48 protein-coding genes (1 of these 48 running past the window's edge) are annotated in these 57,671 nt (G+C 35.6%); 21 read left to right on the top strand and 27 right to left on the bottom strand.

Features of this window, described 5'->3' with window-relative positions:
• From BW926_RS08640 to BW926_RS08615, 6 genes are all read right to left on the bottom strand, one after another.
• Positions 1-1,517, bottom strand: partial view of a choice-of-anchor L domain-containing protein gene (locus BW926_RS08640; protein WP_076446222.1) — the 5' portion only. It extends 838 nt beyond the left edge of the window; 1,517 of the gene's 2,355 nt are visible here — the first part of the coding sequence; the start codon lies at positions 1,515-1,517; the stop codon falls past the left edge of the window.
• A gap of 203 nt (positions 1,518-1,720) precedes the next feature.
• The gene (locus BW926_RS08635) at positions 1,721-2,251 is read right to left on the bottom strand and encodes a DUF1003 domain-containing protein (RefSeq protein WP_076446220.1); all 531 of its coding nucleotides are present in this window, start codon (positions 2,249-2,251) and stop codon (positions 1,721-1,723) included.
• Between the two features lie 11 nt (positions 2,252-2,262).
• Positions 2,263-3,033: a TIGR02757 family protein gene (locus BW926_RS08630; protein ID WP_076446218.1), complete on the bottom strand. Its 771-nt coding sequence runs from the start codon at positions 3,031-3,033 to the stop codon at positions 2,263-2,265.
• Between the two features lie 4 nt (positions 3,034-3,037).
• Positions 3,038-3,952 carry a ribonuclease Z gene (locus BW926_RS08625; protein WP_076446215.1) on the bottom strand — a complete coding sequence of 305 codons (915 nt, stop codon included), beginning with the start codon at positions 3,950-3,952 and terminating at the stop codon, positions 3,038-3,040.
• Positions 3,953-4,116: 164 nt separating this feature from the next.
• Positions 4,117-4,692, bottom strand: coding sequence for an RdgB/HAM1 family non-canonical purine NTP pyrophosphatase (gene rdgB / locus BW926_RS08620; RefSeq protein WP_076446212.1), 576 nt, complete (start codon positions 4,690-4,692; stop codon positions 4,117-4,119).
• A gap of 129 nt (positions 4,693-4,821) precedes the next feature.
• The gene (locus BW926_RS08615; protein ID WP_076446210.1) at positions 4,822-5,652 is read right to left on the bottom strand and encodes a CPBP family intramembrane glutamic endopeptidase; all 831 of its coding nucleotides are present in this window, start codon (positions 5,650-5,652) and stop codon (positions 4,822-4,824) included.
• A gap of 254 nt (positions 5,653-5,906) precedes the next feature.
• Between BW926_RS08615 and BW926_RS08610 the strand changes: the two genes are divergently transcribed.
• Positions 5,907-7,502, top strand: a complete 1,596-nt coding sequence (locus tag BW926_RS08610) for a peptide chain release factor 3 (RefSeq protein WP_076446208.1) — start codon at positions 5,907-5,909, stop codon at positions 7,500-7,502.
• A gap of 77 nt (positions 7,503-7,579) precedes the next feature.
• Here the strand turns inward: BW926_RS08610 and BW926_RS08605 are convergent, their stop codons facing one another.
• Positions 7,580-9,817, bottom strand: coding sequence for a reprolysin-like metallopeptidase (locus tag BW926_RS08605; RefSeq protein WP_076446206.1), 2,238 nt, complete (start codon positions 9,815-9,817; stop codon positions 7,580-7,582).
• A gap of 391 nt (positions 9,818-10,208) precedes the next feature.
• On the opposite strand from BW926_RS08605, the gene BW926_RS08600 reads away from it, so the two are divergent.
• Positions 10,209-11,138 carry a DUF4349 domain-containing protein gene (locus BW926_RS08600; RefSeq protein ID WP_076446204.1) on the top strand — a complete coding sequence of 310 codons (930 nt, stop codon included), beginning with the start codon at positions 10,209-10,211 and terminating at the stop codon, positions 11,136-11,138.
• Between the two features lie 161 nt (positions 11,139-11,299).
• On the opposite strand, the gene BW926_RS08595 is transcribed toward BW926_RS08600, so the two are convergent.
• Positions 11,300-11,662, bottom strand: a complete 363-nt coding sequence (locus BW926_RS08595) for a hypothetical protein (RefSeq protein WP_076446202.1) — start codon at positions 11,660-11,662, stop codon at positions 11,300-11,302.
• A 21-nt stretch (positions 11,663-11,683) separates the two neighbouring features.
• On the bottom strand, positions 11,684-12,823 hold the full coding sequence (locus BW926_RS08590; RefSeq protein ID WP_076446200.1) for an acyl-CoA dehydrogenase: 1,140 nt from the start codon (positions 12,821-12,823) through the stop codon (positions 11,684-11,686).
• A gap of 244 nt (positions 12,824-13,067) precedes the next feature.
• On the opposite strand from BW926_RS08590, the gene BW926_RS08585 reads away from it, so the two are divergent.
• On the top strand, positions 13,068-14,846 hold the full coding sequence (locus BW926_RS08585; RefSeq protein ID WP_076446198.1) for an AMP-dependent synthetase/ligase: 1,779 nt from the start codon (positions 13,068-13,070) through the stop codon (positions 14,844-14,846).
• Between the two features lie 351 nt (positions 14,847-15,197).
• On the opposite strand, the gene BW926_RS08580 is transcribed toward BW926_RS08585, so the two are convergent.
• Positions 15,198-15,974, bottom strand: a complete 777-nt coding sequence (locus tag BW926_RS08580; protein ID WP_076446196.1) for a zinc ribbon domain-containing protein — start codon at positions 15,972-15,974, stop codon at positions 15,198-15,200.
• 3 nt (positions 15,975-15,977) lie between these two features.
• Complete coding sequence (locus BW926_RS08575) at positions 15,978-17,075, bottom strand: Nif3-like dinuclear metal center hexameric protein (RefSeq protein ID WP_076446194.1); 1,098 nt, start codon at positions 17,073-17,075, stop codon at positions 15,978-15,980.
• Positions 17,076-17,135: 60 nt separating this feature from the next.
• Between BW926_RS08575 and BW926_RS08570 the strand changes: the two genes are divergently transcribed.
• Complete coding sequence (locus BW926_RS08570) at positions 17,136-17,963, top strand: ion transporter (RefSeq protein ID WP_076446192.1); 828 nt, start codon at positions 17,136-17,138, stop codon at positions 17,961-17,963.
• 43 nt (positions 17,964-18,006) lie between these two features.
• Positions 18,007-18,165, top strand: coding sequence for a hypothetical protein (locus BW926_RS14375; protein WP_179077994.1), 159 nt, complete (start codon positions 18,007-18,009; stop codon positions 18,163-18,165).
• Positions 18,166-18,274: 109 nt separating this feature from the next.
• Here the strand turns inward: BW926_RS14375 and BW926_RS08565 are convergent, their stop codons facing one another.
• The 3 genes from BW926_RS08565 to dnaE all read right to left on the bottom strand — a co-directional run bounded on the left by BW926_RS08565 (position 18,275) and on the right by dnaE (position 25,987).
• Positions 18,275-20,251 (bottom strand): T9SS type A sorting domain-containing protein, encoded by a 1,977-nt coding sequence (locus tag BW926_RS08565; protein WP_083672288.1) that lies wholly within the window; start codon positions 20,249-20,251, stop codon positions 18,275-18,277.
• A 136-nt stretch (positions 20,252-20,387) separates the two neighbouring features.
• Positions 20,388-20,534: a hypothetical protein gene (locus tag BW926_RS14370; RefSeq protein ID WP_179077993.1), complete on the bottom strand. Its 147-nt coding sequence runs from the start codon at positions 20,532-20,534 to the stop codon at positions 20,388-20,390.
• 779 nt (positions 20,535-21,313) lie between these two features.
• Positions 21,314-25,987, bottom strand: a complete 4,674-nt coding sequence (dnaE, locus tag BW926_RS08560) for a DNA polymerase III subunit alpha (RefSeq protein ID WP_076446189.1) — start codon at positions 25,985-25,987, stop codon at positions 21,314-21,316.
• A gap of 242 nt (positions 25,988-26,229) precedes the next feature.
• Here dnaE and BW926_RS08555 point away from each other — a divergent pair, with 242 nt between their 5' ends.
• The 3 genes from BW926_RS08555 (at position 26,230) to BW926_RS08545 (ending at position 31,614) form a co-directional block, all read left to right on the top strand.
• On the top strand, positions 26,230-28,344 hold the full coding sequence (locus BW926_RS08555; protein ID WP_076446187.1) for a S8 family peptidase: 2,115 nt from the start codon (positions 26,230-26,232) through the stop codon (positions 28,342-28,344).
• A gap of 73 nt (positions 28,345-28,417) precedes the next feature.
• Complete coding sequence (locus tag BW926_RS08550; protein ID WP_076446185.1) at positions 28,418-30,490, top strand: alpha-ketoacid dehydrogenase subunit alpha/beta; 2,073 nt, start codon at positions 28,418-28,420, stop codon at positions 30,488-30,490.
• A gap of 92 nt (positions 30,491-30,582) precedes the next feature.
• Positions 30,583-31,614, top strand: a complete 1,032-nt coding sequence (locus BW926_RS08545; RefSeq protein WP_076446183.1) for a bestrophin family protein — start codon at positions 30,583-30,585, stop codon at positions 31,612-31,614.
• A 271-nt stretch (positions 31,615-31,885) separates the two neighbouring features.
• Here BW926_RS08545 and BW926_RS08540 read toward each other — a convergent pair whose 3' ends face one another.
• Entirely contained in the window at positions 31,886-32,890 is a 1,005-nt protein-coding gene (locus tag BW926_RS08540; RefSeq protein ID WP_076446181.1) for a glycosyltransferase family 2 protein, read from the bottom strand.
• A gap of 210 nt (positions 32,891-33,100) precedes the next feature.
• On the opposite strand from BW926_RS08540, the gene BW926_RS08535 reads away from it, so the two are divergent.
• Together BW926_RS08535 and BW926_RS08530 are read left to right on the top strand one after the other, a co-directional pair.
• Positions 33,101-34,108: an SDR family NAD(P)-dependent oxidoreductase gene (locus BW926_RS08535; RefSeq protein ID WP_076446178.1), complete on the top strand. Its 1,008-nt coding sequence runs from the start codon at positions 33,101-33,103 to the stop codon at positions 34,106-34,108.
• A 132-nt stretch (positions 34,109-34,240) separates the two neighbouring features.
• Complete coding sequence (locus tag BW926_RS08530; RefSeq protein WP_076446177.1) at positions 34,241-35,047, top strand: helix-turn-helix domain-containing protein; 807 nt, start codon at positions 34,241-34,243, stop codon at positions 35,045-35,047.
• A 431-nt stretch (positions 35,048-35,478) separates the two neighbouring features.
• On the opposite strand, the gene BW926_RS08525 is transcribed toward BW926_RS08530, so the two are convergent.
• Together BW926_RS08525 and BW926_RS08520 are read right to left on the bottom strand one after the other, a co-directional pair.
• Positions 35,479-36,078 carry an HD domain-containing protein gene (locus BW926_RS08525; RefSeq protein WP_076446253.1) on the bottom strand — a complete coding sequence of 200 codons (600 nt, stop codon included), beginning with the start codon at positions 36,076-36,078 and terminating at the stop codon, positions 35,479-35,481.
• Between the two features lie 2 nt (positions 36,079-36,080).
• Positions 36,081-36,767 carry an XAC2610-related protein gene (locus BW926_RS08520; protein ID WP_076446175.1) on the bottom strand — a complete coding sequence of 229 codons (687 nt, stop codon included), beginning with the start codon at positions 36,765-36,767 and terminating at the stop codon, positions 36,081-36,083.
• A 294-nt stretch (positions 36,768-37,061) separates the two neighbouring features.
• On the opposite strand from BW926_RS08520, the gene BW926_RS08515 reads away from it, so the two are divergent.
• The 5 genes from BW926_RS08515 (at position 37,062) to BW926_RS08495 (ending at position 41,727) form a co-directional block, all read left to right on the top strand.
• A complete protein-coding gene (locus BW926_RS08515) occupies positions 37,062-37,391 on the top strand; it encodes a PadR family transcriptional regulator (RefSeq protein WP_029295092.1) in 330 nt (109 codons plus the stop codon).
• A 10-nt stretch (positions 37,392-37,401) separates the two neighbouring features.
• Entirely contained in the window at positions 37,402-39,126 is a 1,725-nt protein-coding gene (locus BW926_RS08510; RefSeq protein WP_076446173.1) for a PspC domain-containing protein, read from the top strand.
• Between the two features lie 318 nt (positions 39,127-39,444).
• On the top strand, positions 39,445-40,041 hold the full coding sequence (locus BW926_RS08505; RefSeq protein WP_076446172.1) for a 1-acyl-sn-glycerol-3-phosphate acyltransferase: 597 nt from the start codon (positions 39,445-39,447) through the stop codon (positions 40,039-40,041).
• 92 nt (positions 40,042-40,133) lie between these two features.
• Entirely contained in the window at positions 40,134-40,574 is a 441-nt protein-coding gene (locus BW926_RS08500; protein WP_076446170.1) for a PaaI family thioesterase, read from the top strand.
• 184 nt (positions 40,575-40,758) lie between these two features.
• The gene (locus BW926_RS08495; RefSeq protein ID WP_076446168.1) at positions 40,759-41,727 is read left to right on the top strand and encodes a chorismate-binding protein; all 969 of its coding nucleotides are present in this window, start codon (positions 40,759-40,761) and stop codon (positions 41,725-41,727) included.
• A gap of 72 nt (positions 41,728-41,799) precedes the next feature.
• Here BW926_RS08495 and BW926_RS08490 read toward each other — a convergent pair whose 3' ends face one another.
• The 10 genes from BW926_RS08490 to BW926_RS08445 form a co-directional block, all read right to left on the bottom strand.
• The gene (locus BW926_RS08490; protein ID WP_076446166.1) at positions 41,800-41,994 is read right to left on the bottom strand and encodes a hypothetical protein; all 195 of its coding nucleotides are present in this window, start codon (positions 41,992-41,994) and stop codon (positions 41,800-41,802) included.
• 5 nt (positions 41,995-41,999) lie between these two features.
• Positions 42,000-42,602, bottom strand: coding sequence for a MarC family protein (locus tag BW926_RS08485; RefSeq protein WP_076446163.1), 603 nt, complete (start codon positions 42,600-42,602; stop codon positions 42,000-42,002).
• A 44-nt stretch (positions 42,603-42,646) separates the two neighbouring features.
• Positions 42,647-44,386 (bottom strand): BatD family protein, encoded by a 1,740-nt coding sequence (locus BW926_RS08480; RefSeq protein ID WP_076446161.1) that lies wholly within the window; start codon positions 44,384-44,386, stop codon positions 42,647-42,649.
• Complete coding sequence (locus BW926_RS08475; protein WP_076446159.1) at positions 44,386-45,129, bottom strand: tetratricopeptide repeat protein; 744 nt, start codon at positions 45,127-45,129, stop codon at positions 44,386-44,388. The genes BW926_RS08480 and BW926_RS08475 overlap by 1 nt, the downstream gene beginning before the upstream one ends.
• Positions 45,130-45,228: 99 nt before the next feature.
• Positions 45,229-46,236: a vWA domain-containing protein gene (locus tag BW926_RS08470; RefSeq protein ID WP_076446157.1), complete on the bottom strand. Its 1,008-nt coding sequence runs from the start codon at positions 46,234-46,236 to the stop codon at positions 45,229-45,231.
• Positions 46,236-47,228, bottom strand: a complete 993-nt coding sequence (locus tag BW926_RS08465) for a VWA domain-containing protein (protein WP_076446155.1) — start codon at positions 47,226-47,228, stop codon at positions 46,236-46,238. Before BW926_RS08465 ends, BW926_RS08470 begins: the two co-directional genes overlap by 1 nt.
• Entirely contained in the window at positions 47,221-48,117 is an 897-nt protein-coding gene (locus tag BW926_RS08460) for a BatD family protein (RefSeq protein ID WP_076446153.1), read from the bottom strand. The genes BW926_RS08465 and BW926_RS08460 overlap by 8 nt, the downstream gene beginning before the upstream one ends.
• 78 nt (positions 48,118-48,195) lie before the next feature.
• Positions 48,196-49,059, bottom strand: a complete 864-nt coding sequence (locus BW926_RS08455) for a DUF58 domain-containing protein (protein WP_076446151.1) — start codon at positions 49,057-49,059, stop codon at positions 48,196-48,198.
• Positions 49,060-49,110: 51 nt separating this feature from the next.
• Positions 49,111-49,563: a GNAT family N-acetyltransferase gene (locus BW926_RS08450; RefSeq protein ID WP_076446149.1), complete on the bottom strand. Its 453-nt coding sequence runs from the start codon at positions 49,561-49,563 to the stop codon at positions 49,111-49,113.
• Positions 49,563-50,567, bottom strand: a complete 1,005-nt coding sequence (locus BW926_RS08445) for an AAA family ATPase (RefSeq protein WP_076446147.1) — start codon at positions 50,565-50,567, stop codon at positions 49,563-49,565. The genes BW926_RS08450 and BW926_RS08445 overlap by 1 nt, the downstream gene beginning before the upstream one ends.
• A gap of 251 nt (positions 50,568-50,818) precedes the next feature.
• Between BW926_RS08445 and BW926_RS08440 the strand changes: the two genes are divergently transcribed.
• The 6 genes from BW926_RS08440 to BW926_RS08415 all read left to right on the top strand — a co-directional run bounded on the left by BW926_RS08440 (position 50,819) and on the right by BW926_RS08415 (position 57,538).
• Positions 50,819-51,292, top strand: a complete 474-nt coding sequence (locus tag BW926_RS08440; protein ID WP_076446145.1) for a DinB family protein — start codon at positions 50,819-50,821, stop codon at positions 51,290-51,292.
• A 113-nt stretch (positions 51,293-51,405) separates the two neighbouring features.
• Positions 51,406-52,158, top strand: coding sequence for a 23S rRNA (guanosine(2251)-2'-O)-methyltransferase RlmB (gene rlmB / locus BW926_RS08435; RefSeq protein ID WP_076446143.1), 753 nt, complete (start codon positions 51,406-51,408; stop codon positions 52,156-52,158).
• Positions 52,159-52,183: 25 nt separating this feature from the next.
• Positions 52,184-53,236, top strand: coding sequence for a DUF6263 family protein (locus BW926_RS08430; RefSeq protein WP_076446141.1), 1,053 nt, complete (start codon positions 52,184-52,186; stop codon positions 53,234-53,236).
• A 102-nt stretch (positions 53,237-53,338) separates the two neighbouring features.
• Entirely contained in the window at positions 53,339-53,566 is a 228-nt protein-coding gene (locus BW926_RS08425; protein ID WP_076446139.1) for a hypothetical protein, read from the top strand.
• 22 nt (positions 53,567-53,588) lie between these two features.
• Complete coding sequence (locus tag BW926_RS08420) at positions 53,589-56,126, top strand: YfhO family protein (RefSeq protein ID WP_076446137.1); 2,538 nt, start codon at positions 53,589-53,591, stop codon at positions 56,124-56,126.
• Between the two features lie 107 nt (positions 56,127-56,233).
• Positions 56,234-57,538, top strand: a complete 1,305-nt coding sequence (locus BW926_RS08415) for a glycosyltransferase family protein (RefSeq protein WP_076446135.1) — start codon at positions 56,234-56,236, stop codon at positions 57,536-57,538.
• The last annotated feature ends 133 nt before the right edge of the window (positions 57,539-57,671 follow it).

The following is a 57,671-nucleotide window of genomic DNA, read 5'->3' as shown; positions in this document are numbered from 1 at the left end:
TAAGTAACCCCGTTTGAAGCAGTAAGCGTCGTAGATTCTCCTGCACATATTTTTACTTTTGTAGCAGTAAGCTGTGCTACAGGTGTTGCTTCTTTTTTCAGCGTTAAAGTAACCAGTTTGCTACAGAAAGCTCCGTTTGAAACCACAACATATAGAACCTGTCCGTCAGTCCCATTGTAACTTCCCAATAACGTCGGATTAATATATGCTGCATTCTGTGCAATAGCATCCGCCTGGTTGATATAATAACGAACAATAGCTGTTGTAGAACTGGTTATCATTGGAGTTGCATCATTTAAATTAAATGTAGAAACTGAAGGCGTTGTACAAAGCTTTAAGGTAGCATTCTGCGCCGGAGGGGTTGTTCCGCCCACAATGGTACAGCTTGCATTCTGACATTGTGTCCCTCCTACAAAGGTTCTTACTGTATATACCCCCGGTGATGTGGCTGTATAGGTAGCATTTGTGGCTCCCGGAATGGCAACATCATTTTTATACCATTGGAAAGTCATTCCCGGAACTGTAGCGACCTGCGCTTTTAAAATCTGAGGTGTATTATCACACATATTCGCATTGGTGATGGGGTTTCCGTTACCATCAACAATTGACATCCCGATATCGAAAGATCCGGCTTGCAGAAAAACAGCAGAACCATAGCTACTGTCACGCGCATCGGCAACAACCATTTTTATATGATAAGATTGTCCCGGAATAACGTTAGCCTGAGCAGTAAGTACTGCGGTGGTTCCGTTATAATTAGTAGCATTAGGTGCCAAAGAACCAAAATACTGAGCATTAATAGGACCACAAGCGAAGCTGGCAGGCAGAATATTAGGTACAGAAACAGGTCCTGCACCACCCGGCAAAACTGCCAAATTTACATAAGGAGCCCCTGGTGTATTAGGCTTTAACAATAAAGCGAAAGCATCATCATACTGAAAAGGAGGACAAGGAAAGTTACCCGTATACTCTTCGGAAGCAAAAATATAGTTAAACTTCATTAGCGTACTGTTAGGAACAAAGTCAAATTCTAAAATTGCCGCATTACTGATTTGTGTTGTTACACCAATTGCTGCAATAAGGTCAGGATCGCTTCCTCCACCATTTCCGTCACTTAGAACCCCTCCTTCAGCAGTATTCCCTGCTTTTCTGGCAAAGCCAGTTGTTAAAACAATTCCTTCCTGAAATGGAAAGGTTGATGTTCCTTTATTAAAATATCCCCAGAACCTATTATTATTTGTGACAGGCTGATTGGGTGTAACAATCACATTGGAAATATTGGGTGCACTACACCCACCGGAATTGCCTACAAGCACATCGCTTACTAATTGAGCTGCTGTAAAATTGCTTTGAGGATAAGGGGGTACGTTGACATCAATATAATCACCTGCCTTCGCGTTAGCAGGAATATTTTTCTTTGCTGGCGGTCTGTTTTTTTGCGCAGAAGTAAGAATGCCAAAAAGGAAAAAGAGAATAAAACTAATCTTAAAGTAATTTTTCAATCTATATTTTAACATTTTATAATTGTTTATCCAAAAATACTATTTTTTGAATAAAATTTGAATATAATTAAAGAAATTCATATCAATCTTCAATTTATTTTTAATCATCAACAAAATACAGAAACTATACCTATACAATAAAAAAATAACTGATAAAGTTATCAGTTATTTTTATTTTTTTTAATATAATTCAATAAATAAAACAAAATCAATTAAAATTATTCTTTTCTAAGCTCATCTATTTTGTTTTGAAGCTCCTCAATCTTATCCTTTAAAGCTTTAATTTCATTTTTATTTGAGCTCACATTACTTTTCAGCATCACATTTTTTGCGCGTTCGCTGTGATCTTCATCGTCTTCTTCCTCGTTGATCTCTTCTATATCCTCCTGGATGTCTTCAATATCTTCGTTGATCTCCTCAATATCTTCACTGATTTCCTCGATATCTTCCTGAATATCCTCAATATCTTCACTGATTTCTTCGATATCCTCCTGGATATCTTCAATTTTCTCGTGGCTTTTGTTCACCGACATCTGGATAAAAATAGCTAAATAAATAGCCTCGAGAGATACAACAGTAGTAAGGATCAGTAGCATTTTGTCAAACTCCACCAGATGAAGCAGGGGAAGCAAAAACGAAACGATAAAAAATAAAGTATGCGCTATAAGTGACGGTATAGAACCAATCCACCAGGTAATTCCGTTAGCAATTTTTTCTAAAGTTTCTGATTTTTCGATGTCCTTTTTCATTGTGTTTTGTTTTATAGTAATTCTTTTGTAATTCCCAATCCAAACAAGGCAAAATCATATTTTGCGGGGTCTCTGTCATCAAATTTTCTAATGACCAAGTCCAGTTCTTCAACAGCTTTCCAGTCATTTTGGTCTCTTTCAATCAATCCCAGCTTTCTGGAAATATTTCCTGTATGCACATCCAGCGGTATCGAAAGATATTTCTGATCTGTATTTTTCCAGATACCAAAATCTACACCACGCTTGTCTTTACGCACCATCCAGCGCAGGAACATCATTATTCTTTTGGTAGAAGAATTTTTGTAGGGTGAGCTCACATGCTTATGGCTTCTGTGTTTTTCCGTTCCTAAAAAATTGCTTCTGAAACGTTCTATGGCGTGAGAAAAATTGATTTCCGAATCATTTACTTTAAATAGATTTTCCAAGCTTTCACTTTCAATATAAATTCTATTAAATTGTTTGATAAAATATGTAAAATCTTCTCCATTAAACGTTCTGTGGATACTTTTATCCTGAATTTCCTTCAAATCTTTTTCAGAATAATTTAAAACAAAATCATACGGAGAATTCCCCATCATATCAAGCATTTTTTCTGCTGACTTTATGATAGCCTTTCGGTTTCCCCAAGAAATTGTTGCCACCAAAAATCCCGCAATCTCAATATCTTGCTTCAAAGAAAACCGGTGCGGAATCTGGATCGGGTCATTTTCTATAAATCCCGGATCATTGTATTGATCTGCCTTTTCATCCAAGAAGATTTTTAATTCTTCAAACTTCAACATAGGTTTAAAATTTCACCGGCTCCAAGGCCTTAGGTAAAAAAGTGTTAGGAAAAATTGCTCTTGCCTCATCGGTAAACACCGTCAAATCAGCATATCTATTGGAAAAATGTCCTAAAATCAACTTACCAACCTGAGCTTTCTGAGCAATTGTAGCCGCTTCCAGAGCGGTTGTGTGCCCAGTATAATCTGCCATATCTTTCAAATCATGCAAAAATGTCGATTCATGATACAGAACCGTCACATTTTTTATAATAGGAATCACACTTTCAAGATATCTTGTATCACTGCAGAATGCATAAGAAACCGACGGAGTCGGATCAAGTGTAAGAATTTCATTTTTAAGAACATATCCATCATTCAAAACAAAATCTTTTCCTGCCTTTATATTATGGTAATCACAGGTTTCTATTTCACCATACTTTGCAATTTCCATCATATTCAGGTGTCTTTCTTTTGGTTTTTCTTTAAATAAATAGCCATTACAGTAAATCCTGTGATTCAAAGGAATAGTATATACTTCTACCCTGTTATCTTCATAAATTTTTTCAGAATAATTCTTATCCAGCTCATGATAAACCACATCAAAACCACGATGGGTTTCTGTAATGGTAAAGATCGTTTCCAGCATATTCTTAATTCCTTTTGGCCCATACACATGCAGCGGCATATCTCTACCTAACAGCCTGAAAGACGCGATCAGCCCGGGTAAACCAAAACAATGATCACCGTGAAGATGTGAAATAAATATATGATTAATTTTTGAGAATTTTGCTTTTGCCTTTCTCAACTGAACCTGGGTGCCTTCCCCGCAATCGATCAGGAAAGCCCTTTCTTCCATTTCCAGAAACTGAGCGGTAGGAGAAGAATTAACCGTAGGAATTGCTGAATTAAAGCCCAATATCGTTAAATAAGTACTCAAATCGATAGTTTATTATGGTCACAAATGTACGGATTTCGGTTAAGATTAAAGTTTAGGCTGAGATTAAAATTATGGTAAATACAACTTAAAATATAAATACAACTTCTTCTTTATCCCGAACCTCAACCTCAACTTAGATCTTAGACTTAGCCTGAACCCAAAAACTATTCTTTGACTTTCAGAAAATCCAGAAATAAATCCAGCGCCTGCTTCCTGTGGCTGATCTTGTTTTTATCTTCCGGTTCCATTTGTGCAAAAGTCATATCATAGCCTTCTGGAACAAAAATCGGATCGTACCCAAATCCTTTGAAGCCTTTATTTTCGGTTAATAAATTTCCGTGGACCTTCCCGTCAAAATATTTTGCTCTGTTTTCGTCATAATAGCATAAAACCGTGATGAAATAAGCTTTCCTGTTTTCTGTACCTTCCATTTCACTCAAAACTCTTTCTATATTTTTTGCAAAATCATGATCCCCTGCGTAACGCGCAGAAAAAACCCCGGGCCTGCCGTCCAGAGACTCCACAACCAGGCCGCTGTCATCTCCCAAGCTTGGGATCCCTGTTTTTTCAAAGCAATATTTGGCCTTGATCAAAGCATTAGCATTGAAAGAATCTCCATCTTCTAGAATTTCTTCATGAATATCATAATCGGTAAGGCTTTTTACGACAAATTCATTACCTAAAATCTGTTGAATTTCTTCTTTCTTATGTACGTTGTGAGTCGCTACCAGTAATTCCATATCGTTTTTATTTTATTTTTCTTAAATACGAATATCACTAATTTTTGCACGAATAACACCGTCTTTTACAAGAAAATAATTCAGTTTTGTGAATATTTGTGAAAATCATTCGTGGTATTAATGTTTAAACTAAATTTCCAGATAATATACTTTATTTTTCTTTACAAACAAGTAATAAAATAACGAAAAAAGTATCACTCCCATGATTAATATTACCCATTCCGGAATCTTAAAACAATCTGCAAAACTTTCGTTTTTTGTGTATATCATTAATAGTGATGAACACAAATTATTAAAACCATGAAGCAGCATTGGCAAAAGCAAAGATTTTGTTTTATAATATACCAGCCCTAAAACACAGCCTAACAAAACAGCTCCCACAAATTGCCACGGATTCGCATGAACCACGCCAAAAATAACCGAAGCAAAAATAATGGCTTTATAGGGTTCAACGCCTTTATTCATCAATCCTTTCTGGATAATTCCCCTAAAAATAATTTCTTCAAAAATCGGTGCACAAATCACCGCAGTAATAATCATAATAACCGGATCATCTGTAAGCTGCTCCATCAGCCTGTTGAAAAACTCATAATATTTCCCGAAAAAAGGCCCTGTTGTGGGAATTTGAGCAGTAATGAATTCTGCAATGAACATCATTCCGATCATTAAAGGAAAAACCAGCAGATAAGTATAAAAGTTAGTAGGTGAAAAATTGAAATTCAGTTTTTTGCCTGTTGTTCTTCTCACAATAAAAAAATCAAAAAAAGCAATCGCAGAAAGAAATGACACCGCATTGGAAAGCATAAAAAACCAATCTCTGTACTGCAGATTTTCTTTAAAAATAAACATCCAGAAAACGTTAAAGAATGAAACAAGCATACCTCCTGCAACTAATCCCGCCAATAACACAAGCCCGCCGGCCCATGTGAATGTAAATTTTGGGTACCTGCTGTTTTCCATATATACCGATGATTTTTATTTAAAAACAAAGATAATTTTTTTGAATTAAAAAAGATCAATAAATGGTTTTGAATTGTGAATTTGAAATTTGTGAAAATTATGAAAATGACAATTATTCTGCAGATTTTAATAGCTAATATTAATGTTACCATCCTGAACAAAGTTGAAGTATCTTTAAAGGTAAATTTTCAACCCCACAATTTCATTTTTAATTTCCATTAAAATTCCCGATTTTTGCAACTTCAAAATACGATATGTCAGACTTAATCAAAGAAATAGAAAAAAGAAAAACCTTCGGGATTATCTCTCACCCCGATGCCGGAAAAACCACGTTGACGGAAAAGCTACTGCTTTTCGGGGGTGCAATTCAGGAAGCAGGTGCAGTAAAATCCAACAAAATAAAAAAAGGAGCCACCTCCGACTTCATGGAAATTGAAAGACAGAGAGGAATCTCCGTGGCAACCTCCGTACTGGCTTTTGAATACAGAGACCACAAGATCAACATTTTGGATACTCCCGGCCATAAGGATTTCGCAGAAGACACCTACAGAACTTTAACAGCCGTAGATTCCGTAATCGTTGTGATCGACGTTGCAAAAGGGGTTGAGGAACAGACTGAAAAGCTGGTTCAGGTTTGCAGGATGCGAAATATTCCGATGCTGGTTTTCATTAATAAGCTTGATCGTGAAGGTAAAGATGCTTTTGATTTGCTGGATGAAGTTGAGCAGAAATTAGGATTAACAGTAGTTCCGCTTTCTTTGCCAATTGGTATGGGAAGTGACTTTCAGGGGATTTACAACATTTGGGAAAACAACATTCAGTTATTCCTGGAAGAGAAAAAACAAAAAGTTGGAGATTCTATTAAGTTTGATGATATTAATGACACATCTATTGATGAAGTTATCGGTGAAAAGGCCGCTACTACTTTAAGAGAAGAATTAGATTTAGTTCAATCTGTTTACCCCGGGTTTAATCGTGAAGATTATATGAAAGGTGATCTACAACCTGTTTTCTTCGGTTCGGCTTTGAATAATTTTGGGGTTCGTGAATTACTGGATGCCTTCATCGACATTGCGCCGATGCCACAACCGAAAGAAAGTGATACTCGTCTTGTAAAACCTGAAGAGAACAATTTTACAGGATTTGTCTTCAAGATCCACGCCAATATGGATCCGAAGCACAGAGACCGTCTGGCTTTTGTAAAAATTGTTTCCGGAACGTTTAAAAGAAATGAAAATTATTTATTGGTAAGAGAAGGCAAGAAAATGAAATTCTCTTCTCCGAATGCCTTTTTTGCAGATAAAAAAGAAGTGGTGGATGAAAGTTTCCCTGGTGATATTGTAGGTCTCCATGATACGGGAAGCTTTAGAATTGGTGACACGCTGACGGGCGGGGAAAAATTGAGTTTCAAAGGGATTCCGAGCTTCTCTCCTGAGCATTTCAGATATATCAACAACAACGATCCGTTGAAGGCAAAACAATTGGCAAAAGGTATTGATCAGCTGATGGATGAAGGTGTTGCCCAACTGTTTACGCTTGAAATGAACGGTAGAAAAATCATCGGAACGGTGGGTGCGCTTCAGTATGAAGTTATCCAGTATCGTCTGGAGCATGAATATGGTGCAAAATGTACTTACGAGCCACTTTCCATGCACAAGGCCTGTTGGGTTGAAGCGGATGAAAAATCAGAAGAGTTTAAAGAATTTGCGAGATTAAAGCAAAGATTCTTAGCAAGAGATAAATATAACCAGTTGGTTTTCCTTGCAGATTCTTCCTTCACCATACACATGACGCAGGAAAAATTCCCGAATGTGAAGCTGCATTTTATTAGTGAGTTTAATCAAAATTAAATTTGATAAAATATAATAAATAAAACCGTTCAGCTTATTGAACGGTTTTATTTTATATCAATTTATTTAAACATTATTTATTCTTTAATCCATTTTACCGTCTTATTGATATTTCTAGATTTGATACTAATCATATAATCTCCTTTAATTAATTGAGATAAATTAAAAGTCTCAATCTTATTATGGTTTAATGTATTGTTTGTCTTGCTAAATACCAGCTTTCCGCTTGCATCATATATAGTAATATCGTATTTATCATTTTGATTAATAAATCTAATATTCAGAACGTCTTTACCCGGATTAGGATATACTACAAATACATCTTTATTTCCATCAACTTCATTAGTGGCAAGTACCTGAGTAATGGTAAAATTAACCGGGTTGATATTATAGAATACATTTCCTACTCCCGCAACCATAATCCTTGCCTGAGTTGTATTCATATTCGGAATAGTAATAACCTCTGAGCCGTCGTTTGGAGTAGAAGCTAAAATTGTAGTCGGATACGTAAGCCCACCGTCTGTTGAAAGTAAAATGCTTACATTCGCACAGCTTACAGGTGCTGCGGTTGTATTAGCCACATTCCATGTTATCGTTTGGGTAGAATTTCCCGTCCAGCTTACCGCTGAGGCAGGTGCTGTTACCGTAAACGGCCCTGAATTACCATCAACAGTAATTTTAGCATCATCATTTGCTACTCCCGCGCAGCCCGCATTGTTATCCCTCACAGTCAGCCTGAATTCCATGGATCTTGCATAAGAAGGCAAAACCTCTCCTTTAGTGGTAGTATTATTGATAACATCTGTAATTTTCGGGAAATATCTGTAAGGATCGGTTACAGGTAAAAATGATCTGAAAAGAGGAGCATTTCCAGTGGGCACATTCCAATTTCCTGCGGGGCCTATATCATTCTGTTCCCAGCAATAAGTAAGTGCATTACCCTGAGCATCAGTTGCAGAACCAGTTAGTTTAAAAGGTGTACTCTTTGGTATTGTATAATCACTTCCTGCATTTACAATTGGGGCCGTATTGGCAACAGGGTTCGTAACTTGACATGTTGTTGACTGAACAGTCTGAGTAATTGATTGAAACGAGTTGGTATGAAAAATAGGAATACTATTAGAAGCCAAATTGTTTGTTGTTCCGCAAATACCTGCATAAGCCATGATTGTAATTCCGCTTCCTGGCTCTACAGCATGAGATCCGTCACGATTTCCACCTCCGCAACTGCCTGTGGTTGCATTAAAAGTATGCGGTCCGCCAAACTGATGCCCTACTTCATGAGCAACATAATCAATATCATAAGGATCGCCCACAGGATTCGGTGAGCCGGTAATACCGCTTGCCTTACCAGAATCGTCACAGATAACTCCAAGGCCGGCCAATCCGCCACCGCCTGTACTGAAAGTATGACCTACATCGTAATTGGCTGATCCGATTATCCCATCAATTACGGTTTGACTTTCATCAATTAATGTATATGCATCATCATTTCCATTGAAGGGATCTGTAGAAGGATTGGTGAAAACAACAGAGTTTTCATTAGATACTAAAATAAGCCTTACAGCAATTTCCTGCTCATACACTCCATTTACTCTATTTACAGATGTTACGATAGCGGATAAGGTTTGAGCCACAGTAGGTGAAGATAATCCTGTTGCAGCCTGCGCATATTCGCCTGTACATGCTACTACAAAGCGGAAAATTCTAATTTGATTTCCTACGCTTGGTGTTACTGTTTTTGACATGTTTTTTTTTTCCAGCAGAAGCTGCTCATCATCTTTTGTTGCGCATATTCTCGGATTTTTGTTAATTAAATCATTTTTTTTATAAATGATGTAATTATTAATGTCATTTTTCGCATAAGGATCAATGTATAAATCACCTGTGATAACAGATTTAATCTGAGCATGAAAACCCAGCTCCGTAAAATCCAGTTTTATAGTGGCATATTTATCATCAACTCCCTGGCCCGTCAAAGTAACAAGCTGCGGGAACTTCTGAGCCAGCTCCGGAGCCATCACCGAAGATTTCCAGATTCTGAATTTCGCTTTCGTCCCATCGGGCATTGGTAAAACAATCATGGGTGCATTATCCTTACGATCATTATCCCCCAGTTCCGGAACCGAATTAAGGTAATTTTTTATTCCGGCCACATCCAGCCTGTAGGTAAGAAACTTTTCGGGTTGTACTGTTCGGTTTTTAGGATCTGCTTTAATAGATCTCTCATTCATAGATGAAAAAAAATCCTGCCCTTTTCCTAAAGAAAAGAAGAAGATAAGTATCCCTAAATAAAGTAGTTTTTTAATAATCATAATTTATAATGTTTATATGGTTTATATGTTAATTTAAAAATAAGATCTGAAAATTATAATACTTTCAACAAATATAAAAATTATTATAACACAAATTTATGAAAGTCAATCAATTATGATTTATTTCATTATTATTATATTTTATAAATTATTATTTTAATTTTAACGAAAAATAACCATAATTTAATTTTAAAATAGAAAAAAATAATCCATAATTTAAAAAGAGCTTCATACTCGTAAAAAACAATGTCTTTTTTTTGTAAAACTTTTGTAAAACAAATTTAACGCATTGATTTTAAATACAGTAGAATTTACCATAGGAATACACTTCTTTTACAATATTTACAAAAACTTCCCTCATAACTTTACCTTATTGAAACAATTAAACGTTATGAAAAAATTCATCCTACTCATTGCTATATCAAGCACGTTTATCATGTGTAAAAAAGGGGAAACCGCAGCAAATCAATTGGAAAATGCCATAAACACTGCCGATAGCACAGTTTCTGCAGCTTCTGCAAAAATTACAGAAGTACACGATAAAGCAAATGCTGCCCTAGATTCTGCCAATGTAAAAATCAAAGAATTTGAAGACACAAAAAATGAAGTAAAAGACAAGATTGAAAGCACTTCAAAAATTGTAGATTCTTTATCTGAAAAAATTTCATCAGTAAAGCTTGAAACCAAAACAGAAAAGAAAGATTCTGCGAAAAAAAAAGAAAAAATTGTTGTAAATATTTCCACTCCGAAAGTCATCAGAGAAACGAAAGTTGTTTACAAAGAACAGCCAAAAAAAGAAAATTGTGAACTGAATATCCAAAAAAACAAATTACTAAAAGCAGGAATACTGGAACTTACCGTAGAAGACACTGAAACCGCAAAAGAAATTGTAAAGCAGGAAGTCTCCAAATATGACGGCTTTATAAGAAGTGAAAATATTTCATTAAACAACAATGATAATAAAATAACTTACCTAAAAGTAAAGGTTCCAATTCAAAAATTTGATTATCTGATGGAAGATTTAAGCTATAATCTCGGTAAAGTAGAAAACAAAAGCATTGAGCTTTCCGGACAAGACTTTGTACAGAACACGATGTGTGAAGTCGACATCACATTATATGGAAAAGATGAAAACCTCACGAAAACTGATAACTTTAAAACTTTTGGAGAAAAATCCTTTGCTGCCATATCTTCCGGCTGGAATGTGATCACCTCGATTTTCCTTTTCATTCTCCCACTCTGGCCACTTTTCCTGGTTATCGGAATTGGATATTATTTTTATAGAAAGAGGAACAAGAATACTTCCGATGGAAACAATTGACCTAACCACAAAAAGTTAGATAATATTTTAACTGAATTCACGTTTTTGAGAAAAAGTTCATTAATACTTTTAATCAAAAAGTAAAGTAAACATATATTAATATTTTGTGGTTCGTGTATATGTAAAAAAGAGGCTATCTCAAAAGGCAGCCTCTTTTATTACTATTTCATATTAACTATTTTATCTACAACATACTTTGTATTTCCTCTCCAGGGCAACGCTCCATTATATTCTTTGTAATGAAGATCAAAGTTTTTACCACTGTTCATTTCCAATTGCTTGAAAATTTCAGGATCTTCTACAGAAAATTCAAACTCATAGCTTGTGACTGCCCCGGTTTTTCCTCTTCCGAAGCCTTCTTGAATTAATTTTCCTTCATAGGTCTTGAAAATATAACCTTTTTTGATGGCATAATTCAGATAGCCGGATTTTACTCCTTCCCCAAAAACGAAAAAATATTTATACCAGACAAACACTCCCAAAAACAGGAGAATTACAGCTAAAGTGACCCACAAGTATCTCATAGTTAGCCTATTTTAAGCAAATTATTTTGCAATACTTCTTGAGATAACGATCTTTTGGATTTCAGAAGTCCCTTCATAGATCTGTGTGATTTTTGCGTCTCTCATCAGTCTTTCTACGTGATATTCTTTCACATATCCGTATCCTCCGTGGATCTGTACAGCCTCGATAGTTGTATCCATCGCAACCTGAGAAGAATATAATTTTGCCATTGCACCGCTTTCAGAGATATCTTTTCCCGCGTCTTTTTCTACAGCAGCCTTAAAGCAAAGCATTCTAGCCGCTGTGATCTGAGTTGCCATATCCGCCAATTTGAAAGCGATTGCCTGGTGGTTAATGATTTCTGTTTTGAAAGCTTTTCTTGTTTTAGCATATTTTAAAGCCAATTCATAAGCACCTGAAGCAATTCCTAAAGCCTGAGAAGCAATACCGATTCTTCCTCCGTTCAAAACAGCCATCGCAAAATTGAATCCGAAACCATCCTCCCCAATTCTGTTTTCTTTCGGTACTTTTACGTTGTTGAAGATCAAAGAATGTGTATCACTTCCTCTGATTCCCAATTTGTCTTCTTTTGGTCCTATTTCAAAGCCTTCCCAGGCTCTTTCTACGATAAAAGCATTGATCCCTTTATGTTTTTTCTCAGGATCTGTTTGAGCGATTACGATATAATATGTAGCTGTTCCACCGTTTGTGATCCAGTTTTTAATCCCATTTAAAAGATAATGATCTCCCTTATCTTCGGCTGTAGTTTTCTGAGAAGTAGCATCAGAACCCGCTTCAGGCTCAGATAAAGCAAACGCTCCGATTACCTGCCCACTTGCAAGAGGTGTAAGATATTTCACTTTTTGCTCTTCGGAAGCAAATTTTTCAAGACCCGCACAAACCAAAGAGTTGTTTACAGACATTACAACAGCCGCAGAAGCATCTATTTTTGCAATCTCCTCCATTGCCAGAACATAAGAAACGCTGTCCATCCCTGCACCACCGTACTTAGGATCTACCATCATTCCCAAAAGCCCCATTTCTCCCATTTTCTTTACCTGTTCTGCAGGAAACTTCTGATCGCGATCTCTTTCGATAACTTCCGGTAATAGCTCGTTTTGAGCAAAATCTCTTGCTGCCTGCTGAATCATCAGCTGTTCTTCTGATAAATTAAAGTCCATAAAAATTGAATAATTAGATGGTCACTAATTTACACTTTTTGGTCAAATCTGAAAATAGAATCAGCAATTAAGGGTAAATCAATAATTTATAGTGATTTTTAAATATTCATCAGATATAAAATTAAATTGAATTATTAAATATATTATGGCACACACTTTATTAATTACTAATTAATCAGTTCTGATTTACACAATTAAAAAAAATGCTTATATTTAAAATCCTTTAATTATTACTATAAAAATTATGACCATCAAAAGATTATTTGATATACCCAGATATGCCCTGAAAAATTATCCTAAAACGGATATGTTTGTAACGAAATATCATGGTGAATGGAAAAAAACATCTACGCAAGAGTTTATCAATGAAGGAAACAAAATTTCGAGAGGTCTCTTAAAACTTGGCATAAAACCAGGCGACAAAATCGCTTTAATTACCACCAATTCCCGTACAGAATGGGCTATTATGGATCTTGGTCTTTCTCAGATCGGAGTGGTTTCCGTACCCGTTTACCCAAGTATTTCTGCGGAAGACTATGAATTTATCTTTAATAATGCAGAGATTAAATACTGTTTCGTTTCCGATAGGGATCTTCTGGATAAAGTAGTGAAGGTAAAACACAATATCCCTTCATTACAAGGCATTTTCACTTTTGACAATGTAAGCGGAGCTGCCAACTGGAGAGAAATTCTTGACCTGGGCGAGGATGACTCCACGCAGATTGAGGTGGAAGACCTTGCCAATACCATCAATTCTGAAGATCTGGCTACCATTATTTATACCTCGGGAACTACGGGAAAACCGAAAGGTGTAATGCTCACCCATCACAATATTGTATCTAATGTATTAGGCTCAATGCCGAGAATTCCTAAAAGAAAGAGTCTGGATTATAAGGATACAAGAGTTCTGAGCTTCCTCCCTATCTGTCATATTTTTGAAAGGATGCTTTTCTACCTTTTCCAGTACAATGGCTTTTCAATCTATTTTGCGGAAAGCATAGAAAAAATGGGCGAAAACGTGAAAGAAGTAAAACCCCATTACATGAGCGTTGTTCCGAGGTTGGTAGAAAAAGTATATGATAAAATCTATGCTACAGGCTCATCTGCAGGAGGTTTGAAGCAAAAAATATTCTTTTGGGCCTTAAACTTAATCAGTAAAAAGAAAACCATATCGAAACCATCAGGACTACAAGAAATCATTGCTGATAAGTTGGTTTTCAAAAAATGGAGAGAAGGTTTGGGAGGAGAAATTATTACTCTGGTTTCAGGTTCTGCCGCCTTATCAACAAGATTAAATCTGATGTTCCAAAATGCAGGAATTCCCATACTGGAGGGCTATGGATTAACGGAAACCTCACCGGTAATATCAGTAAACAGTTTTGAAAGGATTAAAATAGGAACCGTAGGCTTACCTCTTGATAATCTGGATGTTAAAATTCAGGAAGACGGAGAAATTACGGTAAAAGGTCCTTCTATTTTCAAAGGATATTTCAAAAATGAGGAAATGACGAAAGAAGCCTTCACGGAAGACGGATATTTCAAAACCGGAGATATCGGGCACCTCGACAACGACGGATTTTTACAGATCACAGATCGTAAAAAGGAAATGTTCAAAACTTCCGGCGGGAAATATATTGCTCCTCAAACTATAGAAAACTTAGCAAAAGCATCTAAGTTTATAGAGCAGATTATGGTGGTAGGTGATGGTGAAAAAATGCCGACAGCGCTGATTCAGCCTGATTTTGGGTTTGCGAAAAGCTGGGCCATGAGAAATAACCTAAACATCGGATCCACACCTCAGGAAATTGCAAAAAGTCCTGAATTAAAAGAAAGGATTATCAAAGAAATTGACGATATTAATGAACATCTCGGAAATTGGGAACAGATCAAAAAAATTGAGCTGACTCCGGAAGTCTGGAGTATTGAGTCCGGACTTTTAACGCCGACATTAAAGCTTAAACGAAAGGCTATTAAAGAAAAGTTTATTGATCTTTATAATAAGATGTACGATTATAAAGAATAATTTTAACCGCTTCTATTGAGGCGTTTTTTTGTTTTTTTAAACACTAATATTTGCATGAATAGCACAAATTTTGTAATAATGTATAAAAATATTTATTCCGTAGAAGCGGAATTTAGCCCGTTTGTTTTGTTATTAAAGGTTCTTTCGGTTTTAGTCGAAGCTTTAATTTTTAAAATTTTGGTTAAAGCCTTTAGGGTTATTTTAATAAACGGGCTAAAGCCAGTTCCTATTGATGATTCTCCCTGAATGAAAAATTAGCGTCATCATGCAAATATTAGTATTTATCAGTGTTTAGAACAAAAAAGCTGTCTCAAATTGAAACAGCTTTTATATTTTAATCGTAATTAAAAACTAGAATTTAATTACAGATTTCATTCTTTCGTTTTCTTCCATTACCAATTCATCATCTACAAGGATCTTCCCTGAATGTTCATCAATAATGATTTTCTTTCTCTGAGCAATTTCCATTTGCTTTTGAGGAGGAATAGTAAAGAACGACCCTTTAGGAGCACCTCTTTCAAGACCCACTACCGCAAGACCGTTTGGAGAGTTTGTTCTGATTCTGTCATAAGAAGCCAATAATCTTTCATCGATTTTTGCAGCAAACTCTTTGGATTGCTCTATCAAATATTCCTCTTCTTTCTGAGTTTCAGAAACAAGACCTTCCAATTCTTCTTTTTTGAATTTCAGGTGATTCTTAAGATCATTGATTTTTGAATTCAGCTCATCCAAAGTTTCGTTTTTGTGACTGATCTTGGCCCCGAATTCTTTGATTCTTTTTTCAGCAAGCTGGATTTCAAGCTCCTGATATTCAACTTCTTTACTTAATGCTTCAAACTCTTTATTGTTTCTCACATTATCTTGTTGAGACTTGTATTTTTCAATTAAAGATTTTGCATGGTTGATTACTTCATGCTTTGTTTTGATCTGATCATCCTGATCTTTGATATCTGCATGAAATTTTTCAGCTCTTTTTTCAAGACCCTCGATTTCAATCTCAAGATCCTCTACCTCGATTGGCAATTCTCCTCTTGTATTTCGGATTTCGTCCAATCTAGAATCAATGATCTGCAAATCGTATAAAGCTCTTAATTTCTCTTCAACTGAAATATCGTTGGTTTTTGCCATATTTTAAATGAAATAATTTACCGGGTTTGTTTTCTCAATAGATTTTGAGATTGCAAATGTACTAAATTTTTGTGACAAAATTTCAAATAATTGTTGAGTCACAAATTGTTCTGATTCAAAATGCCCTATATCACAGATCAGTATTTTTGATTCCGCAAGGAAAAAATCGTGGTATTTTACATCTCCTGTAAGGTAAGCATCACATTTTTTGGAAATTGCAGACCGGATTCCGCTGGCTCCGGAACCTCCCAAAACTCCTACCTTTTTAATTTTTTTACTATTGAATTCAGAATGCCTGATCACTTCGAGATTGAATTTTTCTTTTACAAGCTTCAGAAAATCTCTTTCATCCATTGGCTCTTCAAAATCGCCGCACATCCCAAGACCGGAATGATGGTTGACATTATCCAGACTATAAATTTGATGAGCAACTTCCTCGTAGGGGTGTGCATTTTTCATCGCAGAAACAACCTGTCCCAGCTTATAATCTTCAAAAATTACTGAAATCATGTCTTCATCAGCATTTTCTCTAATATTCTGCTGTCCCGAAAATGGATTTGAGCCTTCAACAGGCCTGAAAGTTCCGTTTCCGTTAACGGTAAAGCTGCATTCATCATAGAAACCGATATTTCCGGCTCCGGCTGAGAAGAGGGCTTCTTTTACTTTTCCGGAATACTCTTTTGGTACAAATACTGTTAGCTGCTTTAAATTATTCGTTTTCGGTTGAAGAATTTTTAAATCTTTTAATCCCAATTGGTTGCAGATTTCTGCATTTACCCCAAAAAAATCATTATCAAAGGCTGTATGTATGGCATATATTGCAATTTTATTTTCGATTGCTTTAATAACGGCTCTTTCCACATAATTTTTCCCAGTTAATGATTTCAACCCTGAAAAGATAATAGGATGAAAACATACTATTAAATTACAATTTTTATGAATTGCTTCATCTACCACTTTTTCCAGGGCGTCATGACAAATTAAAATTCCGGAAACGCTGCGATCGGGAAGCCCACATAGCAATCCTACATTATCAAAATCTTCTGCCAGCTGTATCGGAATCCGTTTTTCTATTTTTGAAATTACTTCGCGTATTGTCATTTTATTCAGTATGTTTGTTACGAAAATAGGGATAATTTATTAAATTAAAAAAACATTGAAATGGAAAAAGAGCACAATCTGGTTCCTGGCGACTCACTCTGGAAAAGGCATCTTTACCGCATCATTTACCGTTCCGATACAAAGCTCGGAAAACTATTTGACATCATTCTTCTATGCCTGATCTTAATCAGCACATTCATTATCCTGATGGAAAGTATTCCTGCTATTGATAAGAAATATCATTATACCTTTATTATTCTGGAGTGGATCATCTCACTGGTTTTCACCACCGAATACTGTGCAAGGATCATTGTTGTAAAGAATAAAAAGAACTATATTTTCAGCTTTTTCGGGATCATAGATTTTTTGGCCCTGGTCCCTTTTTATTTAAGCTTTGTCTTCCCGGTTACCAAATATTTCCTGATTTTCAGAATGCTGAGAATGCTGAGAGTTTTCAGGGTTTTTAACCTTATGGATTTTATGAACGACGGTTTTGTGATTGTAAGAGCATTGAAAAATAGTTCAAGAAAAATTTATATATTCCTTTTGTTTTTAATTATTTTCTCGGTTATTGTAGGTTCCCTAATGTTCATGGTGGAAGGTGGCAGGCAGGGCTTTGAAACAATTCCGCAAGCTATTTATTGGGCGGTCGTTACCGTAACTACTGTGGGCTACGGTGATGTTTCTCCCATTACCCCTATGGGAAAATTTTTTGCTGTAATTTTAATGCTTGCCGGTTACTCCATTATCGCGGTTCCGACCGGGATTGTAACAGCTGAAATGAGAAACAAGCGTCAAAACCTTGAAAAAGTCTGCGACCGTTGCGGAAATGAAGATATTGATGATGATGCACGCTATTGCAAACAGTGTGGCAAGAAATTAGCTTAATATCAAATATCAATTTAATCTATTAACCAAATACCGCAAAATCATGGAACCAAAAAAGAAAAACAAACCTAATGCTTTAGTAGTTATACTTTTCTCTTTAATAGTATTAATGGTCATCGTCTACTTCATCCTGGTTACTTTCTTCCCCACAGTTTTTTCAAGTCTCAATACGGGAGACCTGCAGCCTGTTCAGGACAAGTAGCCTTTCGTCAGAAAAAATATAATGTACAAAAAAGACGGCCAGATCGGCCGTCTTTAGTTTTGATCATTAAAAATTTATCCTCTATAATCAGAATTTTTCATAATCCTGACTATTTTTTAATCGTTTTAATGGTTTGCTTAGAACCGTCTTTCATATGAAGAGTAATCATATATATTCCCTGCTTAAGCTCACCCAAATGAAGTTCCGATCCCGGATTATCAATTGCCTTTATCAATCTTCCCGAAACATCAGAAACTGATACTGATTTCACATTAGCTGCATCAGAAATATTCAACACTTCAGAGAATGGATTTGGATATAATTTGATAGCGTTTTTATTCGATTTTACTTCAGAAGCTGCTAAAACTCCTTTTGTAATATCAATTGTAAATGGGCCTTCCAATTCGTCAGACGAACCGCTGTAATATCCTACGTTCACATAATAAGTATTTCCCGCAAGTGTAGGAATAGAAAGTGTTTCTGTTCCACCCTGACCTGCATTATCTACTGTAGCTTCACAAGATAACGCTGAACAGCTTCCGCTGAAAACGCCAATCTGAGGATCAAAATCGCTTCCCGCAGGCATCGTCACCGTAATATTGAAAGTATCACCATCTCCTACAAAACTAAACCAAGTTCCGTCATTCATATCATTGTTTGAGCACGCTGTGATCATCCCTGAATTATTGGTAGCTCCGGCCGCGTCATTTTGTATATAAGTATAAGGAAAAGTGTTTGCGACAAATGCTCCGAAACATTCATCGTTAGCTGGTGGCGGTGGGAATGTTCCTACACAGATATCAAAGCTTTGATTACTTCCAGAATCGTTATAGCTATAAACCCTTACCAGATAAGTCTCCCCAACTGTAAGACCTGATACAACCCCAGAAGGAGGATCTGAACATAAAATACTTGATAGAGCTCCACACCCTCCACTGAAAACTTGGAAGTAAGTATCCGTATCATCAACATTGGTTCCTATAGACTGAATATTTAATAGTGAAATTTTGTGTGAGGTTGCAGTAGCCACAAATTTGTACCAAACATCATCATCGGCAGTTCCATAGCAAGGGTCTGGAACAGTTCCTGAATCCGTAGCTCCGATGGTATATCCCGGAGTGACAGTTCCGCAGTTTGTGTCAGGATTTACCGTTAATGTAGTTGCCGTTGCACATTCATCATTTGTAGGCGGTGGCGGCGCTGTTTTAAACATTACCTGCATACAGCCTGAAGATTCACCTCCGGGTCCCACAGCTGTTACTGTAAGATAAAGCATTGTATTTGGAGTAAACGCTGTAGTAGGCGTATAGCTATTGGTGGTTACCGGAACCTGATTAGCGACATCAGTCCCTCCCGGAGTCGTTCCGATTGAAACTTTGTACCCTGTAGCTCCTGAAGAGTTATTCCACGTTAATGTAGCCGACAAAGGTACAAAAGTAGCATTATTTGCAGGATAAGTAATTGACGGACAAGGCGGAATTGAGCTGGCTGTTAATCCTAAAATAGTAACTACAGATTTAAAATTAGCTAAATTTCCATCTGTAGCAGGCGGAGAAGCAGGATCCGGATCTGTGTAATCATTTTTGTAATAAATTGTTGAATTTGGAGCACCTGTATAAACATACATTGCTTCATCATAATTGTTAGCATCATAGCCTGCTGAGTTTTCTTCTGCTGCAATAACCAAATTAGAAGTATTGTTGTAAGGGAAAGGCGTTGCAAAACTAACCTCAATTACTCCATTGTTATTTGTTACCGTCCCTGAAAACACCTGAGTAAGTTCCGAGAGGGGAATCCAGTCAGATGCAGATGTAAAAGATGATTTTGAGGTCTGTCCCAGATATACTATCCATTGAGAAGAATTGGCAATAGACATCGCCGGATCTAAATAAAACTTAAGCCCGGTGATATTACCGGCTGCATTAGCATTGATTTCCTGCTTGGTGAAAATCTGCTGAACATACGAATATCCATAATATGTACTGATGGGGGCTTCCCCAACCTCAGTACTTCCCGTCCCGAGATCAATCTGGGCTGAGAAGTTCATACTTAAAAACAATAAGCATGATAGTAGAAATTTTGTCATAAATTAATATATTTTGTTAATTAATGCTAATTTAAAAATAAAATTTCGAATTTCATATTAATAATTCAATTTTTTTATAAAAAAAACATCAACTAAAAAATCAGTCACTAGAGTTATTTATAATAATTATTGAAAATTACTTTTTAATTGTTTTTATCGTTTGTTTTGAGCCATCTTTCATCTCTATAGTTAACGATATACATTCCTTTTTTAATTCTTCTAAACGCAGAACTGAACCCGGATTTGCAATAGTTTTCATTAATCTCCCAGAAATATCTGTCACTATTACATTTTTCACATTATCAGTCTCAGAAATTCAATACTTCAGAGAATGGGTTCAGATATCGTTTAATATTATTTTTAGATCGTTTTTCACCTCATTTGTTGCCAGAACTAATAAAGGATCGTATGCAGAAATTTTAATCATGCACACGAGTATTTTTTTCATTTTTAGTTAATAATAATTTTAGGTTTTTAAAATTAAAAATTAATTTTAAAAAAATTGTTAAAATTCCACAAAAAAAATTAATATATAAAAACCATTTAATGATAAAAATTAACAATTTTTAAACAAAAATTTAAATTAATTATTAATTTTTAAAAATAAGTTATTTAGTTAAATAATTAAATATCAAATATTTAAATTTTACCCACAAAGAAATGAAATAACAATTTTAATTTGTTTTACATAATAAAATAATTAAATAATTAAATAAATTAATATTCTAAGCATAGCATAATAAAAATAGCAGCTAAAAATCTAGCCGCTATTAATTTTTAAAGTATATTAGATGTTATTTTTTGATAGACTTGATTATTTATTGAAATATATCTTTCATCTTTAATGAAAACAAATATATTTTTGTTTCAATTTACTAAATAAAGTTCAGTTCCCAGATTAGGAATAGCTTTATTAATCTCCTAAAATAGAAGTTTTATTAGAATAAATAATAATTATCAACACGATTATCATATTTATAAGAGGTTCAAATGGTCCTGTATGAAAAGAAAATATGATATATGTAAATCCTGATCCAAAATACTCATAATAGAATTTTCAATTTAATTCAAATAAAACTCATATTTATTAAGCAATTGAATTTCTTTTATTAAATCTTCGTTTAAATTCACTGAATATTTCATCGACTGAACCTCCAGATGCTCAACCCGGGCATTATCATCCACATTTTTGATGTAAAATTTTAGTTTCTGATTTCCTTGATTTCTTTCTAAAACCGATTTAAAAAAGATTAAATCTTCTGGCCTGAAATCCATGACATCCATCACCAGAGAAATGCTTTTTGCAAATCTTTCAAAGGCTTCCTGAAGCTCAATCACTTCATTGACATTAACAAAAACACGACCATCCTTAACCTGAGCAAATTTGATCTTTAAAATAACAAACCGCTGGACTTCAAGCTTTTCCTTCAATCTCATATAATCGCGGTCACCCAGCCTGAAAGAATAAGATCCCGAATAATCTTCCAGTGTTAAAAAGGCCACCTTTTCGCCACTTCTGAAACCGTCTTTTACAACATATTCTGTGATAAGGCCTGCTACAGTGTATTCTTTTCCGCCACCGTTTTCTCTTTCTTTCTGTATGGTTTTCCAGTCTTTTTTCTTTTCTTCAAACAATTCTTCCTGCTTGTTCGCAAAAGCCTGCTCTTTATAAGCATCCACCTCATCTAGATTCAAGAAATGGAAAACACCTTTCGGTTCGGCTTTTTTCGTGATCTCCTCCACAATCTCTTCTTCTCCTGCCAGCACATCATCAGATACAATTTCTATCAATTCCGCAACATCTTCCGGCGTGTCCTGCTCTAAAACAGGAGCCTCGTTAATGACAATCTTTCCAACCTCATCTTTCTCCAAAACTGCTTTTTTTGAAAGCTGCCCCTGCATAAACTGAAATTGATATTTAAACTCATCCAGTGGGTGCGCAGAAAGATAGAAACCAATAATTTCTTTTTCTTTATTAAGCTTATGCATATTCGGCCATTCCGGGCAGGGTGCCAGTTTCGGCTGTTCAATCTGGACTTCTTCTGCAAAATCTGCAAAAAGAGAATTTTCCATCTCATTTTTACTTTCCTGGAAGCTTTGTCCGTATCTGATCAGCCTTTCCAGATTGGTTCTTCCCACCATGTCAATATCAAAATACTGACCTCTGTGGAATGCATCCAATTCGTCAAAAGCTCCTGCCAACACTAAACTTTCCGCTACTCTTTTGTTCATCTGCGAGGGTGGAATTCTTTCGAAAAAATCATAAATATTCTTAAATCTTCCGTTGGCTCTTTCCCGTGTAATTGCTTCACTCGGTCCTTCCCCAATACCTTTAATTGCTCCCAGCCCAAAACGAATCTGCCCTTTTTCGTTTACCGAGAATTTGTATTGAGATTCGTTAACATCCGGCCCTAAAACATCAACGCCCATACTTTTACAGTCTTCCATAAACATGGTAATCGAATCTGTATTGTTGATGTTATTACTCATTACACTCGCCATATATTCTGCTGGATAATTAGCTTTTAAAAATGCCGTCTGATACGCTACAAATGCATAGCAGGTCGAGTGGGATTTGTTGAAGGCATATTCTGCGAAGGCTTTCCAGTCGTTCCAGATTTTTTCCAGCCTGGTTTCGTCCAGATTATTTTTTCGTCCTCCTTCAATGAATTTCGGGTACATTTTATTCAAAACATCGATCTGCTTTTTACCCATCGCTTTTCTCAGCGTATCAGCCTCACCTTTGGTAAAGTTGGCCAGTTTTTGGGATAAAAGCATTACCTGCTCCTGATAAACAGTAATTCCGTAGGTTTCCTTTAAATATTCTTCTGTTTCCGGTAAATCGTATACAATTTCCTCGATTCCGTGTTTTCTGTTGATGAAATTCGGGATATATTTAATCGGACCTGGCCTGTAAAGGGCATTCATGGCGATGAGGTCTGCAAAAACCGTTGGTTTAAGTTCCCTCATATACTTTTGCATTCCGGGACTTTCGTATTGGAAAATCCCTACCGTTCTTCCTTCTTTAAAAAGCTGATAGGTTTTTGCATCATCCAGCGGAATAAGATCCGGGTCGATGTCTACTTCATGCCTTTCCTTAACCAGCTTCAAGGCATCTTTAATGATCGTTAAAGTCCTTAAACCAAGGAAATCCATCTTCAGAAGGCCTGCACTTTCCGCTACGGAATTATCAAATTGGGATACTAAAATATCCGCATCTTTTGCAGCAATCGTTACCGGCACCAGATTACTCACATCTTCCGGTGTGATAATCACCCCACAGGCGTGAATTCCCGTATTTCTGATGCAGCCTTCCATTTTTCTTGCACTCGCCAAAACGTCATGGCGCGGATCTGTAGGACTATCAAGAACCAATCTCATTTCATCAACGAGCATTTGCTCTTCCGGTCTTAATTTATCATATTTCGTTAAAGCTTTTGCAATATTCATCCCCGGTGTGGATGGAACGAGCTTCGCGATATTATTCGTATCAGGAATCGGGACATCCAGTACTCTTCCGGCATCTTTAATGGCAGATTTCCCACCCAAAACCGAATAGGTAATGATCTGCGCTACCTGATTCTGCCCATATTTATCGATTACCCATTTGATAATCTTGTCACGACCTTCGTCATCAAAGTCGATATCAATATCCGGCATGGAAACCCTTTCGGGATTCAGAAACCTCTCGAAAAGGAGATCATATTTAATTGGATCCACATTGGTAATTCCGATACAGTAAGCCACTGCTGAACCTGCTGCTGAACCTCTTCCCGGACCTACCCAAACCCCCATTTTACGGGCTTCATTACAGAAATCCTGTACGATAAGGAAGTAACCGGGATATCCGGTATTAGCAATTACTTCCAGCTCAAAATCAAGACGTTCTTTGATTTCATCGGTAATTCCTGTATCTACGTATCGTCTTTTTGCTCCTTCATAGGTTAAATGCGTCAAGTAAGCCATTTCACCTCGTTTTCCTCCGTCGACCTCATCTTCAGCATAAATAAATTCTTCCGGAATATCGAATTTTGGTAGAAGTACGTCTCTTTTTAAAGTATATGGTTTAAATTTCGCAAAAAATTCTTCATAAGCTTCGAAAGCATCGGGATAAGCAAGAAACGCTTCTTTTATTTCGTCAGAATTTTTGATATAATATTCTCCCGTAGCCAGACCTCTTCTCTTCCCAAACCCTTTTCCAACAGGTGTTGACAGTTTTTCGCCATCTTTGATGCAGCTTACAATATCCTGGATATTGGCATCGTCTTTATTGGTGTAAAAGGTTTCGTTTTGTGCTAAAATTTTGACATCATATTTGTCTGCAAAATGCAGCAGAACGTCATTTAAGTGCTCTTCTTCAGGTAGCTTGTGATTTTGAAGCTGAACATAAAAATCATCCTGAAAAGTTTCTTTCCACCATCTGAAAAGTTCTTCCCCTTTTTGCTCACCGGTATTTAAAATTGCATCCGGAATATCGCCGTGAATCCCTGAGGTTAAAGCAATTACCCCTTCTTTATATTGAGCAATCAACTCCCGACTTACCCTGGGAACTCCAAAATAGAATCCTTTTAGGAAGCCTATACTTGATAATTTTGCCAAATTTTTATATCCGTTAAAATCTTTTGCCAGTAATACCACTTGCGTCCTTCTGTCGGGGTCATCTTTGGTAAACTGCTTCTGTTCATAACGATCAGAAATATAAAATTCGCAGCCCACAACAGGAATTAAAGGCTCAGAAACAGGTTCTTCTTCATTAAGTTTTTCTCCTTTTTCTTCCGCTTCCTGCTTTCTCGCAAGGTAATCTTTATGCTTTTTTGTACGGTCTCCATTAGCATTTTCCACTGCTGACACAAACTTAAAAGCACCCATCATATTTCCCAGATCTACCATTCCGACGGCCGGGAAATTATCATCCACAGCTTTTTTAATCAGGTCATTAATGCTTGACGTGGCTGATAAAGTTGAAAAAACACTGTGATTGTCGAAGTTGAAATATTTTCCAAGGTCAATTTCGTCAATACTTCCGAAATCCTGTTGTTTTTTCTTGTTATGAAAGTCTGCAACCTGCCTTCTGATAATGATACTGAAAGGCTTGATCGGATCCGGATACAACGTTTTGAAATAGGTAAGCTGATCTTCAGAAATTTTTAAAACTTCTGAAGGAATCACTCCGATTCTCATCATTTCGAAAAAAACCTGAGCTGTTGCATTTACGTCGGCTGCCGCGTTGTGCGCTTCATCGAACTTATGGCCGTATAGCTTTTCGTAAAGCTCTTCAAGCTTCGGTGGTTTAAATCTTCCATTTTTTCCTCCTCCAAGCTGACAAAAATCCGTACCTAAAATCATGGTATCGGCTCTTGGCTTTTCCTGAAGGTTGTCTTTTATTTTTTTTCTGTAAAATTCGGCTCCTACAATATTGTAATCGAACTCAACATTATGCCCGGAAACGATTCTTACTTTTTCTAAAACTTTGGCAAATTTATTTAAAATTTCTTCAAGGTCGTGGCCTTCTTCATTGGCAATTTTTGTTGTAATTCCGTGAATTCTTGCTGCATTGAAGGGAATATCATACCCTTCAGGCTTTATGATATAATCCTGATTTTCTATTAATGTTCCGTCATCATCATGCAACTGCCATGCAATCTGAACCATTCTTGGCCAATTATCTGAATCTGAAAGCGGAGCATTGAAATTCTTTGGTAAACCTGTGGTTTCTGTGTCAAAAACTAAATACATGTATTTTCTTAGCTTTTAATTAAAAGAGAATGTAAAGTTACTCCAATTTTTTCAATTCATTACAAGGTTACAAAACCATAAAAAATTCAATTAAAACCACATTGAGAATAAAAATTCTTAGCATAAGAAAGGAAATTTAAATGAATTAATAACAAAAATTAAAATTTAACATTCATTAACATACCAATTATTGAAATATATATATAATTTAGTTGAAAATTTAAAATATAAATGTAAGGTATATGAAAAAACACATACTTTTGGTAAGCACTTTAGCAATAGGCTTAATGAGTGCTCAAAAAAATGAAGATTTAATGAGGATGTTTGAGAAACAGAAGCTTGAAAACAATGAAAAATTTGACTCCTACATCTCAAAACGTTATGGTACATCCAGAAACAATGAGATCACTAAAGAAATTGAAAAGCAAAGAAGTAAGCTTGCCGGTTTCACACCAGACGGTAAGCCTTATTTTAATGAAGAAAATGATTTGGATCAAAATAAAAATTCTAATGCAGATTATCTTCAGAATGGTACAATTACCGGATTGACAGGATCTTTCAACGGTGAAAATATCAAATATACTATTTTTGATGGCGGAAGAGCTTTTGGGGGACATCTTTTTTTTAATAATGCGCCCAACAGAGTGAATAATAAAGAAGCTTCCACAATGAATTATAGTGCCCATGCAACAGCTGTGACCAGTTTTATTGGGGCTAAGGATTATCCATATACCCTTACTTTTACTAATGGTACTACTCGTGTTACTAATTTCAGAGGTATTGCACAGAACGCTACTTTTGACAACTATACTTTTGGAACAACTACCCTCCCGGGAAACACATCAACAAGCAACGTTTTTCAAAAAATACTTTTAGCACAGCCAAAAATCTCTAATCATTCATATGGTACTAACCCAGGATGGAATTACGATGAAGTTAATGGTACTGCTGTATGGATGTGGAACGGTGCTTTTGTAAGCCCATCTACATCATATGATTTACAGGGAGCATATCTTACAAGCGATCAGAACTATGACGATATAGTCTACAGCAATCCATCTTATGTCATTGTAAAATCTGCAGGAAATTCCTACGGAATGGGACCTACAGGGGATACTATGCCAAAATATTATACAGATGATAACGACAATCCTGTACAATTTGCAGCAACAGATGTAATTCCTCAAAATAACTGCGCAATGGGGTATGACTGTATAGGAACAGGATCTTTAGCCAAAAACATTATCATAGTTGGAGCTTCTAATATCCTTACTGCTACTGATAAAAGATATGCCACCGCTTCTGATGTCATTAAATCTGATTACAGCAGTGCAGGACCAAGAGATGACGGTGCTGTAAAACCTGACATTATCACTACAGGAACAAATGTTGCTCATGCCTCCACTGCCGAAAATACGACCGGAAGTAATCTAATTGACGTAGGCAGCGGAACTTCATATTCAGGCCCTATTGTTACCGGTATCATCGGGGTTTGGATGCAGGTATATAAACAATTGAACCCAGGAATGGAGCTTAATGCTGCTTCTGCAAAAACATTAATGGTTCATTCAGCTTCTGAAGCAGGAACTGTGGGCCCTGATCCTTGGAATGGATGGGGATATATCAATTCTAAAAAAGGAGCAGAATTATTGGTTGCAAAATCAAACAATACAATCATTTTTAATAATGAAACTTTAAATAGTGGAACACCTAACAAAAAAAATGTAATAGCATCTGGTTCTGAACCTCTTAAAGTAACTGTTTCATGGATTGATCCAGCATATGTAGTTCCACAAAACCTTACATATGCCCAAGCTCATAACAACAGAACTTCAAGACTGATCAATGATTTGGATGTAAGAATTATTGATACTACTGACAATACCGTATATTATCCTTGGAAACTAAACGCAAATTCACCTATGACACCTGCCACAAAAGGCGATAATATAGTTGACAATGTGGAACAGGTTGTAATTGAAACACCTACGGCCGGAAGAACTTACAAGATTGAAATTTCCAATAAAGGAAATTTAGTAGATAATACAGGTATGAGTGCCCCTCAAAATTATGCAATAATGGTAACAGGTTATACTCAGGAAATTTTAGGAACTGCAAATACGGTGAAGAATGATTTTATAATAGCTCCTACTATAACCAAAGATTTTGTAAAAATATTAAAGGCTCCAAAGAAAAGTACATTTAACATTTATGAATTATCTGGTAAAAAATTACAAGATGGTATAATTAATTCTGATGAAACATCACTAGATTTATCATCTTATGTGAAAGGAATCTACATCATTGAAGTGAGAACTGGCAAAGATATTATTAGTAAAAAAGTAATCAAAGAATAATAGATATTTCAAATAAAAATTACAAAATGCTAACAGTTGTTAGCATTTTATTTTTTGTTTATCTTTGCTTTCTATGGAAAATACACTTCACGAGAAAGTTTCTCAGGATATTTTGCTTAAGGCTTACCACCACATGATGCTTGCAAAAGCAATGGCAGACATTTACGAAGAAAACAGAAATATTTGTAAATATGTTCATAGTACTTCAAGGGGCCACGAAGCAATTCAGCTGGCAACAGCTTATCAGCTAAAAAACGAAGACTGGATTTCTCCATATTATAGGGACGAAAGCATTCTTTTGGGAATTGGTTTTGAACCCTACCAACTAATGCTACAGCTATTAGCAAAAGCTGACGATCCTTTTTCGGGAGGAAGATCTTATTATTCTCATCCTTCAAGCAGAGATAAGGATAAACCAAAAATCATTCATCAGAGTTCAGCAACCGGAATGCAGACTATTCCTACTACAGGTGTTGCGCAGGGGATCAAATATATCCAGGAGTTTAATCTTCAACAATTTGAAAATAATCCGGTTGTTGTCTGCAGCCTTGGGGACAATTCTGTAACAGAAGGTGAAGTGAGTGAAGCGCTTCAATTTGCAGCATTACATCAATTACCAATTATTTTCCTTGTTCAGGACAATGAATGGGGAATTTCGGTAACGAGAGAAGAAGCGAGAACCTGTGATGCTTATGATTTTGTAGCCGGATTTACCGGTTTAAGCAGAATGAGAGTTGACGGAACAGATTTCATCGAAAGTTTCGAAGTAATGAAAAAAGCAGTTAATTTTGTAAGAAACGAAAGAAAACCTTTGGTAGTCTGTGCAAAAACAGTACTTATTGGGCATCACACCTCTGGAGTTAGAAGAGAATTTTATAGAGATGAAGAAGATTTAACGAAACATAGAGCAAAAGATCCGGGAGAAACTCTTAGGAAGCATTTAGTGGATTCAGGAGCTAATGACGAATTATTAAAACAAATCACTAAAAAGGCCCGTATAGAAGCAGAAGAAGCATTCGAAAGAGCTAAAAATGCAGAAGATCCAAAACCTGAAACGGTTTTAAACCACATTTTTGCACCAACTCCGATCACAGAAGAAGTCGGAACTCGTGAACCTGCAGGTGAAGAAAAAATAGTAATGGTCGACGCCGCCATTCATGCAATCCAGGAAATCATGTGGAAACATCCGGAAGCTTTGTTGTACGGACAGGATGTTGGAGAAAGAATTGGAGGTGTTTTCCGTGAAACTGTTACTTTAGGAAAAAAATTCGGGAGCAAAAGAGTTTTTAATACAGCAATTCAGGAGGCATATATTATTGGCTCTACAGCAGGTATGAGCGCGGTTGGTTTAAAACCGATCGTTGAAGTACAGTTTGCTGATTATATCTATCCGGGAATCAACCAGCTGATTACAGAAATTTCAAAATCAAGTTATTTAAGCCAGGGTAAATTCCCTGTAAGCAATATCATCCGTGTTCCGATCGGGGCTTACGGAGGTGGTGGGCCTTACCACAGTGGTAGTGTTGAAAGTATTTTAGCGAATATTAAAGGAATAAAAATTGCCTACCCAAGTAACGCTGCAGATTTTAAAGGTTTATTAAAAGCGGCTTATTATGATCCGAATCCGGTAATCATGCTGGAGCATAAAGGTCTTTACTGGAGCAAAGTTCCGGGGACTGAAGATGCAAAAACAATTGAACCTGCTGAAGATTATATTTTACCTTTCGGAAAAGGAAAAGTGATCATTGAAGCTGATAAGGAAGAAACTGAAAAAGGTAAAACTTTACTAGTAGTAACTTACGGAATGGGTATTTATTGGGCAAAAGAAGCTGTGAAAAGCTTTAATGGCAGAGTTGAGGTAATCGATCTGAGAACTCTAATTCCTCTTGATGAAGAATTGGTTTTTGAAAGAGTGAAAGCTCACGGAAAATGTATTGTTTTGACAGAAGAGCAGCTAAACAATTCATTTGCAGAAGCCTTTGCTCACAGGATATCTAAAAACTGCTTCAAATACCTTGATGCTCCGGTTGAAACGATGGGATCATTGGATACTCCGGCAGTTCCAATTAATTTAATATTGGAAAAAGAGATGCTTCCAAATGCGGAAAAACTTTCTAAGAAAATAGAAGAAATGCTGAGATTTTAATTCAGACAAAAAAATTATCCTCTAAAATTTTTTAGAGGTTTTTTGTATACTTTTTGTTACTTTGAACAAACTTTTAGAAAGCCATACAATTTATGATCACAACTAAATATGTCAACTACAGACAAGTTTTCAATTTATCCGGATTTCATGTTATTCTGATTTCTATTTGGTGTACATTGATTGCAGTACTTTTTCATTTTTTTCACTGGGACTGGATGATTATTCCATGGGTTCCGGTGGCTCTTATCGGTACCGCTGAAGCTTTTTTGGTGGGTTTTAAAAATAATCAAGCTTATGATAGATTATGGGAGGCAAGAAAAATCTGGGGCGGAATTGTAAACTCCAGCCGAATGTTTGGTTCAATGGTCTATGCATTTGATACGACAAATGAGAAAATAAGAAAATTCGACCTTGAAGACCGAAGAAAAAAAATCGTTTTTAGGCACATCGCATGGCTGTATGCTTTTCGCGAACAACTTTTGGTTCCGACTGAATGGGAGCACATAAAAGTTGAAGAAGACCATTTTAAAAATGTTGACCAAAAGCGTAACCGACTAATCAAAGCAGGCTTTCCTGATTATGGGAGAACACCTATTTTCCTCAACAAATATTTGTCCGAAGAAGAAAAAGAACTGCAATCTCATTATAAGAATTTTGCAACGTATCTTATTTCCCAGCAGGCGAAAGATGTGAATGAACTTAAAAATATGGAAGCTATTTCAGATTTCAATCAAAAGCAGCTGCAGGATTGTCTGAATGAATTTTACACTTTACAGGGACAGGCAGAAAGGATTAAGAAATTTCCTTTGCCTAGACAGTTTGCGAGTACAGCATTCATTTTCAATGTTATTTTTATCATGCTGCTTCCATTAGGTTTGGTGAGTGAATTTGCAAAACTGGGAGATTGGGGAATTTGGGCGTCTATTCCGTTCTGTATTATGATCGGATGGATTTATATCATTATGGAACTCGTAGGCGATTATTCAGAAAACCCTTTTGAAGGGCTGATGTTTGATATTCCAATGCTTTCGATCTGCCGAACCATTGAAATCGATCTTTTACAAATGACAGGAGAAATCGATCTTCCGGATCCTATTGCTTCTAAAAACGGAGTTTTAGTTTAGAAATTTAAAAACTATACGATTTATATCGAATTTATTTTTATTTTTTTAGGAGCATTTTTGCTTTCCATTTCGAAAACGCTATTAGAAATGAAGTTCTTATTCATTCTTTAACGAAATTTATTAATGAATGCAGTAGGAAAATTTGGATATTTGGCAATGAATTTAGGATTTTATAAAACAATTGTCAACTTGAAAGATATATAAGTTTCTAAATAAAGCAATGAAATTCTTTCAGAAAGGGAAACTGAGAATTATTTTTTGTAAGCTTATATCAATTTTTATGAAAATGTTTTGGGAAAGCTTCTTCCGGTTTCATCCTGAAAACATTCAACAGAATCCAGGATTTTAAAAAGCCATATCCATACGAAAACATTTGAATGTAAGTAGAAATCACGGCCATCCCAGCAATACTGATATTTTTGGTTATAAATAAGGCATGAAATAAAACCATAAAGGTATACAGCCCATAGAAAGCCAGAATAATACCTCTTCCAAGAATAAAATACTCCAAAAAACCCATGATATAGCCTAACAAAAACAACGTAGGGAAAGCAAACGAAATTTTCACATAATTTGGATGTCTTTGATTAAGAATAGGCCTTGCGCATCCAAACTGATAGACCTGCTTCGAAAACTTTCCAAAGTCTACCCTGCGTTTGTGATAAACAGCAATGTTGTCAAAAAAAACTGTTGTAAATCCATTTTCCCAGAGCGTCATAGAAAGGTCAGGATCTTCACCGATTCTCATTTCTGAAAAACCTCCTACTTTTTCAAAAACCTCTTTTTTCACACCCATATTGAAGCTTCTCGGCTGGAATTTTGAAACTGATTTTTTACTTCCCCTGATCCCTCCTGTCGTAAAAACAGAAGTCATTGAATATGAGATTGCTTTCTGCATCAGATTAAAGCCTTTGTGAGCCTTATCCGCTCCACCAAAGGCATCGCAGGGAATTTCAAGAATACTTTTTTTAATATTTTCAATATAATCCTTTTCTACAATCACATCGCTGTCTACGAAAACCAACCACTCGTTTTCTGCCCTTCTTGCCCCATAATTCCTCGACAGCCCCGGGCCGGAATTATCTTTCTTATAATATTTTATGGTTAAAATCTGTTCAAAATTATTAACCGTAGGCTTTAAATCAATCAGAGAACCATCATCCACAATAATAATTTCAAACTCTTTATCTATCTGCTGAGTAAGAGAATTTAATAACTCGAAAAGCTCATCTCTTCGATTAAAAATGGCAATGATAATGGAAATTGTAGACTTCAAATTGAAAATTTTTCAAAATTACTTATTCACGGAAAAATGCGCAAACAAGTTTTATAATAATTAAACGGAAAGCACAGCAAAATAATATCTCAGTTCTTATAAAATCACAAAATATGGCATTTCAAACAAAGTAAATTGGTATTTTAAACAAAATGATCAGTTTTACATCCACCTAACTTTGTCTGAAGAAAATTTTAAAACAATTTAAAAATGAAACTTAATAATTTACAACACCCTATCAACTCGGGTTTCAATGCAGCATCCACAGCAAATGAAGTTATTAGCGGAATTGATCTTTCAGAAAAAATCGTAGTTATAACCGGAGGCTATGCAGGAATCGGATTAGAAACCACAAAAACTTTAGCTTCAGCAGGAGCCACGGTAATAGTTCCTGCGAGAGATCTTGAAAAAGCAAAAAAAAATCTACAAGGCATTGAAAATGTAGAAATTGAAAAACTGGATTTGATTGATCCCCAGTCTATCGAAGCTTTTGCAGAAAAATTTATTTCTACAGGAAGAAAATTAGACTTATTAATCAACAACGCAGGCATTATGTGGGTTCCTTTAAGAAAGGACAGCAGAGGAATAGAATCCCAGCTGGCAACCAATTATTTAGGACCGTTTCATCTTACAGCAAAATTGTGGCAGGCTTTAAAAAACGCTAACGGAGCAAGGGTTATCAATGTTTCGTCATACGGGCATCAGATGTCTCCTTTTGATTTTGAAGATCCGAATTTTGAGAATAAAGAATATCATACTTTAGCCGGCTATGGACAATCTAAAACTGCAAGTAATTTATTCGCTGTGGCATTGGACGAAAGGGCAAAAAAATTTAATGTGAGAGCCTATTCTTTACATCCTGGATCTGTCTACGGAACTGATCTGGGAAGAGAAGAACCTATGGATTTATTTATACAAATGGGGACACATGACAAAAACGGAAAAATCAAGCCTGAAGTCGAAGCCAAACTAAAAACCATTCCTCAAGGCTCTGCTACAACAGTTTGGTGTGCAACAAGTCCGCTCCTTGAAAATATGGGGGGCATTTACTGTGAAAATTGTAATATTGCAGAAATCGATAATGGGCAAATCGAGCACAGATTTGATGACCCCTTGACTATCAGAGGAGTTCAGCCCTACTCTATTGATCCCGAAAATGCAGAACGGCTTTGGAAACTGAGTGAGGAAATGATCGGGTTAAAGTTTGACATTATTTAATTTGGATGGAAGTGAGAAGCTGGAGCATGGAAGTTATTAAGAACATAAAATTAACTCTATCAAATCTTTCAGCAGCCAACTCCCAGCTTACAGCCAAAAATTTATTTAAATTTATCCTTGAAATTAAAGACAATGGATTTTCATATTCAATATATTACACCGGATATTAAACTTTCCACCTACGACGATAAACTTTTCAAAACAGAAACGGTTTTTGAATTTCATATGCTGGTCTGGTTTATTTCCGGTGAAACAAAAATTATTCAGACCGATAAATCTTATCTTTTCAAGGCAGGAGATATTTTCCTGATTCCCAGAAATCAACTAGCAACGATCATTAACTATCCTAAGGACGGACTTCCGCATAAGGCAGTGGTAATACATTTAACAAAAAAACGTTTGAAAGATTTTTATACTACATTAGAAATTACAGAGAAAAATATCCGCAAAAATTCTAAAATTTATAGTTTTGAAAAACATCCGTTGCTGGAAAGCTTCATGGCCTCACTCATTCCTTATTTTGAAATGAAAGATTGTTTTCCTGAACATATTGCTTCGTTAAAAATCATAGAAGCGATAAGTATTTTAAGAGAAATTGATCCTAATATAGACTCTGTTCTTACCGATTTTGAAGAACCCGGAAAGATTGATCTGATCAATTTTATGGAAAAAAATTATATGTTTAATATGCCTTTGGAAAAATTTGGGTATTTAACTGGAAGAAGTTTATCCACTTTTAATCGGGATTTCAGGAAAATTTTTCACACAACTCCTCAACGATGGCTTACCCAGAAACGGCTCGAACTGGCATTTTATCATTTGTCTGAAAAAAATAAAAAGCCTTCAGATGTTTTTATGGAAGTTGGTTTTGAAGACTTTTCGCATTTTTCTTACGCTTTTAAAAAGCAGTATGGCTTTGCGCCGTCGATGGTAAGATGAAAATGGCATCATAAACTTGTTCTTGGAAAAATCCCGGATTATTATGATCAGTTTTCTGTGTCTCTCTAAACTGCTCTCTGGAAACGTGTAATAAAAGCTTTGTTGTAGAGTTGTGCATATGAATGATACATTTTTTAATGTATAGTTTTTATTCATCTTCGTGTTATTCTGCTGTTTATAATCTAAAATTTTTTAAATTCATTGCAATATGATTTTAATATCTTTTATAATCTATTGGTTTTTAGTTATAATGTAAATATCGTCCCTTAAAGCAACAGAGCACGTTGTATTATAATAAGCATGAAATTGAAAATACCTCCACAAAAGTATGGTATAGATTCCTACGGAATGACAAACTTTGCACTCCTTAAGCTGAGAATACCTTGTTTAACTAAAAAAACACACATTCAAATTTTTTGTCTCGCTTGCTTTCATAAAAACGATTTCAAAACCTTCTCAGACTCCAAATTTTTAATCAGTAAATGCAGAAACGCCTCTCCCATTTCATCAGATGCCCTGCTAATTGCATTTTCAAGCATACTCCTGATTTGTTTTTCCGTTACTTTTGCTTCCGTCCAGCTTTTTCCTGAAGTATGGGAATTTAAAATAAAGGGCATAATCCTGTCAATAGCACAGGCAAAAATAGCATCAGATGTTTCTTCCTCTTCAAATTCAAGCCAAAGATTGAAAAACTCAGATTGCAATGGTTCATCGAGAATTCCAAATATCTTTTGGGCAGAAACTTTTTCCCTTTCAAACTTACCTATCATTGCGACTTCATCAAAAAGAAAAGTATCTCCAGCTTCAATTTCGACTAAATCGTGAATGGAAAGCATTCTGATTACTCTTAATAAATCAATATCTGCTTTGTTTTTCGCATAAGGATAAAGAATTTGAGCCAAGATAATGATCTGCCATGAATGTTCAGCCATATTTTCTCTTCTGGAATCATCTGCATTGTAATTTCTTCGCTGTACATTTTTCAATGCGTCAATAGCAAGAATAAAATCAATTTCTTTTTGTATTTTCATCATTAATTTTCTTTATAATATTCGTTGATTGGATATATTTTAGTATTAGTGATCCATTTATCATCAATGAATTCTTTTCTTGTTACAATTACCTTTTCTCCTCCCCTTGCATCCTCTTCCAACTCATACACTTTAAACAAACCTCTTTGCGGAAGTACCGTATATTCTGTAGTGAGATGCCAGCAGCAGCCTGATTGGGAATATGTAATTAATCTTTTTCTTTCGGAATCTGTATTAAACATTCCTAAATTCCCGTGGGCCAGAGCAGTCAGCTCATCATTGAGAACAAATTGTTTTTTCGCACTATTAAATACATAAACATCATAAGATGGTCCACTATGTCCACTTACATTACCATTTCTCATGGCTACATCTTCTGTTCCGTCAAAATTAAAATCATCAAAAATTAATGGGCTTTGTTCGTTATAGATCTGAATAATATTAGCAGTTGGTTTTTGGTCTTTATCCAAATAAAAATTTAAATTATCAGAAACTAGGGTTTGAAGATTTTTGGAGGTACTTTTCTTGAATAGTTCAACAGTTGCCTTACCCTTACATTCACTGTCATCACAGTTCTCAACATTAATTTTTACATCATAATTTTTTGAAGCATTTTTCAGTTCAAACTGATGTTGTGCGTAACAGAAGTTCCATGAAATAAATATCGACAATAATAATGTATACTTCATCTTTAGTAAATTAAAATTCTTATTGTTTTTGAATCAAAATCCAAGACCAAAAGTACAAAAAATTAAATTTTTATAATGAATCTTTATTCGGTTTAAAGGCAGAGAAAATTTCATTAAAATTTTATTTATATGATTATCAATTAGTTAATAAAGTTAATTAACATTTTTTACTACTTTGTATTGCATAATACCATTTTAATTATATATCTTTGTAATGTAAAATCAGAATAGGTTCATCTAGCTAGGAACTTAAACTGAATTTAGAATATAACTAATTAACAAAACTTATTAAAGATGAATACTGAAAATACCAAAGCGCAAATGCGAAAAGGAATTCTGGAATTCTGTATTTTAAGTCTCATCAATCATCGCGAAATGTATGTTTCCGACCTTATAGATGAACTAAAAAAAGGAAAGCTGGACGTAGTGGAAGGTACACTCTACCCTCTTTTGACAAGACTGAAAAACGGAGAATTCCTCTCCTACAGATGGGAAGAATCCACTGGAGGACCACCAAGAAAATATTACCAGATCACCGAGAAAGGTAAATTATTTTTAGATGAACTTCAAAATACCTGGAACGAATTAACAGATTCTGTCAACCAAATCACTCAAAAAAATTAAAAACAAAGCTATGAACAAGACACTCTCAATAGGACTCGCAGGTTTTTCTTTTACCATAGAAGAACACGCATATATAAAGCTTAGCGATTACCTGAACGCGCTGAGAAGCTCACTGGACGCTTCGGAAGTAGATGAGGTAATGCATGACATAGAAATCAGAATGGTGGAAATCTTCAAAGATTCCCTAGGAAAACGTGAAGTGATCAACGATACAGACGTAGAAAGAGTAATTGCACAAATCGGAACTCCTGAAAAAATCGAAGAGCAGGAAGAAGCTTATTATTCTGAGAAAAACAATTCCAGAAAAGGCCATTCGGGAACAGAATATACTGATAAAAAACAGTTATTCCGTGATCCTGAAAGACAAAAAATCGCAGGGGTGTGCGCGGGCCTTGCCCACTACGTAGGAATGGACATTACCGCAATGAGAGCTATCTGGCTGGGAATTTTCGTATTAGGAATTTTCACAGCAGCCATCTCTTCATCTCTTGTAGTATTGCTTTACATCATTCTTTGGATCGTTTTACCAAAAGCTGAAACTGCGGCAGATTTCCTGAAAATGAAGGGAAAGCCTATGAACTTCGACAATCTTAAGAATGAGTCTAATAAATTGGTACAATTTGCCAACGAATCTACTCAGAGGGTCGGAGAAATCTATATTGAAAGCAAGCCTTACATCAACAACGCCGGAAGCGGAGTATGGAATGTAATACGATATATTTTAGGTGGTATTTTCGCACTGATGTCATTCTCCTGTTTAATCGGAGTATTTGTAATCTTCGGGTTCATGGGAAATAATGATTTCCCGCCGATCAGCCAGATGGACTTCTATTTCGATAACGACGGAATGAAATACGTAATCATGGCAATGATTGTTTTAGGAAGCTTAATTCCTGCAATGATCTTCGGATTATTAAGCATTAAATTAATTTCTCCAAAAACAAAATTGAGAAATACAGGCTGGGTAATCGGAGCTTTATTCCTTGGATTGATCGCGGTATCCACTTATTTCGGAGTAAGCATGGCGAAGAAAGAAATGTTCCTGAAAGGTCATAAAGAAGATACGGAAGAGGTTGCGATCAATACAAAATCAGACAGCATCTATGTAGACTTCAAGCAGGTAACGATTCCTCAAAACTTCACAGGATACGACAATGATCTTTATTCTGACAAAGTATCAGTATTTGAAAAAGACTGGATCCATGTAGAAGTAACGAGAAAAGCTGATATTAAAACGCCTTATTTAATCATTAAAAAAGAAGCAAAAGGATATAATCTTCCTCTAAATGTAAATGTACCGGTAGAAGTTGTAGACAACAAAGTGATTCTTCCAAACTACATCAAATATCCTTACGAACACCGTTTCAGAGATTACAATATCAATTATGAATTGGTAATTCCTACAAAATCAGTTGTAATCCCCGTAAAAAGAGACGGAATCGATTTCGACGGAGATTTGAATGGAGACGGAATCAACGATGATGATCAGGATAAAGATGAGCACGGAAACATTAAAATTGAAAAGAATAAAATCACCGTAAACGGCTCTACCATTGAATATAGCTCTGACAATAAAGACAGCGACAGCATTATAATCAACGGAAAAAAAGTTCCGAGCAACCAGGCAGATAAGGTAATTGATTCTATGAAAAGTAATATCAAAAATATAAAAGGCGGCAAACTGGATATTAAAGTAAACGAGGACAAAAACGAAATTTCTATACAAACTAAATAATTAACTGCAGAGAGTGACAGAAGGTGTGAATGGACAACCACAACCGTTTGAAATTCACACTCTTCTTCTCTCAGAAACAACAAAAAAATATTGATTTTTAGTTCCGTATGTCAATAAAAAATTTTACATTTGTCTAGAAAAAAATGATAACCAAAAACACTCAAAAAAATATTAAATAATCATGATACAATTAGCATTAGAAATAGTAATAAAAATTGTTGATTTAATCAGCAGTTTATTTTAAGAGCGATAATATTTCAATATATTTGTAAAGTATAACCACTTTGGTTATACTTTTTTGTTATTAATTCAAAGTATATGAGAAAACTGATTGGCAGACTGATGTTAAAAATAATGGGTTGGAAAGTCGTTCTTCAAGGCGATGTAAACAACCTGAACCGATGTATTCTCGTTGTAGCCCCGCATACACACAACATGGAATACCTTTTGGGGAATCTTGCCTATTGGACATTGAAGAAACCGTTGAAAATCATTATTAAAGACGCTCATACCAAAGCCTGGTACGGTGGAATTGTAAAAGGCCTTGGTGGAATCGGGATTGACCGAAGTCAGAAAAACGACCTTGTCAATTTCGTTGCAAAACAGTTTGAAAAAGATGATTTTAGTCTAGTAATCACCCCAGAAGGTACAAGAAGCTGGGTTCCAAAATGGAGAAAAGGTTTTTATCATATGGCCTTGGCAGCGAAGGTTCCTATTGTTTTAGCAGCCGGAGATTTCAAAAGAAAAATCATATATCTGGGTTATACTATTCCTTATGAAAGAATAGCATCAGTCCCTTTTGCAGAAATCATGCAGGAAATACAGGAATATTATGTAAAAAACGATATCGTCCCAAAAGTCCCGGAAAACTGGAACCCGAATATTATGGGGAATGATTCTGAAGCAAATGGCTAAAAGGCAGATGCTAGAAGTTTTGAAATTAAGTTTTCAATCTTAGTCTTAACCTTAGTTTTAATTATCTATTACCAATTACTCATATTTAAAACATGTACTACACTAAAGATAAATCAAAAGAAGAAATATTAGCCTTTTTAAACAGCTGGGGCGATGAGGTGACTTTAGCAAAAACCTTAGAAATAAAGTTCATCGATATTGATATAGAAAACGAAACTATGATCGCAACCATGCCTGTTCAGCCAAAAGTACACCAGCCCTTCGGGATATTACACGGCGGGGCAAGCTGTGTATTGGCAGAAACTATGGGCTCAAGCCTGTCTAATATCTTCATTGACGGCGAAAAATACTACGGTGTGGGAACCAACATTAATTCTAATCATTTAAGAAGCAAAAAAGATGGAATGCTAACAGCCTTTGCAAGATTCATCAGAAAAGGAAAAACGATGCACGTTTCAGAGATTGAAATCCGTGATGAAAAAGGCCAACTCATCAACCATACCACGATGACGAATAATATTATTAATAAATAAATTTAATTTAAAAAAAAGGGATCAAAAAATTGAGCTTTTTGTTTATAAATACAGCTATTTTACTAAAAAACAACTCATTAGATTTTGATATCTTTAAAACCAGTAATACCTTTGCAAAAAGAAAAGTCAATCTTTAAATTTCGGATATCATTTCAAAGCCTTGATTTTCTAAAAGCATTACAAAATGATTTATTTCAAATTTCCATTCGACGAAAAACTGTATTCCACGGACGAAAATCCAACAGAAAATCACATTAGTTTTTATTCTTTTGACAGTTTAAACCCAATTGATTTTAAAGGAAAACTCATTGAATTACAGCCAGAAATATTTGACCAGACAGTTATTTCCAGTAAATCTTTATCAAAAGACAACAACAATTTTATTGCCGAAACAAAAGATGAATATTTAAAAAACCTTGAAAAAGTTATTAAGATTATAAAAGAAAATAATCTTCCCAAGTTAGTTTATTCAAGAAGAAAAATTTTCACAGATTTTAATGAGATCGATTTAAAAGAGAGTTTTAAAAAACTTTGCCAGTTTTATCCAAATGCTTTCCGCTACATCTTTATCGGTGAAGAAAATTCCTGGATGGGAGCCTTTTCAGAAGTGTTGGGAAAATTCAATAAGAAAACCCATGAATTTAAAACAATGAGCCTTGCCGGCACCATGCCTGTGTCAGAAAACTGGTCAGAAAAAGAGATAGAAGAGCAAAAGCCCGTTACAGAGTATATCAGGAATATTTTAAATAATTATTCGGAAAATGTGGAAGAATCTAAAACATATGATCACATTTCCGGAAATATAAAACATTTAAGAACCGATTTTAAAGCAAAAATACACCCTGAAAAATTAGATCAAATCATTAAAGACCTGCACCCGACACCCGCCGTCTGCGGAATCCCAAAAGACTTTTGTAAGGAAAATATTCAGAAGATTGAAAAGGTTTCGAGAGAATTGTATGCAGGCTATATTAAAATTGAAACAGAAGAAACCGTTCAATATTTTGTTAACCTGAGGTGCTCAAAACTGTACAGAGATTCTGTACATTCATTTGTAGGAGGCGGAATTACGGCCCAAAGCAACCCAGAAAAAGAATGGACGGAAACGGAACTGAAATCAGAAGTAGTTTTAAAAAATCTGGTTACTTTATAAGCTTCAAATAACTATCATCAACAAAAATCTCCTTCAAAACTGAAAGAGATTTTTTTATATTCTAAAAGCCAATTACTTTTTTACTCCTATTTTACTCCAGGTATTCATTACAAGAAGTAAAATAAGCCCAATTACAGCTGAGGCAATTGAAAATACAAACTTCAGATTATCTTCAGATAAAATTTCTGACTGCCAGTCCAGAGCGTACAGGTTTATTGCAATAAATACAACAAACAAAACTAAAAATACTTTATAAAACTTCTGCATAATTCTTAAAAATTAATATAAGTCTGCACCAATTGTGCAAAGTTTGCGGTGAATAATTTAATAGAGATCGCCAACAGGATGATTCCGAAAACTTTCTGTAAGATCGCCAATGTGGCATCCCCCATTTTCTTCTCCAACCAAGTCGCGGATTTCAGCACCAAATATACAAAAATTGTATTGAGAATTATACCAAAAATAATATTAATATCGTGAAATTCAGCTTTCAATGACAATGTTGTCGTAAGTGTTCCTGCTCCGGCTACCAATGGAAAAGCAATAGGAACAATAGAGGCAGATCTTGCTTCTGAAGTTTTATTTATTTCGATACCTAAAATCATCTCCAGGGCAATGATAAAAATTACGAATGCCCCGGCAATCGCAAAAGAATTTACATCAACTCCGATAAATTTTAGAATTTTATTCCCTACAAAAAGGAAAATAAGCATAATAAGACCTGCAGTAACAGATGCCCTTTCGGCTTCTATCTGCCCAAATTTTTGCTTAAGACTTACAATAATCGGGATAGAACCAATAATGTCAATCACCGCAAAAAGAACCATAAAACAGGTAACGATCTCTTTTATAGAAAAATCATTAAATATTTCCATCTCTTTGTAATTAATAATTTCGCAAAAATATGAAAATAAAATGATTATTTGCTAATCCGTGAGTATAAATTAACGATATCTTTCAAAAGCTCCTCAAATCCTTCAACAGATTTTACCGGCGCATATTTCTCGATTTGAATTCTTCGGGTAAGGTTTCTGTATTCCTCTGCAACAGCAGATCCTTTATAGCTTTCAAGGAAATTCCCGAAATCCTCTGCAGAGTTTTGGAAATACTGATTTCTCACTTCAGAATCAAATTCATCAACTACCTGGAAAAACTTCTGATAATCTTTATTGTCTTTAAGGTTTTCCAAATAACTGAAATAATCATTAACATCAGTTTTTAATCTTTCACGGATTTCGTTTTCCGTTTCGGCAACAGAACCTAAAGGTCTCTCTAGTGTGATTTTTTTAATTAATTTACGTTTTTTTTGCCAAGTTTTAAATAAAAGATAAACTATAAATAATCCTAGCAAAATAGCAATATTAATTAAAAATATATTCCAATGAAATTTGTTTTTTTCTTTTACTTTAAATGAGGTTGTTTTCAGAACAGGCGTATTTACTGTTTCTAAAAAATTATTTGTGTATTCATTCACACGTTCCACCGTCGTTCTGGACTCCAGGATCTGCTCATGGGAAAATGTATTCACAGCCAGCGTCTGTTGACCAATATCTACATATTCTTTACTCGAAGGATCAAAATATGCAAACTGTTCTGTTTTTATTGAAATCTCACCAGCTTTTTTAGGAATTACGATATAATTCGCTAAAATTTCTCCTTCCATTCCATTCATCCCCACATTTACTTTTGAAGTAATTTTCGGAGTAAAAACTTCGTAGTCACGAGATGCAGCGATTTTCGGAAGCTCCATATTTTTAAGGTTTCCTTTACCGCTTACTTTTACAATAATGTTAATTGGTTTTTTAATTTCCGCTTTCTCCTTAGAAGCGTTGTAAATATTTACATTAAAATTTCCAACAGCATTCTTGAAGTATTCCGGAGAACCTTCAGGTAGCTTTTTTACATTGATCTTTACCTTATTGGAAACAATTTTACTTTTATTGGAATAGGAATGTAAAGAAGCTGAAACTCCAGGAACTTCAACAAATCCCGCTTCATTAGGAAACAGCATGAACACCGCCAGAATCTGTGAAGCCATATTTCCGTAATCTGAAGGATCAATCTCTGATTTCGCAAAGCTTACGGGGTAAACATTCAGGTTATCTTTCTCGGGAAGGTGTATATTTTTAACCTTTCTGAAGTTATCCATATTTTTGGAATACACCTTCAGAACCGCTATGGTCGGCTCATCCTGGTAAACCTCCCGGTCTTCAATTTCCATGTTCAGATAAACATCTCTTGAAATATTATTGCTTGCTACAGATTTTTTATCTATATCCTTTACGATGATGTCAAAGGGTTCTGTTTTATAGATCTTATTATTGATTGTTACCAGAAATGATCCTACCCTCACCTTTCCTTTCTGCTTTGGCTCAAGGGCTAATCTTGTAACTGATTGAGAAATGACGGTATTGGTTTCCGGATCTACAAATGCATTATTCACAGATCCGCTCCCGATAAGATTGAACTTTGAAAAATCCGGCAGACGTAATTTGGTCTGCTGATTATATTCGCTGCCTTCGATTTCAAGAACAATATTTAGATTGATAACTTCGTTTCCGTTGTATGTTGTTTTATCCTGAACTACAGAAAGATTGACCTGTCCGTAAGAAATTACGGAAGTAAAAAAGAATAATATGTAAAAAAATCTATTCTGCATCACCAATCTTTCTCGTTGCTCTCAGGCATCGAATAAGAATTTTTATTCAAAATTCTTCTGGCAGTTTCTTTTTCTTTGTCGCTTACTTTATCGAGTATTTGATTTTCCAGACCTTTTGGAATTTTGCCTTCATTGTTTTGGCTTTGGTTAGGATCATTTCCCTGTCCTTTGCCTTGATTTTGCTGGCCCTGCCCCTGATTTTGTTTTTGATCTTTAGGATTACCTTTTTGATCATTATTTTGCTGTTGGTCTTTTCCACCACCTCCTTTACCAGAGTTATTTTGCTGTTGCTTTTTTTGTTGATTTTCTTTTTCCTTCAGCTTTGCAATTTCATAATTTTTTCTTGTTGGTTCGCTGTAGGGGTTTTGTTTCAGGGATTGCTTATAAAAATCCGCAGCCTTTTCCGGCTGGTTCATCTGCATATAAGTATTTCCCAGGTTATGAAGAACTGCTGCTTTATCGGGAAGTGTCTGGGAAAGCTTTTGAGCTTTTTCGTATTCCGTTTTTGCTTCTTCGTATTTTTTATTTTTGTATAAAGCATTTCCTAAATTGTAGTGTGCTGCAAAGTCTTTTCCATTGGCTTTTATTGCTTCCATGTATTTAGAAGATGCCCCATCATAGTCTTTACCGTTGAATTTTTCGTTGCCTTCATATACTAGAGTCCTATAGTTTTTCTGCCCATACAGAAATCCCGAGAACGTGAAAGCAATAATAAACGATAAAAAAATGATTTTAGTATTCATTAAATGCAAAATTATTCCTTTATATGTTAATAAACAGGTCTTTAATTGTTAAAATTGGGTTAAAGTAATGACTCAAAACTCCTACCAAGAATCTGAATATTAAAGATTAAAATCTCTTTTAGGATTAAAAATATAAATTAAAAAGAAGAAAAATATAGAAACAGCCAAAAAATATTGATAATAATGATTGGCATTTTGAGACTTTACAAGTGTTTCGGACGTTCCTTGTTTTTTACTTAAAGCATCGATAATCCTGTCGGGGGCTTCATTGATGTTATTCCCATCAATATATGATCCACCGGTAGACTGGGCCATTTTTTTCAAAGCTTCCGTCTGCCTTTTTGAGATAACGGTTTGTCCATTTATATCACTTTTATACCCCATTAATTGCCCGAAAACATATTCCGGAACCGGAGCTCCTTCATCTGTTCCGACGCCTACGGAAGTGATCATAATCCCCTCACGGTTGGCTAGTTTAATAGTCGCCGCATCATTTCCTTCATTATCTTCCCCATCACTTAGAAGAACAACTTTTCGAGCGTCTTTGCTTATATTTTTAAACTTTTGAACAGCCGTTTTTATTCCATTTAAAAAATCTGTTCCCTGAATCTGCATCGAGTTGGTTTCTATCCCGCTGATGTAAGTTTCCGCAGAGTTATAATCTGTTGTTAAAGGCATAATAGAAGTAGCCTGACCTGCAAAAATAACGATTCCCACTTTATCATTCTTCATCTTCTGCATGGTCTGGATCATAAGGTTTTTTGCTTCCGTAAGACGACTGGGATTGATATCTTCCGCATTCATAGAATTAGAAACATCCAGCATAAAAATCACATTATTTAACCTTTGATTGGATTTAATTTCTTCGGAACCGCTTAATAAATCGATGATTGAAAAGATTAAAAATAATGTACCTAGTAGATATAAAGCTGGGAAAAATTTCGTAAAACCAGATCTTTTTTCAAATAAATTTTCATGAAACTGGCTATCTGCAAAAATTTCTCTCTTATTTTTTTTCCACTTTAAATAACGGATCAAAAAGAAAGCTAAAAGTGGCAAAAGCAACAGCAAAAACAAATACCAATAATTACCTAAATACCAATTCATTAACTTAAAATTTTATAAAAAACCCATCTCAATAAAGCATCTAGAAACAGCATTCCTAATGCAATCCAAAGGAAAATTTTAAAATATTCCTCATAATTATATAATTTGGAAACTTTTACATCAGATTTCTCCAATTGATTAATTTCATCATAGACCTCTCCCAAACTGCTGTTTGATGTCGCTCTGAAATATTTTCCGCCCGTCATCTGGGCAATTTCCTTTAAGACCGGCTCATCAATTTTCACTTCCGTTTCCGTAAAAACCAAATCCCCAAAAATATCCGTCTGAGTCGGCATTAAGGCATACCCATTCGTTCCGATCCCGATAGAATATACTTTGATCCCGTTATTTTTTGCCAGTTCCGCTGCAATAGCTGGAGGCATAGCATTTTCAATAGTGTTGACACCATCCGTCATAAGGATGATGATCTTACTTTTTGCCTTGCTGTTTTTTAAATGATTCACCGCTACCGAAAGCCCTTCCCCAATAGCAGTTCCTGGCTGCAGCTCCAAAGGATTTAAATTCTGCAGCTCGTCGATTACCACCTGATGATCAGAAGTTACAGGAACTTTGGTGAATGCTTCCCCCGAATAGGTCACTAAACCCAATCTGTCATTCGGTCTTTTTTCAACAAATTTTATGGCAATATCTTTCAGGGCTGTTAAACGATCCGGTGTTAAATCTTTCGCCAGCATGCTTAACGAGACATCGACGGACAGCATGATATCAATCCCTTTGGTATCATCCCTGTCTTGAGAAACGGTAAAAGTTCGCGGCCTAGCCATCGCTATAATCAGGGCGGAAAGAATAATGTATTTTGAAATTTTAAGAAAAAACATTACCCTCTGGATTCCTCCGCTGCCAGCCATATTGTTGACTGTAGGTACTTTGATCCCATTTTTTTTCTGCTTGCTTACATCCCTAAAAAAAAGAGGAATGAACAGCAGAAAAAGCGCTAAAAACCACGGACTATAAAATTCAAAATTAAACATCCTTTCTCAATTTTTCGAATTCCAGATCTTTTGAAGACCTTTTTACAAAATCTCTAATGTCTGTCAAATCTTTCTCCATAGTCACCTGATCCGGAAAAGTTTTCGCAAATTTTACCAGGTCACCTCTTAAAAATACATCTTCTACCACGCGCTCATTTTCCTGAGAAATCGTATTATTTTTTTTCATTAAATCAATCAAATCATCTGTCAGCAGAACATCGGCAGGCAAATGGTATTGTTTAGCGATAAATTTTCGTGAAATATCGATCAGTTCAACATAAAATGAACGATAATCTCCATTTTCCACATATTTTTTCTTTTTAAGCGAATCCAGCTCTTTCAGAGTCTGATTCGTTGCGACGACAGGCGAATCTTTAGACTTCCTGCCATACCTTACAAACATGACAATGGCAATAATCAAACAGATAATAGCAATCGCTGCCAAAATATAAAACTTGTACAGCTGCCAGTAATCAGTCACTTCAAGCTTTACGTCTTTATTATTTATAATGTCATTGATCTGATCAGCTTTCTGAGCTGTATTGATCACATCAATTTCGTAAGGAATTGTTTTTAAAACCCTTTGCCCAACCTTGAATTCAAGCTCGGGAATAGTAAATTTCCCTTCCTCAAAAACGGCAAATTCAATTCTTCGGTAATAAATATCAGGAGTCTGCGAAATACTGTCTTTCACCTCCTCAAAATGAAAAGGCAGCAATTCATTTTCAGGAGCCGCGGAAACTTTTTCATTCTTAAGATTATTGATGGTCACAACAATATGATTCACCTCTCCCAAAGCGATAGTCTTTTTTTCCACGCTGGAAGAAAGAATCTGTGAAAAGGCATTCGCACAGATTACAAAGCAAAATATAAATAATAGTTTTCTCAATTTAAATAATAAGTTTTGGCTAAAGCCTAATGTTTATCTCTTAATTATGAAATGGGCTAAAGCCCATTCCTATTGATATTATTTCTTCTGAAAATAATTATACAATAATTTCGAATAATCCGAACCCGTATTAATATTCATAAAACTCGCAGAACTATTGTTAAAATCATCCTCCAAAGCCCTTAATTTTTTCTTTTGAGCCTCTGCAAAAGTATATCTCCATCTTGCACTGGAAGTATTTGCCCAGACCTGTTTTCCTGTTTCGGCATCATATAATAAAGTATAGCCCACATCCGGAATCTCATTGTCTTTTTCGTCAAAAATCCTCATTCCCAGCAACTGATGCTTTTTGGATACCACTCTCAGCATTTTAGAATCATATTCATCTTCAAAATCCGAGAACAGGAAAACTAAGGATTTTCTTTTAAAAATTCCCATCATATATTCCATCGCTTTATCAATTTTTGATACGGCGGGTACATAATCTGCCGTCAGAATAGTGCTGATAATCGAAAGAATATGCTTTCTTCCTTTTTGTGGAGGAATCACTTTATATACCTTCTCAGCGAATAAAATCAGCCCTACTTTATCATTATTTCCTGCTGCCGAAAAGCCTAAGCTTGCCGCAATTTCCGCTACATATTCCCTTTTCAGCTGAGTTTTTGTCCCGTAATCCATCGAAGCGGAAATATCTACCAGCAACATCATCGTCAGCTCCCTTTCCTCCTCCATTACTTTTACAAAGGGTTCACGGAATCGCGCCGTCTTATTCCAGTCAATTCTTCGGATTTCATCCCCGAATTGATATGGACGAACCTCCGAGAAGGTCATTCCCAGTCCTTTAAAAGCACTATGATATTGCCCCATCAAAGTAGCTTCCGTTTTCTTTCGGGTACGGATTTCTATCTGCTTGACTTTTTTTACAATATCTTTTATTTTCATTTAGGTAATAGATTTTAGATTACAGCTTGCAGGTCATAACTCATAACTAATTTAAAACTCCACAGACACATTAAACCATTCATCATCAAATTTCGGGTTATATTTTTTATAGAAATTAATGGCCGGCTCGTTCCAGTTCAATACCTGCAAAACCATGCCGCTGTATTGATTGGATTTTCCGTATTCCAGCGTTGCATCAAATAACTTCTTACCGATCTGCTTTCCTCTTAGCTTTTCCGTCACCACCAGGTCTTCCAGATACAATCTTCTTCCCTTCCATGTTGAATATCTGTTGTAATACAAGGAAATCCCAACAATTTCTTCATTAAATTCCGCAACGAAAGCTCCCCAAACGGGCGATTTTCCGAATCCATCTTCAATAAATTGTTCTAAAGTTAAAGTAACTTCGTGCAAAGCCTTTTCATAATCAGCCAATTCTTTGATTAACTCCAGCATTGAAGCGCAATCCTCCCGAACCGCTTTTCTAATCACCACTTCACTCATTACGGAGCCTGGATTTTCGCTAAAATTCTGTTGATAATTTCTTCTGATGAAACTTCTTCTGCCTCAGCTTCGAAAGTTAGACCAATTCTGTGTCTCAACACATCTTTCGCCAATTCTTTTACATCCTCAGGAATCACAAAAGCCCTTCCCTTTAAGAAGGCGTACGCCCTTGAAGCTATAGCCAGGTTAATCGATGCCCTTGGAGAAGCACCAAAACCAATATAATTTTTAAGCTCAGAAAGACCGTAATTTTCCGGGAAACGGGTTGCAAAAACCATATCCAGGATATATTTTTCAATTTTTTCGTCAAGATAGATCTGATTGATCAATTTCTTTGCTTCGACGATATGTTCAAGAGAGATTACCGGCTTTACTGCTGGCTGATGGGAAGTAGAAACCATTCTCATTACCGTTCTTTCATCTTCAAATTTAGGATAATCAACGGTGCATTTTAGCATAAAACGGTCGCTTTGTGCTTCCGGTAAAAGATATGTACCTTCCTGGTCGATCGGGTTTTGTGTTGCCAGCACCAGAAACGGTTTTGGAAGCTGCATGGTTTCATCGCCGATGGTCACCTGCTTTTCCTGCATCACCTCCAATAAGGCAGACTGTACTTTTGCAGGAGCACGGTTGATCTCATCTGCCAGCACAAAATTGGCAAAAACAGGACCTCTTTTGATGGAAAAATCATTGTCCTTCACATTATAAATCATGGTTCCCACGACATCTGCAGGAAGCAAGTCCGGGGTAAACTGAATTCTTGAGAACTCACCATGAACGGCATTTGCAAGTGTTTTTATTGCCAGTGTTTTGGCTAATCCCGGAACCCCTTCCAAAAGAATGTGGCCATTCCCCAAAAGACCTATGAGAAGTCGGTCTATCATATATTCCTGCCCGATAATGACTTTATTGATTTCCTGTCTCAGAAGAGAAAAAAAGTAATTTGCTTCTTTTACCTGCTCCGTCAATTGACGAATGTCTTCAGCTTGATTTATCTCTGACATAGCTTAAATTAAAATAATGGGTAAATTTCCAATAAATACTTGCATTAATCAACATAAAAAATGCCATATTTGAGTTAAAGTTTGTTAAATATTCCAGCATTAATGCAAGATTCAGAATAGAATAAACCTTAAAACTCAATATGATTATAAATATTTTTCATAAAAATATATAAATTTTGCTTTAATCCGGCGTTTAAAAATTGTCATTTACAGTTTATTAAACTATTTTTGGTGATTAAAATTTCTGCAAAATGAATTATCATTTTCAAGCTCACAGGCAAGTACGGAAGAATCTCTTAGAAATCTTGCAAAACACTTCTCATGAAGACCTTTTGCTGATTCCGGATGGTTTCAATAATAATCTTTACTGGAATATTGCGCATACCGTTGCTACCCAGCAGCTTTTGCATTATTACCTTAGTGGAAATCCTTTCAGAATTGATAAATACTGGGTTGAAACCTATAAAAAAGGCACGCTTCCCAACTTGGATGTGCAAAAATCAGAAGTAGAAGATCTCGAATTTTTATTAGTGGAGACATCGAAAATTTTAATGAAAGATTATGACAGCGATTTCTTTTCAGACTACACGCCCTACACTACAAGCTTTGGGATGGATCTGAAAAGTATTCAGGATGCAATTATTTTCAATAATATGCACGAGAGCTTGCATTATGGCTATGCACTGGCACAGAAAAGAGCAATTTTAGGAGAAAAAGGAAGATAGTTAAAAGGTGAATTTTGCTTCGCAAGTCAATGAAGAAAAAATGAATTTCAACATAATCAATTGACTTACAAAGTAAAATTGACATTTGACAATTTACTATTTAAATTATTAAAATGACAGATAAAAAAGACGATTTTATTTTCGGGCTGCGTCCCGTGATTGAAGCTATTGAAGCGGGAAAAACAATTGACAAGGTGTTTGTGCAGAATGCGCTGCAAGGCCCTATTTATGCTGAACTAAAGGCAATTTTAGCTAAAAATAAAATCCGTCCCAATTATGTTCCGGTTGAAAAGCTCAATCGTTTTACAAGAAAAAACCATCAGGGTGTGGTGGCTTTCATATCTGATGTTCCGTTTCATAAGGTGGAAGATATTGTGCCTCAATTATTTGAAGAGGGAAAAACTCCATTTTTATTGATTTTGGACCGATTGACAGACGTTCGAAATTTCGGGGCGATCTGCAGAACTGCTGAATGTGTAGGAGTTGACGCCGTGATCATCCCTGAAAAAGGCGCTGCACCGATTAATTCTGATGCGATAAAAACTTCTGCCGGAGCGCTTTACAATGTGAAAATCTGTAAAGAAAACAACTTGGCTCATGTTGTAGATTTCCTTCAGCAAAGCGGGATTTCTGTATATGCAGCGAGCGAAAAAGCAGAAAAAATGATCTATGATGTAGATTTTACAGAACCTTGCGCCATCGTTATGGGAAATGAGGAAACCGGTATTTCTAAAGAAGTTCTGCATCATTCAGACGAAAAAATAAAACTTCCTATTGAAGGAAAAACACAATCTTTAAATGTTTCTGTAGCCTGTGGCGCCATTCTGTATGAAGCTGTAAGACAGAAAATTATGAAAAATAATTAATTCGATAACATTAAAATTTTAAACAATGAAAAACATAGCAGCATTAGCGCTGATCTCAACGATAGTATTAGTTTCATGTAATAAAAAAGAAACCGCAAAAATTACAAAAGTAGATCCGAAAACAGGAAAAACAATCACTGTCGAAGTTCCGGCGGATTCTGTGGCAAAAGTTGCTGAAAATCCTGCAATTAAAGATTCTGCGGGGATTTATACACAGAATTTTAAATTAGAAAAAGGAAAAACTTATCCTTTGACAACGTATCAGAGAGACACCAAAACAATGACGGATCCTCAGGGAAAAACAATGAACGGAACAAGCGAATCTACGGATGAAATGTCTTTCACAGTGAATGATATCAAAGGAAATGTATATGACATCACTTTGAACCTTATTGCAAAAAGAAACTCCCAAACCTCACAGGGAAAAACAATTGTTGTAGATACAAAACAGTCTATACCAAAGGAAAATGACTTGAAAATGATCTGGAACATCAATAAAGCTTTGACCGGAAACAAGTTAAATATGAAAATGGATACAAAAGGAAACGTAATCTCCATTACAGGTTTTGACGCAGTTTATAATAAGGTTTTAAGTTCTATCGGAACCATTCTTAAGGATAAAAACGAAAAAGAAAGTGTATTGGCCAGCCTTAAGGAATCGTTTAATGAAAAGGTTTTGAAAGATCAGTTCAATAAAAATTTAACGATTATTCCTAAAAAAGGAGTAAAAATCGGTGAAAAATGGACAAACACGGAAAATGCCGACGCTGGCGGAAAAATTAAAGTAACTTCAAATTATATTTTAAAAAGTGTAGGAAACGGTGTTGCGGAAATTGGCGTAACAGGCGGAATTCCTAAAAAAACGGATAAGCAAAAGCAAGGTGAAATCACACACAGCCTTAGCAGCGAGCTTGCACAGAACGGAACAATAAAGTTCGACCAAAATACAGGATGGATCACCAATCAGAACATTAAAGTGGTAACCACTCAGATCGAAACTATTTCAGACGGAAAGCAATCCCAGTCTATGAAAAGTGTTTCCAATTCTTCTGTAATGGTAAATCCTTCGGCGAAGTAAGGAGTAAAAGGGTTGAGTGTTGGAGTGTTTGGAGTTCATAAGTTTAAATAATTAACAATAAACCCTAAACATAAAACCTTAAACTTTAAACATTTATAAATTATGAAGTATATTTTTGAGTTCGTACTCGCAACGATTATCATCTATTTTGTATGGAATATTTTGAAGAGGATTTTCTTTAAAACGTTCTACAGTTATATGTTTAACAACAGACAGGAAAATAGACAGCAGCAGGATCTTAAAAACTCAAATAATACGAAGAAAAAAATCAATTGGGATGCAGAAACCATTGATTATGAAGAGGTAAAAGAAACTAACGACAAAAGATAAAATAAAGATAATAACCATCAGCATGGCGAAAAATAAAAACTTAATTTATATTGCAATTTCACTAGTTGTATTTATAGTTTTAGCATTTTTATATTCTACTCCTGTTTTTACAGGCAAACAGCTTTTCCAGCATGACATCGTGCAGTATCGAGGCGGCGCAAAAGAACTTCTCGACTACAGAGCCGATACCGGAAAAGAAACCTATTGGAGTGATTCCATGTTCGGTGGGATGCCTACTTATCAGATGGGAAGCCAGTTTAAGGGGGATATCATCAAGAAAATCGATTCTAATCTTAATTTCCTTCCAAGGCCGGTCAATTATTTTTTCCTGCTTTTCTCAGGCTTTTTCCTTTTGGGAATGGTTGCCGTAAGAAACTGGAAGTACGCTTTATTAGGAGCAACTTTCTTCGGGCTTTCAACGTATTTTTATATTGCCCTCGCTGCCGGACACAACGGTAAAATCAATACTATTGAATATTTTGCCCCTCTGTTAGCAGGAATTTTATTGGTTTATATCAGAAAACAATACATTTGGGGGTTCATTGTCACTACCCTGTTTATGGGGCTTCAGATTGCCGCGAACCACCCGCAGATGACCTATTATCTTTTCCTTGCTTTAGGATTTTTGTTCTTGTCTGAATTAATCAGAGCAATCCAGAAAAAGACACCGATGAAGCATTTCCTGATTTCTTCAGGAATTATTGCTACATCTTGTCTGATCGGAGTTGGAATGAATTCCCAAAGAATCATGGCCAATTCTGAATACATTAAAGAAACCGTTCGTGGAAAACAAATTTTGACTAACGACAGCCACACCGGCGGAACTTCAGGAATGGATAAGGAAAGCATGCTGATGTGGAGCTACGGAAAACTGGAAACCTTAAACCTCTTCATCCCAAGATTAATGGGCGGCGGAAGCCAGGAACCGGAAGGTAAGGAAATGATGGGTAAAATCCAGGAGATGGTTCAGGAAAATGTAAGCTCTCAGGCTGAATATGACAGAATTTCCAAAGGATTCGGAAGCTTAACCTACTGGGGAGACCAGCCCGGAACTTCAGGACCGGCTTATCAGGGTGCAATCGTCTGTTTCCTTGCTATTTTAGGATTCTTTTTTGCATGGAAAAAATACCGTTACTGGATCTTAGGAGCTTCTATTTTAACTATTTTACTGGCTTGGGGAAGCAATTTCATGTCGCTTTCAGATTTCTTTATTGATTTTGTACCTTTTTATAATAAATTCAGAGCTCCTTCTTCGATACTCGTTGTCGTGGAACTATTATTCCCTTTAATAGCTATCATAGGGCTTTACAGATTCTTTACCGATGAAAAACTTACACAGGAGTACAAACAGAAAATTCTTCTATATGTAGGCGGTGGAACTTTAGGATTAATATTAATTCTTTTATTATTCGGAAAATCATTATTAGGTTTTCATACAGATAACGAAAAAACTTATCTTCCTCCTTTCCTCTTAGATTACCTGGTGGATGAAAGGTTTAAAATGTTCAGGACTGATGCCATTAAAGCGTTCATTTACGTTGCCATTACAGCCGGTGTTTTATTCTTAAGTTTAAAGCAAAAATTAAATCAGAATATTGCTTTAATCATAATCGGAGCGGTAAGCTTATTTGATCTTTGGACCGTAAACAAACGTTATCTAAATGATGATAATTATGTTGATAAAATATTTGCAGAAAACCCTTTTCAGACCGAAAGTTCTGATCTTCTTGCTGAAAAAACACAGGGAAACCCAAGCCTGGAATCTGTCTTAGCCAATGTCAACGTTAATAAAACATTAGAAACGATCGCTGAAAAAGACAAAACGCACTATCGTATTTTCAACAATATTCTGGGGACATTCAGTGAGACGAATACTTCTTACTTCAAATCTTCCATCGGAGGTTATCACGCGGTAAAACTAAGAAGATATGATGATATTATCAATGAATATTTCCAGGTAATGGATTCCGTAAAAGTTCCGAATATCTTGAATTTACTGAATGCAAAATACTGGGTTGTAGACGGCCCGGAACAGCCTCAGGCAATTCCGAACCCGAAAGCAAACGGAAACGCATGGTTTATAAGCGATCTGAAATTTGTAGACTCTCCTAATCAGGAAATTAAAGCAATTGGTATGATTAACAGTAAAAAAACAGCTGTAATTGCCTCTTCTGATAAAAAATATTTTGACGGAAAGCCCGTTCAGGCAGATTCTATGGCATTTATTAATCTAACAAAATACCAACCTAACGAACTTGAATTCAGATCACAATCAAAAACTCCACAATTGGCCGTTTTCTCTGAAATTTATTATCCTCACGGCTGGAAAGTGTTTGTAGACGAAAAAGAAGTTCCTTATATCAAGGCAGATTATCTCCTGCGTGCCGTGCATGTTCCTGCGGGAAGCCATCACGTAAGAATGATATTCGAGCCGGAAGTCATTGAGAAAGGAAAATGGATTTCTCTTATTTCGTTCGGATTTTTTATTTTGTTAAGTGCTTTTGGTATTTTTTGGATGAATAAAAATAAGAAGAAAGAAATTTTAGTAGAAAAAACTTAACGCAGCTTGCCATTCCGTAGAATCAAAATTATAATAAAAAATATTAAAAAACTTTGCTTAGATTCCTACGGAATGACAAAAAGAACACATCGTTTACATTATAATTAATGGAACAAAAAAAAATATTAATCATCACCTACTACTGGCCTCCCGCGGGAGGTCCTGGTGTTCAAAGATGGCTGAAATTCTCAAAATATCTGCCGGAATTCGGATGGAAACCGGTAATTTACACCCCGGAAAACCCAAGCTATCCTTTATTGGATGAAAGCTTAATGAAGGATGTTCCAAAAGATATTGAAATTGTAAAAACTAAAATCTGGGAACCTTATCAATTAGCAGAAAAATTAAATAATAGCAATAAGAAATTCAAAGCCGGGCAGTTTGACCTAGGAAAAAATCAGAGCTGGAAATCAAAGCTTTCTATTTGGGTAAGAGGAAATTTTTTCATACCCGATGCAAGAGTTTTTTGGGTAAAGCCTTCCGCAAAATTTCTTAAGCAATATTTAAAAGAAAATAAAATTGATTTAGTCGTAACTTCCGGACCGCCGCATTCTCTGCATTTAATTGGTTTACGATTAAAAAAGATACTTCCCACTCTGAAATGGGTTGCCGATTTTCGCGATCCCTGGACGGAAATTTCTTACTATAAACATTTAAAACTTACCAAAAGCTCCGACAAAAAACACCGCCATCTGGAAAGCGAGGTCTTCAAAAATGCGGATGTAACATTGGCGACAAGCTATACAGACGCAGAAAATTTCCGTAAAAACGGAGCCAACGCTGTTTGCATCACAAACGGCTTTGATGAAAGCGACTCAAACACTGATACGCTCAAACCCTCCTCAAACCCTTCTCAAAGTTTCACACTTAGCTACATCGGTGTTTTAGAGCAGTTGAGAAATCCTGAAAATCTCTGGAAGGCATTAGATGAACTATTAAAAACAAACTCTGATTTTGCAGATCATTTCAGGTTAAAATTTGCCGGAAGAATTGACGATAAAATTTTAAATCAAATCGAGAATTCTGCTTTAAAAAATCACATTCTGAATTTGGGCTACCTTTCTCATAATAAAGCCGTGGAAGAAATGTGGAAATCTTCGCTTTTATTAATCACTAACTTCCCAAATGAATCTTCAAAAGGAATTATCCCGGGAAAAATATTCGAATATCTGGCTACAGGAAAGCAAATTATTTCGTTTGGGCCGCACAAGGCCGATGTTGCTAAAATTCTTGATGAAACTAAAGCAGGAAAACATTTTAGCTACAATGATTCTGAAACGATTAAAAGTTTTATCCTTGAAAAATTTGAACTTTGGAAAAACGGGAATCTTCTTGAAAATACACAAAATATTGAGCAGTTCTCAAGAAGAAACCTTACTAAAAAATTGGTTGAGATCTTATCTTCACTATAAAAAGCTATAAAATTTTAAATACAAAACAGGTATTTAATGAAGTTGTTTAAACTTATTTAGACAAAAAAGTTCCAAGAAAATTAGCAATTTTGGATTGCAATTTAAAAAACTAATAATCTGGAACTCATCAGTA

It is taken from the genome of Chryseobacterium sp. RU37D (assembly GCF_900156075.1).
Classification (GTDB): Bacteria; Bacteroidota; Bacteroidia; order Flavobacteriales; family Weeksellaceae; genus Chryseobacterium.
Note: the sequence above shows the minus strand (reverse complement) of the source record. Positions and strands in the feature narration are given on the sequence as shown.

Bases quoted from the DNA above. Each gene is read 5' to 3' on its own strand.
- BW926_RS08430 (WP_076446141.1), top strand. From the start codon at position 52,184: ATGAAAAACATAGCAGCATTAGCGCTGATCTCAACGATAGTATTAGTT.
- rlmB (WP_076446143.1), top strand. From the start codon at position 51,406: ATGACAGATAAAAAAGACGATTTTATTTTCGGGCTGCGTCCCGTGATT.
- BW926_RS08445 (WP_076446147.1), bottom strand. From the start codon at position 50,567: ATGTCAGAGATAAATCAAGCTGAAGACATTCGTCAATTGACGGAGCAG.
- BW926_RS08570 (WP_076446192.1), top strand. From the start codon at position 17,136: ATGGAAAAAGAGCACAATCTGGTTCCTGGCGACTCACTCTGGAAAAGG.
- BW926_RS08455 (WP_076446151.1), bottom strand. From the start codon at position 49,059: ATGAAAATAAAAGATATTGTAAAAAAAGTCAAGCAGATAGAAATCCGT.
- BW926_RS08555 (WP_076446187.1), top strand. From the start codon at position 26,230: ATGAAAAAACACATACTTTTGGTAAGCACTTTAGCAATAGGCTTAATG.
- BW926_RS08610 (WP_076446208.1), top strand. From the start codon at position 5,907: ATGTCAGACTTAATCAAAGAAATAGAAAAAAGAAAAACCTTCGGGATT.
- BW926_RS08505 (WP_076446172.1), top strand. From the start codon at position 39,445: ATGAGAAAACTGATTGGCAGACTGATGTTAAAAATAATGGGTTGGAAA.
- BW926_RS08520 (WP_076446175.1), bottom strand. From the start codon at position 36,767: ATGAAGTATACATTATTATTGTCGATATTTATTTCATGGAACTTCTGT.
- BW926_RS08515 (WP_029295092.1), top strand. From the start codon at position 37,062: ATGAATACTGAAAATACCAAAGCGCAAATGCGAAAAGGAATTCTGGAA.
- BW926_RS08575 (WP_076446194.1), bottom strand. From the start codon at position 17,075: ATGACAATACGCGAAGTAATTTCAAAAATAGAAAAACGGATTCCGATA.
- BW926_RS08615 (WP_076446210.1), bottom strand. From the start codon at position 5,652: ATGGAAAACAGCAGGTACCCAAAATTTACATTCACATGGGCCGGCGGG.
- BW926_RS08450 (WP_076446149.1), bottom strand. From the start codon at position 49,563: ATGAGTGAAGTGGTGATTAGAAAAGCGGTTCGGGAGGATTGCGCTTCA.
- BW926_RS08525 (WP_076446253.1), bottom strand. From the start codon at position 36,078: ATGAAAATACAAAAAGAAATTGATTTTATTCTTGCTATTGACGCATTG.
- BW926_RS08550 (WP_076446185.1), top strand. From the start codon at position 28,418: ATGGAAAATACACTTCACGAGAAAGTTTCTCAGGATATTTTGCTTAAG.
- BW926_RS08595 (WP_076446202.1), bottom strand. From the start codon at position 11,662: ATGAGATACTTGTGGGTCACTTTAGCTGTAATTCTCCTGTTTTTGGGA.
- BW926_RS08510 (WP_076446173.1), top strand. From the start codon at position 37,402: ATGAACAAGACACTCTCAATAGGACTCGCAGGTTTTTCTTTTACCATA.
- BW926_RS08495 (WP_076446168.1), top strand. From the start codon at position 40,759: ATGATTTATTTCAAATTTCCATTCGACGAAAAACTGTATTCCACGGAC.
- BW926_RS08470 (WP_076446157.1), bottom strand. From the start codon at position 46,236: ATGAATTGGTATTTAGGTAATTATTGGTATTTGTTTTTGCTGTTGCTT.
- BW926_RS08585 (WP_076446198.1), top strand. From the start codon at position 13,068: ATGACCATCAAAAGATTATTTGATATACCCAGATATGCCCTGAAAAAT.
- BW926_RS08465 (WP_076446155.1), bottom strand. From the start codon at position 47,228: ATGTTTAATTTTGAATTTTATAGTCCGTGGTTTTTAGCGCTTTTTCTG.
- BW926_RS08635 (WP_076446220.1), bottom strand. From the start codon at position 2,251: ATGAAAAAGGACATCGAAAAATCAGAAACTTTAGAAAAAATTGCTAAC.
- BW926_RS08440 (WP_076446145.1), top strand. From the start codon at position 50,819: ATGAATTATCATTTTCAAGCTCACAGGCAAGTACGGAAGAATCTCTTA.
- BW926_RS08630 (WP_076446218.1), bottom strand. From the start codon at position 3,033: ATGTTGAAGTTTGAAGAATTAAAAATCTTCTTGGATGAAAAGGCAGAT.
- BW926_RS08590 (WP_076446200.1), bottom strand. From the start codon at position 12,823: ATGGACTTTAATTTATCAGAAGAACAGCTGATGATTCAGCAGGCAGCA.
- BW926_RS14375 (WP_179077994.1), top strand. From the start codon at position 18,007: ATGGAACCAAAAAAGAAAAACAAACCTAATGCTTTAGTAGTTATACTT.
- BW926_RS08490 (WP_076446166.1), bottom strand. From the start codon at position 41,994: ATGCAGAAGTTTTATAAAGTATTTTTAGTTTTGTTTGTTGTATTTATT.
- BW926_RS08475 (WP_076446159.1), bottom strand. From the start codon at position 45,129: ATGAATACTAAAATCATTTTTTTATCGTTTATTATTGCTTTCACGTTC.
- BW926_RS08415 (WP_076446135.1), top strand. From the start codon at position 56,234: ATGGAACAAAAAAAAATATTAATCATCACCTACTACTGGCCTCCCGCG.
- rdgB (WP_076446212.1), bottom strand. From the start codon at position 4,692: ATGGAATTACTGGTAGCGACTCACAACGTACATAAGAAAGAAGAAATT.
- BW926_RS08535 (WP_076446178.1), top strand. From the start codon at position 33,101: ATGAAACTTAATAATTTACAACACCCTATCAACTCGGGTTTCAATGCA.
- BW926_RS08480 (WP_076446161.1), bottom strand. From the start codon at position 44,386: ATGCAGAATAGATTTTTTTACATATTATTCTTTTTTACTTCCGTAATT.
- BW926_RS08485 (WP_076446163.1), bottom strand. From the start codon at position 42,602: ATGGAAATATTTAATGATTTTTCTATAAAAGAGATCGTTACCTGTTTT.
- BW926_RS08500 (WP_076446170.1), top strand. From the start codon at position 40,134: ATGTACTACACTAAAGATAAATCAAAAGAAGAAATATTAGCCTTTTTA.
- BW926_RS08425 (WP_076446139.1), top strand. From the start codon at position 53,339: ATGAAGTATATTTTTGAGTTCGTACTCGCAACGATTATCATCTATTTT.
- BW926_RS08580 (WP_076446196.1), bottom strand. From the start codon at position 15,974: ATGGCAAAAACCAACGATATTTCAGTTGAAGAGAAATTAAGAGCTTTA.
- BW926_RS08565 (WP_083672288.1), bottom strand. From the start codon at position 20,251: ATGACAAAATTTCTACTATCATGCTTATTGTTTTTAAGTATGAACTTC.
- dnaE (WP_076446189.1), bottom strand. From the start codon at position 25,987: ATGTATTTAGTTTTTGACACAGAAACCACAGGTTTACCAAAGAATTTC.
- BW926_RS08530 (WP_076446177.1), top strand. From the start codon at position 34,241: ATGGATTTTCATATTCAATATATTACACCGGATATTAAACTTTCCACC.
- BW926_RS08545 (WP_076446183.1), top strand. From the start codon at position 30,583: ATGATCACAACTAAATATGTCAACTACAGACAAGTTTTCAATTTATCC.
- BW926_RS08605 (WP_076446206.1), bottom strand. From the start codon at position 9,817: ATGATTATTAAAAAACTACTTTATTTAGGGATACTTATCTTCTTCTTT.
- BW926_RS08600 (WP_076446204.1), top strand. From the start codon at position 10,209: ATGAAAAAATTCATCCTACTCATTGCTATATCAAGCACGTTTATCATG.
- BW926_RS08420 (WP_076446137.1), top strand. From the start codon at position 53,589: ATGGCGAAAAATAAAAACTTAATTTATATTGCAATTTCACTAGTTGTA.